Origin of the sequence: Candidatus Similichlamydia laticola (assembly GCF_003339615.1) — a bacterium.
GTDB lineage: Bacteria > Chlamydiota > Chlamydiia > Chlamydiales > Parilichlamydiaceae > Similichlamydia > Similichlamydia laticola.
In genome coordinates this window covers 1-41,082 of the sequence record NZ_QQBG01000009.1, presented here as the reverse complement: position 1 = coordinate 41,082, position 41,082 = coordinate 1, and the positions used below count along the sequence as shown (strand labels likewise).

At 44.7% G+C, this 41,082-nt stretch carries 43 protein-coding genes, 3 tRNA genes and 1 pseudogene; 8 read left to right on the top strand and 39 right to left on the bottom strand.

Features of this window, described 5'->3' with window-relative positions; genetic code table 11:
- The 4 genes and pseudogenes from HAT2_RS01050 to HAT2_RS01035 all read right to left on the bottom strand — a co-directional run.
- Positions 1-282 (bottom strand): annotated as a pseudogene (locus HAT2_RS01050) (V-type ATP synthase subunit B); the annotation flags it as partial.
- Positions 279-2,078, bottom strand: a complete 1,800-nt coding sequence (locus HAT2_RS01045; RefSeq protein WP_114544188.1) for a V-type ATP synthase subunit A — start codon at positions 2,076-2,078, stop codon at positions 279-281. The gene HAT2_RS01045 and the pseudogene HAT2_RS01050, both read right to left, overlap by 4 nt.
- 12 nt (positions 2,079-2,090) lie before the next feature.
- Positions 2,091-2,813 (bottom strand): hypothetical protein, encoded by a 723-nt coding sequence (locus HAT2_RS01040; protein ID WP_114544187.1) that lies wholly within the window; start codon positions 2,811-2,813, stop codon positions 2,091-2,093.
- Positions 2,814-2,822: 9 nt separating this feature from the next.
- On the bottom strand, positions 2,823-3,467 hold the full coding sequence (locus HAT2_RS01035; RefSeq protein ID WP_114544186.1) for a hypothetical protein: 645 nt from the start codon (positions 3,465-3,467) through the stop codon (positions 2,823-2,825).
- 283 nt (positions 3,468-3,750) lie between these two features.
- Between HAT2_RS01035 and HAT2_RS01030 the strand changes: the two genes are divergently transcribed.
- From HAT2_RS01030 to HAT2_RS01015, 4 genes are all read left to right on the top strand, one after another.
- A complete protein-coding gene (locus tag HAT2_RS01030; RefSeq protein WP_114544185.1) occupies positions 3,751-4,293 on the top strand; it encodes a hypothetical protein in 543 nt (180 codons plus the stop codon).
- A 365-nt stretch (positions 4,294-4,658) separates the two neighbouring features.
- Complete coding sequence (locus HAT2_RS01025) at positions 4,659-5,183, top strand: hypothetical protein (protein ID WP_114544184.1); 525 nt, start codon at positions 4,659-4,661, stop codon at positions 5,181-5,183.
- Between the two features lie 513 nt (positions 5,184-5,696).
- A complete protein-coding gene (locus HAT2_RS01020) occupies positions 5,697-6,224 on the top strand; it encodes a hypothetical protein (protein ID WP_114544183.1) in 528 nt (175 codons plus the stop codon).
- A 122-nt stretch (positions 6,225-6,346) separates the two neighbouring features.
- Positions 6,347-6,928, top strand: coding sequence for a hypothetical protein (locus HAT2_RS01015; protein ID WP_114544182.1), 582 nt, complete (start codon positions 6,347-6,349; stop codon positions 6,926-6,928).
- Here the strand turns inward: HAT2_RS01015 and rpoC are convergent.
- The 12 genes from rpoC to infA all read right to left on the bottom strand — a co-directional run bounded on the left by rpoC (position 6,925) and on the right by infA (position 20,279).
- The gene (rpoC, locus tag HAT2_RS01010) at positions 6,925-11,199 is read right to left on the bottom strand and encodes a DNA-directed RNA polymerase subunit beta' (protein ID WP_114544181.1); all 4,275 of its coding nucleotides are present in this window, start codon (positions 11,197-11,199) and stop codon (positions 6,925-6,927) included. The two genes, HAT2_RS01015 and rpoC, sit on opposite strands and share 4 nt — an antisense overlap.
- A 29-nt stretch (positions 11,200-11,228) precedes the next feature.
- On the bottom strand, positions 11,229-15,068 hold the full coding sequence (rpoB, locus tag HAT2_RS01005) for a DNA-directed RNA polymerase subunit beta (RefSeq protein WP_114544191.1): 3,840 nt from the start codon (positions 15,066-15,068) through the stop codon (positions 11,229-11,231).
- A gap of 136 nt (positions 15,069-15,204) precedes the next feature.
- Positions 15,205-15,633, bottom strand: coding sequence for a 50S ribosomal protein L7/L12 (gene rplL / locus HAT2_RS01000; protein ID WP_220253862.1), 429 nt, complete (start codon positions 15,631-15,633; stop codon positions 15,205-15,207).
- Positions 15,634-15,692: 59 nt separating this feature from the next.
- Positions 15,693-16,211, bottom strand: coding sequence for a 50S ribosomal protein L10 (gene rplJ / locus HAT2_RS00995; RefSeq protein WP_114544180.1), 519 nt, complete (start codon positions 16,209-16,211; stop codon positions 15,693-15,695).
- Positions 16,212-16,220: 9 nt separating this feature from the next.
- Positions 16,221-16,916 carry a 50S ribosomal protein L1 gene (rplA, locus tag HAT2_RS00990; protein ID WP_114544179.1) on the bottom strand — a complete coding sequence of 232 codons (696 nt, stop codon included), beginning with the start codon at positions 16,914-16,916 and terminating at the stop codon, positions 16,221-16,223.
- 21 nt (positions 16,917-16,937) lie between these two features.
- A complete protein-coding gene (gene rplK, locus HAT2_RS00985; RefSeq protein ID WP_114544178.1) occupies positions 16,938-17,369 on the bottom strand; it encodes a 50S ribosomal protein L11 in 432 nt (143 codons plus the stop codon).
- A gap of 52 nt (positions 17,370-17,421) precedes the next feature.
- A complete protein-coding gene (gene nusG, locus HAT2_RS00980; RefSeq protein WP_114544177.1) occupies positions 17,422-17,976 on the bottom strand; it encodes a transcription termination/antitermination protein NusG in 555 nt (184 codons plus the stop codon).
- Between the two features lie 15 nt (positions 17,977-17,991).
- The gene (locus tag HAT2_RS03995) at positions 17,992-18,120 is read right to left on the bottom strand and encodes a hypothetical protein (RefSeq protein WP_420885373.1); all 129 of its coding nucleotides are present in this window, start codon (positions 18,118-18,120) and stop codon (positions 17,992-17,994) included.
- 169 nt (positions 18,121-18,289) lie between these two features.
- A tRNA-Trp gene (locus tag HAT2_RS00970) sits at positions 18,290-18,364 on the bottom strand.
- Between the two features lie 82 nt (positions 18,365-18,446).
- Positions 18,447-19,628 (bottom strand): elongation factor Tu, encoded by a 1,182-nt coding sequence (gene tuf / locus HAT2_RS00965; protein ID WP_114544175.1) that lies wholly within the window; start codon positions 19,626-19,628, stop codon positions 18,447-18,449.
- Between the two features lie 242 nt (positions 19,629-19,870).
- Positions 19,871-19,942 (bottom strand) — tRNA-Thr (locus tag HAT2_RS00960).
- Between the two features lie 109 nt (positions 19,943-20,051).
- A complete protein-coding gene (infA, locus tag HAT2_RS00955; RefSeq protein ID WP_114544174.1) occupies positions 20,052-20,279 on the bottom strand; it encodes a translation initiation factor IF-1 in 228 nt (75 codons plus the stop codon).
- Positions 20,280-20,450: 171 nt separating this feature from the next.
- Between infA and HAT2_RS00950 the strand changes: the two genes are divergently transcribed.
- Positions 20,451-20,939 carry a SufE family protein gene (locus HAT2_RS00950; RefSeq protein ID WP_147267462.1) on the top strand — a complete coding sequence of 163 codons (489 nt, stop codon included), beginning with the start codon at positions 20,451-20,453 and terminating at the stop codon, positions 20,937-20,939.
- Between the two features lie 51 nt (positions 20,940-20,990).
- Here HAT2_RS00950 and HAT2_RS00945 read toward each other — a convergent pair whose 3' ends face one another.
- The 10 genes from HAT2_RS00945 to HAT2_RS00905 form a co-directional block, all read right to left on the bottom strand.
- Complete coding sequence (locus HAT2_RS00945; protein ID WP_147267461.1) at positions 20,991-21,593, bottom strand: hypothetical protein; 603 nt, start codon at positions 21,591-21,593, stop codon at positions 20,991-20,993.
- A gap of 129 nt (positions 21,594-21,722) precedes the next feature.
- Positions 21,723-22,181, bottom strand: coding sequence for a hypothetical protein (locus HAT2_RS00940; RefSeq protein ID WP_114544171.1), 459 nt, complete (start codon positions 22,179-22,181; stop codon positions 21,723-21,725).
- A 204-nt stretch (positions 22,182-22,385) separates the two neighbouring features.
- On the bottom strand, positions 22,386-22,886 hold the full coding sequence (locus HAT2_RS00935; RefSeq protein ID WP_114544170.1) for a hypothetical protein: 501 nt from the start codon (positions 22,884-22,886) through the stop codon (positions 22,386-22,388).
- 385 nt (positions 22,887-23,271) lie between these two features.
- The gene (locus HAT2_RS03985) at positions 23,272-23,394 is read right to left on the bottom strand and encodes a hypothetical protein (RefSeq protein WP_281268477.1); all 123 of its coding nucleotides are present in this window, start codon (positions 23,392-23,394) and stop codon (positions 23,272-23,274) included.
- A gap of 117 nt (positions 23,395-23,511) precedes the next feature.
- Positions 23,512-24,093 carry a hypothetical protein gene (locus tag HAT2_RS00930; protein WP_147267460.1) on the bottom strand — a complete coding sequence of 194 codons (582 nt, stop codon included), beginning with the start codon at positions 24,091-24,093 and terminating at the stop codon, positions 23,512-23,514.
- A gap of 46 nt (positions 24,094-24,139) precedes the next feature.
- Positions 24,140-24,688: a hypothetical protein gene (locus HAT2_RS00925; protein ID WP_147267459.1), complete on the bottom strand. Its 549-nt coding sequence runs from the start codon at positions 24,686-24,688 to the stop codon at positions 24,140-24,142.
- 129 nt (positions 24,689-24,817) lie between these two features.
- Positions 24,818-25,372, bottom strand: a complete 555-nt coding sequence (locus HAT2_RS00920; protein WP_114544167.1) for a hypothetical protein — start codon at positions 25,370-25,372, stop codon at positions 24,818-24,820.
- A gap of 27 nt (positions 25,373-25,399) precedes the next feature.
- The gene (locus tag HAT2_RS00915) at positions 25,400-25,948 is read right to left on the bottom strand and encodes a hypothetical protein (RefSeq protein WP_114544166.1); all 549 of its coding nucleotides are present in this window, start codon (positions 25,946-25,948) and stop codon (positions 25,400-25,402) included.
- A gap of 384 nt (positions 25,949-26,332) precedes the next feature.
- Positions 26,333-26,857 (bottom strand): hypothetical protein, encoded by a 525-nt coding sequence (locus HAT2_RS00910; protein ID WP_147267458.1) that lies wholly within the window; start codon positions 26,855-26,857, stop codon positions 26,333-26,335.
- 295 nt (positions 26,858-27,152) lie between these two features.
- The gene (locus tag HAT2_RS00905; protein WP_147267457.1) at positions 27,153-27,560 is read right to left on the bottom strand and encodes a hypothetical protein; all 408 of its coding nucleotides are present in this window, start codon (positions 27,558-27,560) and stop codon (positions 27,153-27,155) included.
- 580 nt (positions 27,561-28,140) lie between these two features.
- Between HAT2_RS00905 and HAT2_RS00900 the strand changes: the two genes are divergently transcribed.
- The 3 genes from HAT2_RS00900 to HAT2_RS00890 are packed head-to-tail and all read left to right on the top strand — an operon-like array spanning position 28,141 to position 30,246.
- A complete protein-coding gene (locus HAT2_RS00900; RefSeq protein ID WP_114544163.1) occupies positions 28,141-28,791 on the top strand; it encodes a hypothetical protein in 651 nt (216 codons plus the stop codon).
- 30 nt (positions 28,792-28,821) lie between these two features.
- Entirely contained in the window at positions 28,822-29,442 is a 621-nt protein-coding gene (locus tag HAT2_RS00895) for a hypothetical protein (RefSeq protein ID WP_114544162.1), read from the top strand.
- A 48-nt stretch (positions 29,443-29,490) separates the two neighbouring features.
- Positions 29,491-30,246, top strand: coding sequence for a hypothetical protein (locus tag HAT2_RS00890; RefSeq protein WP_114544161.1), 756 nt, complete (start codon positions 29,491-29,493; stop codon positions 30,244-30,246).
- Here HAT2_RS00890 and HAT2_RS00885 read toward each other — a convergent pair.
- The 13 genes from HAT2_RS00885 to HAT2_RS00825 all read right to left on the bottom strand — a co-directional run.
- A complete protein-coding gene (locus HAT2_RS00885) occupies positions 30,243-30,722 on the bottom strand; it encodes a hypothetical protein (protein ID WP_114544160.1) in 480 nt (159 codons plus the stop codon). The genes HAT2_RS00890 and HAT2_RS00885 overlap by 4 nt on opposite strands.
- A gap of 102 nt (positions 30,723-30,824) precedes the next feature.
- Positions 30,825-31,541, bottom strand: a complete 717-nt coding sequence (locus HAT2_RS00880; RefSeq protein WP_114544159.1) for a hypothetical protein — start codon at positions 31,539-31,541, stop codon at positions 30,825-30,827.
- A 42-nt stretch (positions 31,542-31,583) separates the two neighbouring features.
- Complete coding sequence (gene pheS / locus HAT2_RS00875; protein ID WP_114544158.1) at positions 31,584-32,660, bottom strand: phenylalanine--tRNA ligase subunit alpha; 1,077 nt, start codon at positions 32,658-32,660, stop codon at positions 31,584-31,586.
- A gap of 11 nt (positions 32,661-32,671) precedes the next feature.
- On the bottom strand, positions 32,672-33,031 hold the full coding sequence (gene rplT / locus HAT2_RS00870; protein WP_114544157.1) for a 50S ribosomal protein L20: 360 nt from the start codon (positions 33,029-33,031) through the stop codon (positions 32,672-32,674).
- A gap of 25 nt (positions 33,032-33,056) precedes the next feature.
- A complete protein-coding gene (locus HAT2_RS00865; RefSeq protein WP_245932340.1) occupies positions 33,057-33,245 on the bottom strand; it encodes a large ribosomal subunit protein bL35 in 189 nt (62 codons plus the stop codon).
- A 26-nt stretch (positions 33,246-33,271) separates the two neighbouring features.
- Positions 33,272-33,862, bottom strand: a complete 591-nt coding sequence (gene infC / locus HAT2_RS00860) for a translation initiation factor IF-3 (protein WP_245932339.1) — start codon at positions 33,860-33,862, stop codon at positions 33,272-33,274.
- Positions 33,859-35,445 (bottom strand): hypothetical protein, encoded by a 1,587-nt coding sequence (locus tag HAT2_RS00855; protein WP_114544155.1) that lies wholly within the window; start codon positions 35,443-35,445, stop codon positions 33,859-33,861. The genes infC and HAT2_RS00855 overlap by 4 nt, the downstream gene beginning before the upstream one ends.
- A gap of 25 nt (positions 35,446-35,470) precedes the next feature.
- Positions 35,471-35,544: transfer RNA gene (locus HAT2_RS00850), tRNA-Val, on the bottom strand.
- A gap of 34 nt (positions 35,545-35,578) precedes the next feature.
- A complete protein-coding gene (locus HAT2_RS00845) occupies positions 35,579-36,421 on the bottom strand; it encodes a PHP domain-containing protein (RefSeq protein WP_181860282.1) in 843 nt (280 codons plus the stop codon).
- Complete coding sequence (locus HAT2_RS00840) at positions 36,405-36,848, bottom strand: transcription antitermination factor NusB (protein ID WP_114544153.1); 444 nt, start codon at positions 36,846-36,848, stop codon at positions 36,405-36,407. Before HAT2_RS00840 ends, HAT2_RS00845 begins: the two co-directional genes overlap by 17 nt.
- Positions 36,849-36,902: 54 nt before the next feature.
- Positions 36,903-38,012: a hypothetical protein gene (locus tag HAT2_RS00835; RefSeq protein WP_114544152.1), complete on the bottom strand. Its 1,110-nt coding sequence runs from the start codon at positions 38,010-38,012 to the stop codon at positions 36,903-36,905.
- A gap of 35 nt (positions 38,013-38,047) precedes the next feature.
- A complete protein-coding gene (locus HAT2_RS00830) occupies positions 38,048-40,810 on the bottom strand; it encodes a carboxypeptidase-like regulatory domain-containing protein (protein ID WP_114544151.1) in 2,763 nt (920 codons plus the stop codon).
- A gap of 21 nt (positions 40,811-40,831) precedes the next feature.
- The coding region (locus HAT2_RS00825; RefSeq protein ID WP_147267456.1) for a tyrosine-type recombinase/integrase at positions 40,832-41,082 on the bottom strand (251 nt) is incomplete at its 5' end.

The window sequence follows — 41,082 nt, the reverse complement described above, 5'->3', positions numbered from 1 at the left end:
AGCCTCTCCTAATCCATTGAAACATCTACCTAAAATGGCATCAGAACACGACAAATGATAACCATGCCCCAAAAAACAGACCTGATCTCCTGTAGATAATCCCCTTAACGGTCCATAAACCTGAAGAACAGCTCGTCGGCGTAAAACCTTAATAACAACACCATAGGAGCAACGCCCGTCGTGAAAGATAACCTCCGCTAGTTCTCCCATTTTGACTTGAGGTGCTTCAACCGTGATCAAATGTCCCCGGATCTCTGTAATCTTGTTGCATACACGCCTCATGCCCCACTTCCTCCTTCTGTTCCCTGTCCGATCTGCTTAGAAGCATGCTCCAGCAGATTACGAAGACGTTGTCTACAAGATACCGATTCCTCGCTCTCTTCCTTAACGAAATTCAAGTTGCGCATCTCAGCCTGCAGGGACAGAAAGAAGGATCGTGCCTCTGTGTGAGTAGAAATCCAAGAATAATCCGTATCGAGAACCTCATTCACAAACGAAAAGAGGACTTTTTGCTTCTTGAGTGGACAATATGTATCTTCTGGATCAAAAGAGTTTTGCTGTAGGTAAACGGCATCATACAGCTCAGCCTTCAGATGAGAAATAAACTCATCTAGTGCTACACCATCCTCACCTAAAACATCCATTCTTCTGGTGATGACATCACTTTCCTCTAAAAGGGCTTTGGCTCGATAGACCCATCTTTTCCATAGGGGAATCTCTTTCGAAAGAGTATCTCCCACGAATTCTGTGTATTTAGACCAAGAAATCAGAGGGTCAATGGCAGGATACCTCCTTGCACTACTACGAGCGCGAGACAGCCCCAAAAAAGCACCCACAACAGGTAAAGTAGCTTGAGTAACGGGTTCGTCTAAGTTGCCTCCTGCAGGCGAAACAGCACCTCCTAAACAAAGAGAACCGAAACGATCATTTTCCAAACGGACCACACCGGCCCGCTGATAGAGTTCAGCAATTTTTGCGTTTAAGTAAGCAGGAAAGGCTTCATCACCAGGAATCTCTTCTAATCGGGCCGACATCTCCCGCATAGCCTGAGCCCAACGCGACGTAGAATCAGCAACCATCAACACGTCGAGGCCCATTTGTCTGTAATATTCCCCAATCGTGACAGCCATATAGACAGAGGATTCACGAGCAGCAACAGGCATGGAAGAGGTATTACAGATGAGAACCGTCCGGTCACTTAAAGGGTTACCTGTCTGGGGATCCTTCAAATGCGGAAACTCCTTCAATAGTTCCACGATTTCCCCTGCTCGTTCTCCACAAGCAGCAAAGATGACGATATCAACAGAAGAGTAACGCGCTAAATGATGCTGTAGAACAGTTTTGCCAGCTCCAAAAGGGCCTGGAAGGCAAAATGCCCCTCCCTTGAGCAGAGGAAATTGCGTATCAATCACACGACAACCTGTTTCCAAGGGCTCAAAGGGTAATACGCGATCTCCAAACAGAAGGGGCCTTTTCAAAGGCCATTTCTGGAACATCTTGACCTCAATAATTTCTCCCTGGGCATTCTTAAGATGAGCCAGAACCGTATCTACAGAATAACTCCCACCTTTCACGAGCCACTCGAGTTGATAATGTCCGCAAGGCAGTCCAAAAGGGACAAAAATACGATGAGGAAAGCGCCCTTCTTGCACAGTCCCGAGAAGAGACCCAGGAGAGAGCATGGCGCCTACAGAAACGCAAGGTTCAAAGTCCCATAATTTATCCCTCGCTAGAGGAGGGAAGTGTACTCCGCGCGCTAAGAAGACACCATGCTCTTGAAACACCTCTTCGAGAGGATTCTGAAGCCCATCAAAGACCCCTCCCAACAAACCAGGTCCTAACTCTGCCTCGATAAGATCCCGAGAAAATTCAACTTCTGCACCACTGAAAAGGCCATAAGTCGGTTCAAAAACCTGCATTTTGGCCATGGAACCACGAATTTCCAATACCTCAGCACGTAACTTATCTCCCTCGACGAGAATAGAGGCTGACTCTCCGAGATGAACACTCCCCTCAAACTCTACTTCGACAAGGTTCCCAAAGGCAGAAATGACTTGTCCCCTTGCACCCTTTTGCATCCTTTCACCTCGCTAAGCCTGTATTTCCTGAAAGATTTTTGAAAGATCGATCTTCTCTGGATCAGAGTTGCGGAAAGACCACTCGATGACAAAGAGATGGTAGGCGAATTCCCAGATCAAACTTTGAGGAGAAAACCAGCCCTCTTCCTCTATACGCGCATTTAACCACTTCAGACGACACAAGTGGATCGCTCGCTCCACTTCATCTGGATTAGGTAAATCAAGGTCAAAACGGGCAAAAAGATCGTGCTCTACGATATGACTCCCCTGAACTTCTCTAAAGAACAAACTTTTTTCCTCGGAAAAGTGAGAAGGTGCCCTTTTGGTGAGGAGAGAATCAAAAAGCCATGCCTCAAAAATCAGAATGTCTTGAACAGCACGATTACAGTTCCTAGCAAGTTCATAAGAAAAAAACGCCTGTGTCACTTCTTCAAAAACCGCTAACCCACCCCTTACATTATGATGATAAGAAAGAATAGGACCGATCAGAGGGTGGTCCAGACCAGGCGGAACAGCTCCCAAAAGAACAGAGGCAGGGAGAGTAGCACAGGGAGAAGGACATCCACCTAACCAAACAGATCGCAAGGAAAAGAGGTCGAACAGCCGCCGTAAAACAAGAAAAGAGGCAGAAAAAGAAGGGGATCCAAGAAGAGTGATCTGCAGCTCAAGATCTTCAAGAGAAGTTTTCCCCCTTGAATCCCTGAGCAAGGGAATCAGGCCATACTCCTCAAACACCAGTTCCTCCTAATCCCTGACCGACTGAAACAGCTTCTCCCTTAATTCCTTCCGGAGCATAGGCCAGAAAAGAGCAGACAAGGATTCCGGAGAGAGGTCTAAAACCCATCCCTCATTTCGAAAATGACAACGTAAACTCTTACCCTCACAATCTAACATCCGGCTCTTGGAACGCCCCATAACGCTCTTCAGCAGTTCCTGTAGAACGCTGCCCATTTCAAAGCCCTCAGGCAGTTCTAGGATAACAGCTCGATCCAACCCCATCTGATCAATGGAAGCAGCAACAACCCGAAGAAGAGCCTCTCCTCCCTTTGCAGAAAAACCTTTTTTCAAAATGGCAGTTAGCTCAGGCCGAAAAAGCTGCTCCTCCAGTAGTCCCTTTAGCTTCTCCTCTGTTTGTCTCGCAGCAAAACGAAGTTGCTGATCACATTCTTCCTGAATAGCTCGAGCTTTTTTTTGTGCTGACTCGATAATCGATTCTGCATCCTTGCGAGCCAAATTGACAAGACGTGCCGACTCCTCCCTTGCTTGAACAAGCAAACGCTCAGCCTCTTCCTGAGCAGGAATAACGGCCTCTTTCTGGAGAACAGCGCACAGGGCTTCCAATCTCTTATCCTGATCCTTCGCCTTCAAAACACAAACGCCTTTACTCATTCACATAACCCAACGAGTCTCTAAAAAAATCCGTTAAACCGCAAGGGGGAAGCAAAAAGTTCCAAGAAACAGAAGAATAAAGACTTGTATTTAAAATCAAAAAAATATTATCCATTGAGAATGGACATCCCTACGGAACGATCTCCTCGTCCTTACTTCTACTCCATTTCTCGGGGATGCGCATCGTGACTCTTTCCGCATTACAAGCGGTAGGAACATGAGATTCTCCTCTCTTTCTCAAGGTAAGAGAGGAGAGAAGTCCCGAGAAATCTAGGTAGTTAAGATGAGTGATTCTCTTGTCAAAAGACTGAGCAGTTATGTTCTTTGTGCACACATCTTCTTGTCTATCAGTACATGCACGGCGCTGTACGCAAGTGAAAGCTTCGTCCAATCCTTGGTCATTACTGTCCCACAAATTGGAGATGTCCTCCTGCGAGATTCTTCTCTTGAGTTCGTTTTCGATCCCAAGCAAGCCGTTGATGGCCTTCAAGAGTTGGAAAAAGCCTCTTCTTATAGGATCACCAATACCTTGAGCGGTACTCAAATGTTAACAGCTAGTGTTTCGGAGATACTCGAAGGTATCGATATCTTTGTCGATCTTGAGGCTCCCTCCCCGTTACCTAGCGGCCTGGTTATTGCTGGAGAGATCAAGCTGTCTATCACACCTCAAGAAGTGATGTCTGGAATAGGAAAGTGTATTGCAGAAGGCGATCTCCTCTATCGGCTCGTTGCAGATTTTTCAAAAACCTCAGATGCTGCTCTTCAACAAAAAGTCGTAACCGTTCATTACACGCTTGGACCGTCTTCTTCGTCAGTCACTTCGTAGTATAAAAAATAATTTTATGTTTATCCTTAAAGATGGGCAGCCAAATAGTGCCATCCTCTTTTGCATGTCTCCGCACAACAGAGCTTTTTTAAATTCCTGCTAAGGCGCTCAGGTGTGTTCTCCCTACTCCAGCACTAGCCCTTTTTGTTGAGACTCTAGGTCTCAACCTGAGCTCCTTAGACCACCTTATTCCAATTGGCAAGAAGGCCCACCTCCCTTGCCCCGTTCTTCCTCAGCAGAAGATCCTGTTTTGATTCAATTTCCTAGACATCCAGATAACACTGTCCCTCATCTTGAACTCTCTCTCACCACAATCCGATTCGATATTTTCCAACATTACTTCTCCCTCTCAAGGAGGTCTTAACGTGTTTCGCAAATTAGCTTTGTTAACCAGCACGCTACTATCTGCAACTGTCACGCCCCTGTTCGCGGTGGATAACATCCCAACCGAAGCAATCAATGCATCCCAGAATCTTATCATCACATTAATTGGTGAATCCTTTTTCTCCCTTGATAAGACTCAAATGGAAGTCATCTTTGACGCCAGTGAAGGTCTCTTGCAAGAGAAGATCGTTTCCAGTGGATACAAAATCGTCAACATTGGACTTCCAAGAGAAATCACAGGTGCTGTCGACCATGTTCCAAACGGTATTTCCATTACGGCTACCATGGGAGTACCTGACTCCGTTTTTGGAGACATCCAACCTATTAGCGTTCCAGATGTTGTTATGTCAACAACACCTCAACTCATGTTGCAACAGATCAACCGCGTTATGGGTAACGGAATTGTTTCCTACAAGGTTCAGTGTGATGTCAACATCGCCTCTCCCACAGAATTACAAGCACACGTGGTTGTCGTGTCTTACGTTATGGCAGTTGCCACTCCATAAGGCCAATCTCTACCCACTGTTCTTCACGGCAAGGCCCAAAGAGAGGATGGTTCTCTCGATGGGCCTTCTTTGTACCTATTCAAGCAAAAGATAGACAAAGAAATTTCTATATTTTATCTCCAGGGAAAGAGTTGTGAGGCCTCGTCCTCACTCTTCTAGGCGCTGACTCTTGCTGCTTCTACACAGCTCCCTCTGGACTTTCTTGAGCCCAGAGTCTCAAGACCTTCTTCCTGCCAGTTCGACTGGTACATAAAACAGTCAGATAAATTGTCCAAAATCTTATTTCCCATTTGGGAAAGACTTACTCTTGCTTTCCCTTCTTGATCCCCATGTCATTGGCTAGCTAATCACGCCTGTAAAGGAAATAGAATGGAAAAACGGACATAACAGGGAAGAGTAGATTCTACGTCTCTTCAGAGAATTTCCTGAGCACAACAGAGTTTATCCTATATTTGAACACACTATCTTTTCTCCATTCGCTTGTTCAAGCATTCATTCGAAAGGAGGCCCTTCGTGTTCTACAAGTTGAATTCTCTATCTCAAAAAGTTTTAGGATTTGCCATTTTAACGACCTTGAATGCGGGCGTGTTATTCGCAGAAGCCGTTACTAGCTCCCAGAATCTTTCTATTACAATTCTCACAACATCTTCTTTGACTTTTGAGTCCCCCTCTCTAGAAGTCATATTTGATGCAAGTGAAGGTATTATCCAGGAAAGAGTTTTGACTACCGGGTATCACGTTAACAATATCGGGACAGGTAGAAATATCACAGGTGCTGTTGACCATTTGCCACCAGGCATCACCATAGCAGCGGAAATGGCTGTTCCTGAAGCAAGTTTCGGAGGAGATGTCCTTCCCGTCAGCAGCGGAAGTGTTGAATTGACCACCACACACAATCAAGTTCTGTCTCAAATCAATAAGATTGTTGGAAATGGTAAGGTTACTTACACGGTGACATGCGACCTTAATCTAGCCAACGTTGAACAGCTACAGGCTCATACTGTCGTTGTTTCTTATGTTATGGCCGCTCCTGTTGTCTAAAGAGTAGTTCTGAAAAAGGAGAGTCTCAAAGAGGTGTATGATACAATAGCCAGATAGGGAATAGGAAAGGTTCGTACGCCTCCAGGTCCGGGTAGTGTTTTTCCACACTGCCTTAGACCCTCATGTCATACAACACTCTCCTTTATCTTCTTTTATTCTCGTCCCTTCTCCAAGCCAACAGCAGTACCTATAAAAGAGCACAAGAAAAACTCTACCAAGACGCTGAAGGCTCTCATGTTCTCAACATCAAGATCATCTATGATACCTTGCGTATTGAACCTCTTCCAGGAGACATACCCACGAGCGCAGGACACTTCGTCGAGTTTAAAACACCTAAGTTAAAAGCTCTGGGATCGAGAAGAAAAGAGGAAGAAATCATCGATATCATCACTACGTCAAGCTACATCATCAAGCCCAGAAGAAAACTCTTCGATCTTTATGCCAAAATTGAAGCCATCCCGGAAAGAGTCGAAGCTCTACTCGTTGTTGATCTCCCACCTGAGTATCAAGGAAAGGCAGCTGTAGACGGAAATCCCATCCTTCTCTCTAAAGAACCTAAGCTGGTTCTCAAAGGCATCATACGATTCTTTGGAGTGGCTACAGTCCGATACACTCTCAGAGGACCTAGAAAGATAATCGAGAATCTCAAAACGAATGAATTCAAAGTCTCCTTTACAGTTATCGACTCGACACTTTCTGACTAGTCCTCCGGACAAGAAAATGGGAGAGGAGCTACCTGCATAGGAACATATCCTTCTGGGAAAACAGACTCAAAATCAAAGTTAAGATCAAGAGAGGAGCTCTTTTCAATGACCTCTGTAACCAGAGCATGGTGCCAAAAGCCTGTTCCACCAGGAACACGCTTCCCCATGATGACGTTTTCCTTGAAGCCGAGACGATAATCACACTTCCCCGCACAAGCTGCCTCAGTTAAGATACGGGTCGTATCTTGAAAAGAAGCAGCTGAAACAAACGACTCAGTTGAAAGAGAAGCTTTGGTAATACCCTGCAAAATCGGAGTAGCTTGAGCTGGCTTCCCCCCCGAAGCAATGGTGCGAGAATTTTCCCTATAAAACTCCTTACGATCGACTTCTTCTCCATACAAGAGGGTAGTATTTCCAGGATCGGTGACACGCAACTTCTCCAACATCCTCCTGACAATGATCTCAACATGCTTGTCATTAATGCTCACACCTTGCAAGGCGTAAACCTCCTGGATCTGGTTCACAAGATATTTTTGAAGTTCACGAACTCCACAAATATCAAGAATCTCGTGGGGCACGACAAGACCATCACAAAGTGACTGTCCCTTGAGAACATGATCATTGGACTGAACAAGCAGGTGCTTCGTCATAGGAATGAAATGCTCTTCTTCCATGCCTGTGACTTCATCACGAATGATGACAACACGACGATTCTTCTGAACCCCACGAACACTTGCAACACCATCAATCTTGGCAATCTCAGCCGCATCTTTTGGTTTACGTGCCTCAACAAGCTCAGCTACCCTGGGCAAACCGCCTGTGATGTCCTTTGTACGAATTGTCCCTCTTGGGAGTCTAGCCAAAACCTGTCCTGTTTCAACATATTGGCCCTCCTGTACAGAAAGAACAGCACCAGCAGGAATAGAGTAGAACCCTTTCAGGTTTTGAAAAGCAGAGTCTTCATAAATAGCAATTTGTGGGTGCAGTTCTCCTCGGTGTTGCTTTACAACCAACTCAGACTGACCTGTTTGCTTATTCAAATCTTTTTGTGTCGAAATCCCCTCTACTAAGTCTTCGTATTTTACGTAACCTGGCTTATCACAAATAATGGGAATATTGTGTTGTTCCCATTGAGCTAGACAATCTCCTGCGGAAACCGTCGCACCATCCTCAAAGAGAATCTGCGATCCTAAATCGATAGGAAACGACTGAAGAGACTGAATTGAATTATTGGCCAGAAGCTTCTTGTACTCTTCCAGAGGACGGTTTTCGTCCTGCATCACATGCACAGAACCATTTTTATTGAGAACGATGCACCTGCCTTCTTGGTCTCGCACGACTCGCAAATCCATATAGACTAAAATGCCCTCAAAATTTGATACCAACTCTGGACTAGAAAGAGTAGAAGCAATACCTCCCAAGTGAAAGGTTCTCATGGTTAACTGTGTTCCGGGCTCTCCAATGGACTGGGCAGCAATAATGCCAACGGCCTCCCCCAAAGCAACGATCTTACCGTTTGCTAGATCAACTCCATAACACTTAGCACAGACACCTCGCTTGGCCTCGCAAGTCAAAGAAGAACGGACACGAACAGTCTCTATACCAGCATCATCGATCCTTTCTGCTTGCTCCTTGGTTAATAAAGAACCGGCAGAAGCTAACAAAATACCAGCATCACCAGGCTGGTAAACATCTTCACAAACTGTTCGACCGACGATGCGCTCACTCAAAGGAATGAGTTCCTCATGCCCCTGTTTGATTCCAGAAACCTCAATGCCGAGAAACGTATCACAATCATATTCTGTGATAATGATGTCGTGTGCTACGTCTACCAATCTTCTGGTCAAATACCCAGAGTCTGCTGTCTTTAAGGCTGTATCGGCTAAACCCTTTCGACCCCCATGAGAGGAGATGAAGTATTCAATAACAGTCAACCCTTCTCGGAAATTCGACATGATGGGGGTCTCAATGATTTCCCGAGATGGTTTCACCATCAATCCTCTCATGGCCCCAAGCTGCTTCAACTGAGAACGATTACCTCTGGCACCAGAATCTGTAAACATATGGAGAGGATTAATCCTGCCCTCTTCCACTTTAGAAACTAATTCCTGCAGTTCATTTGAAAGCATGTCGGAAACTTCTGTCCAGATACTAATGATCTTGGAATAGCGCTCCCCCTCTGTGATCACACCATCTTCATACTGCTTTTGCACGACAGCAACACGTGACTGCGCTTCTGCAATCAAAGCTCCCTTGTTCTCAGGAACAACAATATCAGTAATCCCAACAGAAGGCGCAGCCTTTGTGGCTTCTGCAAATCCAATGCTCTTGAGATTGTCCAGAAACCGAACAGTTGTTTCCAGCCCACAACGGTTGTAACATTGAAGAATTAGCTCTCCTACTTTTTTGGTCGGAAGCGCAGAGTTCTGAAAACCGAGATCTGGAGGAACAATAGTATTGAACAAAACACGTCCAGGGGTCGTCTCTACCAGATTGCCATCCTTCAACCTCACCTTAACACGTTCGTGCAAGTGGAACCCACGCCCCCAGTCTACCCAACACTTCTTACCAGAGACACGTTCCCGCTCGACCATTCCATTTTTGGAATAAGACATGGCTGTCAGCACTTCTTCCGTTGAAGCAAAAACACGAAGAGGCTTGCCTTCTGCCTCAGGATCATAAATGGGATCATGCATCAGATAGTAGATCCCCAAAATCATGTCTTGAGAAGGAACAGCAACAGGCTTTCCAGATGAGGGCAGGAAGATATTGTCTGGGGCCATCATCAAAAGCCTTGCTTCCAACTGGGCCTCAATTGACAAAGGCAAGTGCACTGCCATTTGGTCTCCATCAAAGTCAGCATTGAAGGCCGAACAAACAAGCGGGTGCAAACGAATAGCTTTACCCTCAATCAGTACTGGCTCAAAAGCCTGAATACCGAGTCGGTGTAACGTAGGGGCTCGGTTTAAAAGGACAACATGCCCCTTGATTGTCTCTTCTAAAACGTCCCAAACAACCGGATCTCGTCGACGAATCATTTTTTTTGCTGCAGGAACGGTATAGGCATGTCCCAGTTCCCTCAAGCGCCGAACGATAAAAGGATCGAAAAGGACTAGGGCCATCTCCTTGGGGATCCCACATTGGCTAATAGAAAGACCAGGGCCAGAAACGACAACGGAACGTGCAGAATAGTCAACACGCTTACCAAGAAGATTTTCTCGAACCCGGCCCTTCTTCCCCTTAATGACTTCTGCAAGACCTTTCAACTGACGATTGCCCGCACCCATGACTGGATGACCATGACGACCATTGTCAAACAACGCGTCCACAGCCTCCTGAAGCATCCTCTTCTCGTTCCGAACAATGACTTCAGGCGTCTTCAACTTCAAGATAGCCTTTAACCGATTGTTTCGGTTGATCACACGACGATACAAATCATTTAGATCACTTGTAGCGAAACGACCTCCGTCCAAAGCAACAAGGGGTCGTAATTGAGGGGGGATAACAGGTAAAGCACTGAGAACCATATCCTCAGGACGATTACCCGAAGCAAGAAAGGCCTCAATAATCTTGAGCCGCTTTGCTAATTTCATTCTTGCCTGAGCAGATCTTGTCTTTCTTAATTTATCCTTAAGATCGGAAACAGAAGCCTCAAGATCCTCGGAAGCCAATAACTCCCGAATAGCCACTCCGCCCATACTGGCAGAAAAAGCAGCAGAGCCCCAACGCTCCTTAGATTCCTTGAGCTGTTGATCCGTCAGTAACTGTTTTCTTTGCAGATCCGTATTACCCGGATCGACAACAACATGCTCCTCATAATAAACAATTCTCTCCAAGTCTCTCAGTGATAAACCCAATAAATTGCCGATACGACTCGGCATCGTTTTGAAAAACCAAATATGGACAACAGGAATGGCAAGCTCGATATGCGCCATTCTCTCTCGACGCACTTTAGAAAGGGTGACCTCAACACCGCAGCGATCACAGACAACGCCTTTATTTTTCGTCTTTTTATATTTTCCACAGGCGCATTCACAATCCTTGGTCGGACCAAAAATTTTTTCACAGAAAAGACCGCCTTTTTCAGGCTTAAATGTTCTGTAGTTAATGGTCTCTGGCTTCTTGATCTCACCACGAGACCACTCATTTCGAATGACCTCATCCGAAGCAATCGAAATGGACAAAACCTCGAAGTCCGAATCCGAACCTTGGAGCAAGGCATTTGACTCCTCAGATACGGGCGCCAACTCACATAACTTTTCTTCACTCATGACTGCGGGCCTCTCTATCCATCTCTCAATCAACCATTGTAATGGTCACTACCAACCAGATTGCTCAATGGTGTACTCTCCTTCGAAGTCACCACCTCACCTTCCTGACTCACAATATTTTGCAAAGAGACATTTAGTCCAAGTCCCCTCAGTTCCTTGAACAACACATTAAACGACTCAGGAAAGTCAGCTCGCAAAACATTCTCACCCTTAACAATGGATTGATACATGAGTGTCCGTCCAGCTACATCATCCGACTTAACCGTCAGAATTTCCTGAAGAAGATAAGATGCTCCGTAAGCCTCTACGGCCCAGACTTCCATCTCTCCAAATCTCTGTCCTCCCATCTGAGCTTTACCACCAAGTGGCTGCTGTGTCACAAGAGAATAAGGCCCTACCCCACGACTGTGGATCTTGTCATCAACCATATGGCCAAGCTTCAACATATAAATGATGCCGACCACTACAGGATTGTAGAAACGTTCACCTGTCCGTCCATCTGAAAGCCAAAGTTTCCCATTCGACGGAAGACCTGCCTCCTGAACCATCTCCCAGATTTTTTTCTCTGGAAATCCTTCAAAGACCGGAGTCCGCACATAACAATCCTTCAGGTAAGCAGCGTAACCCAAATGTGTCTCAAGAAGCTGCCCAATATTCATTCTGGAAGGAACACCAAGTGGATTGAGAAGAATATGCAAAGGGCGACCTGTCTCTTCAATGTACGGCATGTCGTTTACAGGGACAATCTTTGCCACTACTCCCTTATTACCATGCCGACCAGCCATCTTGTCCCCGACCTGCAATTTGCGCTTGCTGGCTACATAGACTTTCACCTGCCGAATGACATCCGTATCTAATTCGGAATCACCCTTTTTCAAGACCTCGAGCTCTACAGCCCTCTGATTTTCAGCCATCATCAGCTTGGTGCGATGATCGAGAAGCACTTCTCGCATTGTAGAATAAAGATCAACCTCTCGAGCAATCAACAAATCATCAATTTCTTGATTCTCAAGAAGCTCAATACTCGCCTGGTTGAAAACAGCCCCTTTAGCAAAGAGAACTTCTCCTGTTTTTCTGTGGAAGATCGACTCCGGAGCTGTCTCCCCCAAGAGCAAAGCTCCCAGACGGTCCCTTAAATTAGCTCTCAAGCCAGAAATTTTCGCCTTATGGCTCTTCTGAATGTCCTTAAAACGAGAAGCTTCCTCGACAACATCTTCATCTGCTCTAGCTAAACGGTCTCTGCGATTAAAGATGCGCACATCCATAACCACACCTTCTGTCCCAGGGGGCACAAGGAGAGACGCATCTTTAACATCAGCAGCCTTTTCTCCAAAAATGGCTCGTAAAAGTCTCTCTTCTGGAGCCAATTCCGTTTCCGACTTAGGAGCGATCTTGCCAACCAGAATATCTCCCGGTTTCACTTCAGATCCCAGACGAACAATACCATCCTCATCCAAGTTGGCTAACGCTTCTTCTGAAACATTCGGAATGTCTCGAGTAATCTCCTCTTCCCCCAGCTTTGTATCACGAGCCTCAAGAACAAAACATTCGAAAGAGTAGGATGTGTATGCATCTTCATGCAGTAACTCTTCGCTGACAACAATGGCATCTTCAAAGTTGAAACCACACCATGGCATAAAGCCAACTAGGACATTGCTTCCTAAGGCCATTTCGCCTGCTTCGGTCGCCGGTCCATCTGCGATGACATCATTGATGAAAACCTCGTCTCCTACCTCACAAAGCGGCTTTTGATTAATGCACGTTCCTGCATTCGATCGCATGAATTTCTTAAGCTGATAATCAGTCGTCTGCAAAGCGTTATCTTTCGAACGCACAACAATCTTGAGAGCATCTACGTACTCGACATAACCGTCTTCTTGAGCGATGACAACAGCCCCAGAGTCACGTGCTGCTTTTGCCTCTAGACCCGTCCCCACAATCGGAGAGCGCGCTTTAACAAGAGGCACAGCTTGGCGTTGCATGTTGGAGCCCATCAAGGATCGGTTCGCATCGTCATGCTCCAAAAATGGAATCAACCCCGTCGCAATAGACACCAACTGCTTAGGAGAAACATCCATGTGAGTGACTGAATCGACGGAAACTTCAAGAGATTCCCCAAGATGGCGTCCCCAACAATAATCTCCGAGCAAACAACCATACTCATCCATTTCAGCAGATGCCTGAGCAATAACACACTTCTCTTCCGCATCAACAGTCATGTATTCGATCTCATTGGTCACAACCCCATCCCGAACAACGCGATAAGGTGTCTCAATAAACCCAAACTCATTGATCTTGGCATAAGAAGAAAGGGAAGTGATCAGTCCGATATTAGGACCCTCAGGTGTCTCAATAGGACAAATTCTGCCGTAATGACTTGTATGAACATCACGCACTTCGAAACCAGCTCGATCTCGATTCAGTCCTCCAGGGCCAAGAGAGGACAATCTCCTCTTATGTGTCAGCTCGGCAAGAGGATTAGCCTGATCCATAAACTGAGAAAGCTGAGATCTTCCAAAAAAGTCTCTTAACACTCCAGAGAGGCTCTTAGCAGAAACCACTTTGCTCGGAGTCATGGTATCTCCTGAGAAATCAAACAAGTTAATCCTCTCACGAATAATCTTCTCCATTCGAGCAAGACCTACGCGACATTGATTTTGAATCAACTCACCGACCGAGCGGACACGGCGATTAGCTAAATGATCAATGTCATCTACTGCTGCAGATGAATCTCCATTTCGAATGCGAAGAAGGTACTTGATCGCTAGGACGAGATCCTCCTTCGAAAGAGTCTGCTCTTGCAAAGTCTCGTCATTAATGGGTCGCCCAAGCTTTTTGTTAATCTTATAACGACCGACTCGCCCCAAATTATAACGACGAGGATCAAAAAAAAGACGAACCATCGCTGCACGAGCATTAGCCAACGTGGTCGGCTCACCCGGACGAATCTTACGGTAAAATTGCTTAAGAGCTACCTCGTAAGAATGAGCTGTGTCCTTCGCAAGCATCTTAATAATTGGACTCAGCTCATTTGCATCTTCTGCTATTTTGATGTTAGGAATTTTGGCATCCAACATCTTCTTCAACATGGCCGTTGTCAATTTTTCTCCGGCCTTACCGAGAAGCTGGCCATTCGACTCATCCAAAACGTCTTCAGCCAAAACTTGACCAATACAACGTGTCAACTCCTCAGAAGAAAGAGAGACATACTGTGTCGGAAAGAACTCCTCAATGATATCAGCATCTGTTGAATAGCCTAAGGTACGGATAAAGGTCGTCGCTAAAATTTTCCGACGTCTTTTCTTGCGATCGATATAGATATGAATTAAATCGTTAGCATCAAAACCTGCCTCAAGCCAACTTCCACGATAAGGAATAATACGGAAGAGAAAAAGATCAAAACCCTTCGGATGCTTAACAGACTCGAAGGAGATTCCTGGACTACGATGCAATTGAGAAACGATAACACGTTCCGCTCCGTTGATAACAAACGTTCCCTTCTCCGTCATGACAGGAAGGGTCCCCATGTAAACCTCTTCTTCCTTGATCCCCGTCTCGTCCGTTGAGCGCAATTTCACCCGCAGAGTCACATTGTAAGTGATGCCCCGACGAATACATTCTTCCGGAGTATGCTTAGGTACTCCTAAGCTATACGAAATGAACTCGAGAACAACTTTCTCGTCGTGTGACTTGATAGGAAAAGCCTCGTTGAAGACCTCTTGCAGCCCAACGTTCTGCCTCTCATGGGGCAAAAGATGAGCTTGCAAGAACTCTTGGTAGGACTTGATTTGGACTTCCAAGAGATTAGGCAAATCAATAACCTCCTCTCTTTCACGGAATCCAATACGATGAGGCGCCTTTTTAAGCATCACACACTCCGCAACAAACCAATCCCACCATCGGGAAACAAAAAGCCACAACCACTAACAAGAACACAAGCCCTTGATACAATCAATTATCCTAGTGCCACTAACAAACATTCGCACGAGACGATCCCCCCGAGCTCTAATCTGTAGAAGCAGAAACCTCAACGATAGCACCTGCGGCCTTTAGTTTCTTGGCCAACTCTTCCGCCTCAGCCTTCTCGACTTTGCCCTTAATCATTCTGGGTTTGCCTGCACAAACTTCTTCAACAGCCTCTTTACTATCTCTCAAGCTCAAACCACAAAGACTCTTGAGCTCTTTGATCAGAGGAATTTGAGCGGACGGATCCGTTGCCCCTTTCAGAACAACATCAAATTCGGTTGCGGCTTGTGCAGCTACTTCCCCTTCTGCAGCTCCCCCAGAAGAAATACCTGCAACAACAGACGCTACCGGAGCAGCTGCAGAGACCCCCCAAGTTTGCTCTAACTCTTTGACCAGATCGGACATCTCCAAAACCGTCAACCCACTCAGCTGTTCGACTAGCTGTTTTTTCAACTCTTTGTTGTTCACTTCGAAACCTCCACGATAAACTAAGCTTCTCTTTCCCTAACGAAAGCAAAAAGCGGCTATCAGCCGACTCCCTCCCTCTTTTCTGATCGAGCATTCATACAGTACAAGACCGAACAGGCCACACCATTCATTACTCGTACAGCTTGAGATGGAACAGAAAGGAACAGGCCTAGCAACTGAGCACGCAACACTTCCTGGGAAGGCAATTTCCCAATGGCAACCGTTTCCTCTGCCCCATAGACAGCACCCTCCGAAAAAGAGCCTAAAATTCGAAATCCTTTATGCACTTTCGTATGTGTGCCAAGAGATTTGATTAACTCAGTTAACGCGCCACCAGTAAAAACCGCCGCAACATGACCAGGAAGAGCCTCTCGATCAAAAGAAAGCCCACACTCCCTCAGAGCCAAACAAAACATTCTCTTTGGAACAACCTCCATTTCGCCAACAGGCAATAACGCCCGTCTCAAAAGAACGGAGTCCTTTGCCCCTATGGAACCATAGTCCACCAAGACGAAAGAAGACGAAGACTCAATTTGCTCGCGCAAAGAATCCAAAAATAATCGCTTTTCCTTCAGCACGACACACTCCTACAGACCCAAACTCGACACATCAACCCTCAAGCCGGGCCCCATTGTGGAACTGAGATAAAGCCTCTGTAAAAAAGTCCCCTTCGCCGCTGCGGGCTTATTCTTCAAAACAGCACCGACAAAAGCGCAGAGGTTCTCAAGTAGACTCTCTTCTGAAAAGGATACCTTCCCCAGACCGGAATTGATTACACCGTGACGGTCCAATTTAAATTCAATTTGTCCGGCTTTCAAGCTAGAAATGATCGCCCCAAGGTCCTCTGTTACTGTACCTGCCCTCGGTGTTGGCATTAAATTCCTCGGTCCCAACACCCGTCCCAACTTACCTACGTCTCTCATCAAATCAGGCGTCGAAACGACAGCGTCGAAGTCCGTCCAACCCGACTTCACTTTCTCAAAGTACTCCTCAAACCCAGCAAAATCCGCACCAGCTTTCAAGGCCTCCTTGACTTTATCGCCTTTCGCGAAAACAAGAACACGTACCTTCTTCCCTGTCCCATGGGGAAGAGAGACAGTTCCCCTGACATTTTGATCTGATTTTCTCGGATCAACACCAAGTTTAAGAGCAATATCAAGGGTCTGATCAAACTTAGAAGAGGGAAGAGCGAGCAGAATCTGAATCGCTTCACGAGCGGAATAAAGGCGCACTCCACCCAAAGACGATCTGATCTGCCGCATTCTCCTGCTTGTGCGCGCCATAAAACCACTTCCTCAAGAAAACTATTTCACAACTTCAATGCCCATCGAGCGCGCAGAACCACTCACAATTCGAACAGCGGCCTCTAAGGAATTAGCAAAAAGATCTTCCATTTTCTCCTTTGCAACTTGCTCAAGCTGAACCAGGGTAATGGTTGCCCCTTTTTCGCGGTTAGGAGACTTCGCACCTTTCTCAAGACCCAAAGCCTTCTTAATCAAGTAAGAAACAGGAGGCTTCCTGATTTCAAAGCGGAAGTCCTTCTTCTTCAAATCGACGTAAATCACTGCTGTAACAAGTGCATCACCCAGGCCTCTGGTTCTCTCGTTAAAAGCCTTACAAAAAGCCATAATGTTCACACCAACGGCACCAAGAGCAGGCCCAACGGGCGGACTAGGCAAAGCCTTACCAGCAACAATCTGCAAACGAATGATCTTGGAATGATTTTTCTGAGACATAAACCAAAAACTAACCCTTTAACCAACAATCACAGCAAAAAACCGGAAACAACTACGAGTGACACTCGATATCCTGCTCATCGGACACTTCTTCTACTTGCCAAAACTCAAGGTCATCCACAGTTGTCGTACGCCCGAAAATGGCAAGAGCGACACTTAGGCGACCCTTCTCTCCACAAACTTCTGTGACAGTTCCAACGAAATTAACAAAAACGCCCTCAACGATCTTAACACGATCTCCAACAGAGACACGGTGCTTCTGACTGATCTTTTCCTTCTTCTTTTTTAAATCTTGCCGCAAGGTCTCCACCTCATCTTCGGCCAGAGGAACGGGCTGCTCCCCTCCCAAAAACTCGATAACACCCTCTACGCTCTTGATGTAAGACCATGTCTCCTGGTTCATTTCCATACGCACAAGAAGGTAACCAGGCCAAATACGCTTTTCAGAAACCCTCTGCTTCCCACGACGAACTTCAGCAACTTGCTCTACTGGGAGAATCACCTCAGAAATCTGTCCGGACAAACCATAAGCAGAGCAACTTTCCTCAATGGCACGCTTCACTTTCTTTTCACGACCTGACAATACGCGGACGACGTAACAAAGCACGCTCCACCACCTCCACTAGACGAACACGAGGCCAAACAACGCAGAAAGCCCCTTTAACAACAAACTCCCCAGAAGGTCCGCCAAGTATACGCACACTGAAGAACAGAAGACAACAGTAACAACAAGGGAAACAGCACGAAGCATGCCCCCAGGAGGGACCCACACAATCTTCCTCAACTCCGACCTCAACTCTCGAGGAGAAGCGAAGCAGGAGAAAGATGACGTATCCTCCTCAAGATCTATCATTTTTGAGCGTTGCTCAAACAAGATGTGCTGACCCATTCTAAAACCAGTTCCACAAAACAAAAACTAACGAGAGCGGAGGGATTCGAACCCTCGACACACGGCTTTGGAGGCCGTTGCTCTGACCAAGCTGAGCTACGCTCCCCCAAGAACGCACACAAGCCCCATAGAACGCAGGGCACAAACGCCTCGCGCTCTAAAAGCTTGCCCCTTGCAAAGGACTAAAATCAATCTATAACCTCAATGATTGTCCCAGCTCCGACGGTTTTCCCACCTTCCCGAACGGCAAAACGCATTCCTGCTTCGAGTGCAAGCGGAAACATCAATTTGACTTCCATCTCCACATTTTCTCCGGGTAGCACCATCTCCACTCCAGAAGGCAAGGTAATTCCTCCCGTTACATCTGCAGTTCTCACATAAAACTGTGGCTTATACTTAGGCGGAATAGGCGTGTGACGACCGCCTTCTTCTTTTTTCAAAACATAAAGTGCCGCTCGAAACCTTGTGTAGGGCTTGCCACTTCCTGGCGCACACAAAACCATACCCTTTTCAACATGCTTCTTCTCGACACCACGCAAAAGAACACCGACGTTGTCACCAGCTTGACCCTCGTCCAAGTTCTTCCTAAACATCTCTACACCAGTTACAACGGAAGAACGGCTAGGCTTAAGGCCTACTATATCTACGGGGTCCCCTACCTTTACTTTTCCTCTCTCTACACGACCTGTTACGACAGTTCCTCGACCAGAAATAGAGTAAACATCCTCAATAGGAAGAGAGAAAGGCTTATCAATCTCACGAGCAGGGGTCTCAATGTGGGCGTCCACGGCCTTCATAAGCTGAAGAATAGAATCGACGTACTCGGGCACCCCTTCCAAAGCCCTAAGAGCAGATCCCCGAATCATGGGAACGTTCTCATAGCCCTTGCTTTCAAGTAGCTCACTCAGCTCCATCTCTGTTAGTTCGGCCATTTTTTCATCGACTCCTGGAGCATCCATCTTGTTGATGAAGACAACAATCTGGCGCACATTCACCTGGCGGGCAAGCAAAACGTGCTCGTAAGTCTGTGGCATTGGACCATCCGTTGCCGCAACAACGAGAATGGCACCATCCATCTGAGCTGCGCCTGTGATCATGTTCTTGATGTAGTCAGCATGTCCAGGACAATCTGCATGACCGTAATGGCGCTTTTCCGTCTCATATTCGACATGAGTCTTGTCGATCGTAATCCCACGATCCTGTTCTTCCTGAGTCTTGTCGATGTCCTTGTAACTCATCGCCTTGGACAGACCTTGTTTCGCCAGAACAGTCGTAATCGCAGCAGTCAACGTCGTCTTGCCGTGATCGACATGACCAATCGTCCCGATATTAACGTGCGGCTTATCCCGCTTATATGTCTCCTTTGCCACCTAACTCCCTCCAAAAAGAAACGCAAACCCGAATTAACACACAGCGCCTAAAGCTCCCCATCATAGCGACAGGGCATCCGCAACACAGGCAAAGCGGAAGAGGCGCCCCAAGGCACCTTAGGAAAACGCCGAAAGGCCCGGCACAAGCCCGATCCCAATATGACGCACCACAACCGAACCCCAAACACAACCCAGCCCAGTCTCCAGCACACAACAACCGCATGCCATCCGCCCAACCTAGATGCCCAAGATAGGAATCGAACCTACGACCACTTGCTTACCATGCAAGTGCTCTACCACTGAGCTACCTGGGCGCGCATTCAAAGTAATTTTGCCAATCAGTCAGCGAAAACGGCACGGACCGACGAGAATGCGCGATTCTAACACAGGCGATTCTACGATTCAAGAGACGAAAATTAGTCGTCATCTTTCCCGATAAACAATCCTTGCTTTGCTCAAATCGTAAGATGTCAATTCAATCACCACGTCATCTCCTGGATAAACCCGAATATTGCGCATACGCAGCTTGCCACTCAAGTAAGCCAAAACGTAAACACCGTTCTCTAGCAAAACCTTGAAGGTCATATTTGGCAAGGATTCGCGAACCTTACCTTTCATGCGAAACGTGTTCTCCTTAGATTCCTTTACCATGCTGCCAGCTTTGCACCCATTATGATACCCTTGATATTGACTGAAGTGGTCACGATAGCTCCGAGAGCCTCAGTGATCTTAATCAAAAGATAGCTAATTTGAAATCTTTTTAAAGAGACTCATACCCAAATCTGAGATCGAGTGACCTCAAAAACGGCTGGACAAATCCCCATGGCCTCTCCCCCCAATCCTCCAACAAAAGAAGTTGAGGACTATTTTCTTCTTTGTCGTTCCAGACAAGACCTTCTTGAAAAAGAATTTCTCTGTCTACCTTCCCTTCACGCCAAATACGACCTGCTCATTAACAAGGGAAAGCGTTTTTTCAGGCAACACGCTCCAACAGAACCCTCAGCGCTCCGCGTTAAGGGGTGCCAAAGCGAAACTTTTCTCCAAACACACATAGAAAATTATTTAATTTCCTTTTCAGGACAAAGCAACGCACTCATTTCAAGCGGTTTACTCTGCATTCTGATCGAGATTTACTCAGGATTGCCCCCGCCTGTTATCCTGACCTGCTCTCCTGATATTATCAAGAGGGTTGGCTTTCATGAATTTTTGAGTCTTAATCGAGCAAATGGACTACAGGAAATCTATTTACACATGAAAGAGCAGAGCGTTCACCTGCTAGCTTCTTTAGGAAGGGACAGCAGCCCACTCTAGAACTTCCTGTACGAGAAAGATAAGGAGCGTATTTCTGATCTCAAATGGCGTCTAGAGTAGCTTGGTTTCCTTGAGGAAGAAATGCAGTTCCATCAAAGCTTGAAGCGGTTTTGTGTACCGAGCAAAACTAGAGGGATGACAAGCTGCCCAGCTAACAAAAGACAAAAGACCGAAGGCTGCCGTCTCGACAAAGAGACCACGGGACATGTTTCTGTCAAACGGAGACTCCATGATGTCTGGGAAAAACCACTCAGCCAGACGCACACACAGACGAGTCAATGCATAGAAGCCAATGCACCAACCTGCCCAGCCCGGAACAGCAGCAGAGGCTAAAAACATCAAACAGATTCCTACACAAAAAGCAAAAACCTCCAATCCCCGCAGCAAAGGAATCCATGACGAAAACTGCCCTGCAGGATCAAGCATCAACCGTAACCGACCACCCAACTCCAAAAGGGAAGAAGCCATTAAGCAATGAGATGCGGAAACAATAATGGGACATGAGGAGAAGCAACGCTGGACAGAGGCACAAACAACCCCACCACAAGCACTCGATACCGCGGCGGCCGTTGGAATCAAACGATGTCCCAGCACCACCTGAGCTCTCTGGCTTCTACACATCCAACGAACACCCGACACCGCATATCCTAACATAACTTCAACCCTACCTTAAATCCTTTTGGTGAGATTTCCTTACAATCTGGAGGAAGGGACACTTTATCATAAAATGCAGCAACAAATCGAGAGCAAAGCGGACAACTGTATGACAAAAGAGACAAAGACTCAAACGAGAACAGCGAAAAAAGCGAGCAGAGATAATCCGACGTAAGCAGACCGTACGGCTGAAGAAACAAAACGAACAAGCGCTCTTATGTCTTGAGGCACTCCACAGCAAAAGTAGTATTCTAAACCGTAATGCAAACTACTTACCAAAACCCAAATACTAAGAAACCAAGTACCTATAGCTGCCAGTTCAAGACTCAATAAAAGACAAAGAACGGCGGAGACCCAAACGAGAACATGAGAGAGGGACCTACTCTTCAAAAAGATTTCTCTGGCTAATTTTCCTCCACGTAAGATCAAACCAGCCTCAAAGAAAGCAAGAGCTGACCCCAAACCAGAGAAAAAACAGGAAGCGATGGCTACCGACTTGGGGACAATCATCGCGGCAGAAAGCGAAGGCACGAAAAAACAAAAACTCAGAGAAGCATCCCGAAAAATAAAGCTAGCGACACGCGACATGATCAAACCGATTCCAGCACAAATTTGGAGACGTAGTTGTCAATTTTCCAGATGTTTATACATAAAAATAGAGATTTTTTGACAAAAGTTTTGTTTCTTTACACCAAAAAAGCTTTCAAAAAAAGACCAGTTTAGGCGCATGGGGACAACGCCTTAAAATTAAGGCTCTCCCCCAAGCAGTCCAAAATACGACCTACAGAACAATTAAGGAGAGACGAGGTGTCGTATTTGAAACAAACAAAAAAGAGAGAAACAAACAAGAAGGGCATGAGTTAACAAGGAAGGTATTGAGCCGTCCCTCTCAGAGACTTTAGGTACCCATTTCATGAAAACAAGTTCAAATAAAAAGTTAAATAAGATCGCAAAAAGACAGAGCAAAGCCTTCCGCACTGCCCCTAACTGCACGAATAAAAGGGCATTGGACAGTAACAAAGGCACCCCTACCAAAAAGTAAGAGAGAAAAACCAGAACGTGCATGACTCGAAACAGTGTACTTAGCCTATGGAGCTTACGCTGAATGGATGCGAAATGATCTGAGTGAGGGAAAAGGGCTCTCATATCGCTTTCCAGATGGTAAAGAAGAACTGAGCCAGCAATACCGTATTTTGCTCGACCTAAAAGACCAAGCAATCGAGAAAGCCAAATGGACTGTACCCTAGTGGCCATGTGCTGACATAAACAAGCAAAAAAGAACCTGCGTGTCATCCCAAAGACTCTCCGCACGCACCTATCGAAAGCAACACTTCTTGTTCGACTCGTGGATAAAACGTTACTCATTCAAGACCCGTTTGTCTGATCGTGGCAATAAGGACATTTTATCAAAAAAATATTTGATATGCAATTTCTTTCTCTAGTCAGATAAGACGGAGGGCAATCGCATTAAGTACGTAAAGGAGGAGATAAAGGAGTGAGTTTGTCTAAATGTCAAGCATGGAAAACAGACAATACATCGTTGTCTTTCCGCCAAAGCACGATCCTAAGAGGGATTTCTCAAAAAGAGAAAACGTGACCCCCTGGCAAATAGGCCAACGAAATAGCAGATAAACACCGGAAAAAACCGATCCATTCTCCGAAGGTTAGGAATAGTATTCTATTGTCTAAAAGCAAGGGAGTCACGCCTAAAAAGATAAAGGCAATGTACGATTCCTAAAAGGACATGTCGCTGCTCAAAAAATCCGTTTTCTAAACAAGCACCCGAACAGTTTCGGGTCATTCTCCAAAGGGTCACAAAACAGTATTGTGAAACGGATAAATTTACTAAACGATTCAGATAGTCTGATTAGCATCAGAAAGAAGACAAACCAAATATTTTACCTTCATTCCTCTTTATCTAAATGAACATTGTATCCAATTGAGAAAAAAACAGCGCCAAACAGCATACTAAAAAAGCAGAACAGGACAGAGAATAATCTTTTCTGTGTGAAGCCTGCTGAAGACCACAATCTGGAACAAAGAAGACAAGAAGAGATCCCACGCAAAGAAACAATGGTGTCCATTGGCCATGTATGCATGCTGAAAACCCCTTCCAAACAAGCAAAAAGAAGCCAAGCACTTCCACAAGGAAACTAAAAGTAGCCGCTAAAGCAATAACACAATCTAAGCAACGGGTAGTTCTAGATGATTTCTCAAAAAGGAAAGCACGTTGACAAATACTTTCCCTCATCTTGAGCCAATCATGATCCCAAAAAAAGAGCAAAGAGCACACAGCGTGAGTCACGACTCCAAACCACCCTAAAGAGCAGGCATAGACTAAAGCAATGCTTTTTACCTTCAAGGCGGTCCGATGACATGCCAAAGTTAAGAACACTTCTCTAGAAAAATCATACGCTAAGAACAATGTTCTAGAAAGGCTAAAGCCAAGATGGACTGTATTCGAGGGACAGTTAAGGCATTGAACCAATTGATTCATCATGACGGCACCTCGCTTTCAATAAGAGAATTGTGTCTAAACTTTTGCCTCAAACTAAAGAGAGAAACAGAGGAAAGCACAAAAAGTTTATTCCCGTAACGACAAAGCTGGCTAGGAATATTATTTTCTTATGTAGATCCTCTTGCCTCATCCATGTACTCCATGTCTGTTTCGAAGCAAGTTTGGGAAGAGATTCCAACAAAGTCAACAATGAACAAGTCGCCCAAAAAAACAAAATACTGCGCTGTAACAAGGAAAAAGGGAAAGAGAACAAGGAGATTAGAACGGTCAAAATGGCAACAAGGCGAACACAACACGAAAGAAAGTATCCCCCAGAGAACCAAAAAACATTCAGTTTATTTTGAATAGGAAAAGCACAGAAGTCTCTCATGATAAGAAAAGCGGCACTACTCATAGAAATAATCGCTGAGGCTAAAGCCATTACCTTCAATAAGGTGCCTGGAGAGATCACAAGCCCTGCCAAATACAGAAGTGAAGTAAGAGCATGAGAAGAAATCAGACCAATTGAGCAAATTCGATGCTGAAATTGCGGTTGTTGCATATTGTACTTAATCCAAGTAACACATTTACTTAACATGTCATCCACCTGATGATAAATAGAAAAGTTTCTGTCCAAATTTACTCATATGAAGCTTGCTCTCTGGAAAGATTTCCTATAGGAGATAGTGCAGAGATATTAAAAAAGGAAACCTAAAGGTTCTTGAATCTAGCTTGGAAAAGTGTAGAGCAAAGGTTGCATCAAGGTAGGCCAAGAGATAAGAGACGAAGTTAAAGCAGGCAAACACATCAAACCGCACCCCAAAGCCAGAGTATCGACTAACGAGTTGCAAAAGGAAGTCATCCCGACCTGTTGACTATGTTCTTCTATCCATTTCAATAATCGATTTAAGTCTAAGCCCCTGAGGGAAGTGAACAGCAAAGCTAATGCCCATAAAAATAGACATACAGTCATCTGAATCGGTTGAAAAGGAGGCTGACATACAACCAACAACACGAAGAGAGCTGTCAGTAAATGGATCAAGTCTGCAACAGCACACACTCTTTTTGTGAAAAGAACTAAATAGACATTCGAAGAGGCAACAGGAAAAAGACTCTTGGCTAGAGCAAGCATGGCCGCTAACACAACAAAAAACGATGTTACAATCGCATTAACTCTTCCGATCACTCCAGCTCTTCTTCCGGTAGAAAATTGAACACACGCGCTCAAACTGTACAGACAAGCTTGACGAACAGAGGAACTTAAAGTGAAATGTTGAAACATCGCGTTTTCCTAATGTAAAACAATAACCTAAGGGAGACGTGGAGTTGAACTCCATGCAAGAGAAACTAGAGATGGCGCTGAAATAGGAGTAAGGAAGAGGATGGCATAACGCAAGAGCAGCAGACAGTTTAAATACAATTCTGAATCTATATAACGGAAGAGCCTTGTCTTTATTGGAGCAATCACATCAGTATGAATCAAAAGGGCAAGAACACACATAGCCCAAGTGAACATAATCCCACCGCTCCCAAACAAATAAAAAGGAACTTTGGAGAAAAATAGAAAAAAGAAAACGGCGCAAATTGTTAAAAACAAAAAAAAGTTTGCAAATGCAAAAACGAGCTGCATTGGCTTAGCGTACCAAGGCTTCACCTTGCCTTGTCTAGGCTGAAATAAGATCGCAATCGCAGTCATCATTCCCAAAACAGAGAAACAGGCAGCAGTAACAGCGTAGACTTTGTCTAATAAATTCCCCCCAACAAAAGGAATGGCTTGTAAACAACCACTCACACCGTAAAGCGTACAAGCAACAACGCTGGGAAGAAAGGGCTGAAAAGCCTTACATAAAGAAGCCATATTGATCACATTCCATCTATTTCTACATAGAGCCAATTCCCCGCCATTCTAACATGGAACAAATTAAAATTAATATTTTCTTCTAATAAAGTTATTATACTGGTCCAAACCGTAAAATTGTAACAACCTGATCCAGGAACCTGCTGCCCAAAGCAAAATAAGGCAAAGATATCCTATTGACAGACTTGAAAAGAAAGAAGAAAGCAGAACAAAACCAATAACTAAGCCAAAGACTCGACCCTTTTACAAATGAGGCACCATATACGCAAATACTTAAGAAGAAGCCAAAAAATCAGCCAACATAAACATGGAACGGAGGTCTCGATACAAACGGAAAGATTGCATATCCTTTCCAAGCATTTACGGCCTCTGAAGAAAGAGATTCTACCGAACAAGTTGAATGATCATTTTATGACAAATCAAACTCAGAGTAGAGAGTAGAGTGGTCGCAACCCACAAGGGCAGAGCTAGACATTTGAGATGGACTTTATCATTCAAAAAAACAGACAAACAGCTCCAAGACCACAAGAAGAGAACAACGACTTCTAAGATTGGGATATGAAAAATAGAACAAATAGTCGTAAAAATTAGGCATATTGCTAGCAAAGAAGTAAAAAACTCAGCAACCAAATCGACATAGGTAAAAAGAAGCAATTCTCGAAAGGATTTCGTCTGAATAGACTCTAGAAATTTTCTTATCTGAAGGCAAACGGCCCCAACAATCGTGAGAACAGCGACGCCTACAACAGTACACAATAACCCGGTATGACAGACTCTAAGGTGCGAAAAATAAACAGCAGCACTCGCTCCGTGGGCTAAGATTCTACTCACACAGCCCATACGCGCTGCATATTGTCTCCTACATTGAGCAGCCTTGCCCTTCACCCAATTTAAACATGACCCCGACACAATAACCTCAAGCGAGAACAAAACCGGAGAGTATTATGTCATAAATTTTTTATTACAACTATTTTAGAGAGGGCGGGTAAGGGGGCGTGCGAACAAAAAGTAGAGAGAAGACGCAGCAAGAACTACTACAAGCACAGCCAAGGCCAAATAAGCATATTTTTTTCCAGCAAAAAAACACTTGCCCTCAGCAACAGCTATTCACCTAAACCAACTCTAACTAAAACCGCCAAAACCCACCCACCTCTCTTCATTCAGAGGTATGGATTACCCCAAAGCCCAATAACAGCAAGCTTCATTAAGGAGAGGGGAAAAGAGGAACAGTCAAGAATAAAACAAAACGGATTGCAATCAACACTGTTAAAAGAGCAATTGTCGCGGACAAACAAGTTTGGCAACCCTCCTGCAAATCTTGGTACTTCAAATCGGCCCAAATGTAGAGAAGGGCCCATGCGAGTAATAAGCATGCACTCCCAAGCCCTAACCCAAAAACAGGACTCAATAGCGAGATAAAAGCCACTACAGCAATCCAAGCTTTTACAAGAACGGCAAGCCAAGTAAATGAAGAACTGAATTCAGTGAACCTGTTTCGTAAACTCTGAGTAGAAGCTAAAAGCCGAGATAGACTAATCCATTTTCTTTTTAAGCTACCTTCAACCAGATCGTTCACGCCAGAACTAATAAGAAGCGCTGAGGATAAAAACAATGATGCCCCCAGAGCGACTGAGGAAACACGAGGGACGTTTCCAAACAACACATGCCCGCATGCGATCTTCTGTATTGGACGCAAAAACCATTCACAAGAATGACAGAGCCTACCAAGACGACTACCCTTACCAAGGTATCCTTGTACCAAACTTGCCATGACCCAATTCCCTTAGGCAGAGACAAACAAAGCGCCATGTTATCACGATAAAAATTTCATCTCTACGTAAAGAAGCAAGACCAAGACAATTCAGCCAATCAAGGAAATACCTCGATAAAGAGCTCAGTCCCAAGAAAATAGGCCAGAGGAAATCCCTAAAATGTCAAGAGGACTACCCAAGCACACAGGACACAACGGAGAAGATTCCTGACTTTTTGAAGTACATCACACAATCAAAGTAGAACAACCCAAAACAAAAGCATCTTGCAAATGGTCCAAGACCTATTTCTTTTATATTAAAGACAAACAACCCAAGCTTTGTATAACAAAGTCACACTAGCTCTTCTCAGTAAGCAGATCTGTGAAAAACGGCCCAACCCCTTTGATCTTGGCATAGAAATTAAAAAATTAATGTGATATTATGTCTCAAATAAAATATCATCACTCCGCAGCTATGACGAAACTCTGTTCTCGGGCTTCTCTAAGAGATTTAAAAGAGAAAATCAGACAAACAACTATCCCCTTTGTCTCTTCTGCTATCTTGGGGACAAATCTGCGTTCTCTCTCTCATGTAGCCATGTCCATGAACGACACCCGAGCTCGATATATAAGCGTAATAACCTTTAGCTTGTTTTTTTTCTTCTCTGGAATACTTTACGATTACTGCGGCTATTCCTTTCCTGAGAAGATCCAGAAAATCTTTCAAATGATTTCATTCCGTACAAGCTTTCCTATTTTCTCTATTTTGTTCAGTGCCTTTATTAGTATATCTCAAGGTTGGGCCATAATAAACTGTGTATCTCTTCTTATATCCGGCTCTTTTCCTCTCCCCTATTTTTTTGGTTTACTAGCGTACATTATTGCTTCTTACTTTGCTCAAAGATCTAATTTTGATCCTTTTGGTTCCATAATGCGAGACTCTATGTTATCAAAAACACAAGCAAGCACAGACAGGATAGAACCCTCGCTCAGAACGGCTCCACCAACATCTGTTTTTCTTTGTGTGCTCATGCAGCTCTTAGCTGTTACGGCTTATTTGTTTTGCCACAATATTTATCTTCCTCCTAGATAGTGCCCTTTAATGATTGGAAAGGAAAATTCAATGATCATCTCTCGAAGAAACCGCTATCTGGAATATCAGACAACTTTAGCAATGATCTTTCCCTTTCTACATATAGCCAAAGGGCTGTTCGCTGTCATACAGCTTATTCAGTGCAAAGCTCTTAAAAGCTTGTCACAAATTTTATTCGGAGCCTCCTTTACGTATACAGGACTCAGACTATTAATCAATCTCCTTCCAGAAAAGGTAGAAAAAAAATTCCTCTCGCATTTAGATGCGCAGACGTCCCTCCTCAATAGCTCATTGCACTTTGCCTTCTTACTTGGCTCTTTTGCTTTTATGATTTCTATTTTCTTCGTACCTTTATCTGTTTTCGTCCTTTTAGAAAAGGGTGCTTTTGATTGGTGCACTCTTTCTGGAACTGTCTCTTTCATTCTCTCGTTTGCTTTCGCAGCTTTTCACAATTTTGGCATTTTTGCAGAGGTAACAAAAACAAGTGAGGAATACCCTGATGTTGATCCAGAAAAAGATCTTTGTCCTATTTCTCAAGCTATTTTTTATTTCTTCCAATGGTGTACAAAAACAGTTATCGGAATGGCATTCATTACCACTATTTCCATTTTTGGTCTCTTTTTCTCACCCAATTTCTTCTACCTAAAATAAGTAAAAAAAGAGCCATTTGTTTTTTAGAAAAAAGAAGGGAGTCCTACCTTGTCAAGTTCGTCTGCACCTCAATTCACTTCAAATAAAAGCGTTTCTTTTGTGCTTCTTCCTTCCTTCCTTCACTCTACAAGGAGTTGGCTAGAAGTGGCTTATACAGTCCGCTCCGTTTTTTTAAAACGTTGTTGCTTTTTTGCAGCCTTTGCTTCTGGCTTCTCAACGATTCATTTGTTGTTAGATTTATTACCAAGCCAAATTTCTGCCTCTTTCTTCTATAAGAGGACAGAATCTGGAAAGGAAGAGGAGAATCTTCTTACTTTTTTTTCTCTTTTTGGCACCTTGCTCCAAATTGCAACCTCTTTTGTGTTCATGATATCCTCTGTCTTACACCTCATCATGGCCCCTTCATTCTCGTTGGCAACTTTCATAGGTATCCTCTGTTACATTCTCATTTCTTTTTTCTCCTATTCGCATGAGTTTGGAGTTTTAAAGCCTCCTGCAGAGAGAGGGCAGGAAGATCAAGTCTCCCAAGAACCGTGTTGTTTTTGTAAGACTGTCATGGGTATTTTTGAATTTCTTCTTTATCCTGTTTCTGAGCTTATTAGAAGATTGACGGATAAATACATTTCACCCAGCGAGACCTCTACTGCTTCTTTGGACCAACAGATTGAATCTATTTGCATTTGGGGTAAAGAGTCCACTTGTGGAACATTAGTCTTTTGTATGCTTTCTTTGTTCAGCTTTCTTTTTGCACCCAATCCATGGCTGCCTACAACAAAGAACAGTTTTCTCTTGGTAAGAAGTTAAACCAGCCAAATCCTTAAGGAAGACAAACAAACCACAAGAGAAAATATGCGCATCAAGCGAACTGAAAAGTTGATCTCTTCTTCGAAAAAGACGTCAAGCGGAGCGAGGTCTAACCAGTCTCCTAAGAGAATAAGTAAAAAGCATAAGCAGTAAAGAAAAAGAAAGGCTTTTTCTACACATAGAATAACTGGAGCCAAAACAAGTTGGAAACAGGCAAGTACAGCATAACCCACAAGAACGTATCCGCACATTTGCATAAAGGTACGTATCGAACTATCCCCGACTTCTTTTCCTATAAGATGAGAAAAAACGAAAAGAGAAAAGACACCAGAAGCAAGACAGCTTGTACATAGTGCAATCTTTCTTAAGAACAAGGCCTGAATACGAAAACAATCGTGTAACAAACGTGAAGAAGTAGCAATCGAAAAACAAAACGCCGGGAGAAAAGCTAGATCTAGGTCCACTGAGCAAGGCATCTTTAACCTTCTAAAAAGAAAAGTTTATTCAATAATCAACGAGAAGGGGATATTTTTAGCTTTCTCAAGGCTCGAGTCTAGTTAAAACAACGAAGCTGCTTCTTACGCATCACTACCTTCGGAGAAGTAGTTTTCTTCTTGACGACGTTTGTTATATTCGTCTTGAAGCGATTGAGCAACTTTCTTAGCTGCCTTTTTCACTACTTCAGAGGAAGTAAGCTGAGCCACAGCAGCACCTACACAGAGCGACGCCACAGCTTCAGAAGAGATCAGTCCTTTGGGATGATTCTTCTGTTCCTCTTTCTTATCGTTCAAATCTGAAAGTGTCTTAGGTGCAAACAAAAGAGATTGGAAAAACAATTTTTGCATCACAAAAGCTGAAGCAGCTCCTAACACAGTAAAAAATACACTTTCTTTAGGTAGTTCAATTTTTCCTTTAATCGAAAGAATAAGGAAAAGTGCGTAAAGCATACTCCATGTGCAAGTCCAAATTCCAAGTAGAGCAAAAAGCAAACTTTCCAAAAAGGCCACTGTGGCGGATAGAAGAAGAAATCGATCTGTTTGTGCCAGTAAAGAGGCCTTCCAAGAGTCAGGACAAGGAAAGACTAAACAGACAATTTGAAGTACAGGATGAAAAAGGAGTAATGCACCCACTAAAGAAACACAAACTGTAGAAGCTGGAAGGCGCACACAAGAGCGAACAGCGAAAAGTGAGCACGAAAAACCAAGGGCACGTAAATCAGGAGAAAAAGAAGTTGAGAAATGGCGAAACATGTGTAGACCAGAAACTGCATTAAAACGAACCAAAAAGTAAAACATTATTTTTGCAATAATGCCAGCTTTTATCAATTTGTTTTTCTACTAGCCACACCAAGGAAATTGTTTCAAAAAAGAGGGTCGATTTTCGATGAAGAAGCGGATATCGGGAATGCCATGAAGAAGCAAGACGAGTCTTTCCAAGCCAAACCCCCATGCAAAGCCGGAATAAACCTCTGAATCAATCTGACCCTGTCTCAAGACATTAGGGTGGATCATACCAGCTCCTGCTACCTCTAACCAGCCAGAGCGTTTACACGTAAAACAACCATGGCCACCACATAGGAAGCAGAGAAGATCGACTTCAAGACCAGGTTCTACAAAAGGAAAGTAGCTGGAACGAAAACGCAACTTGGTAGGTCGTCCAACAAAAGAAGAGAAAAAGAACTCCAGAGTAGCAAGCAGATCACCTAAACGTACCTCACGATCCACATAAAGCCCCTCAATCTGATGGAAAACGGTCAAAGAACGCGAAGAAATCTCCTCGTTTCTGAAACACTTGCCCGGAACAACAAACCGAAGAGGCGGTCGGTGGGCACGCATGAGAGAGACTTGAGCACTCGAGGTTTGGGATCTTAAAAGGGCTCCACCCTCTAAATAATACGTGTCTTGTTCAAGACGAGCAGGGTGATCTTTAGGAAAGTTAAGCACATCAAACATCATCTCTTCTGTGCCAATCTCTTCTCCAAAACGAATGACAAACCCCATGGAGGCAAGAATATCCAAAGCCCGCATCATCGAGGCAACAAGAGGATGCTCCGTTCCACCTCCCTTCCGCCGACCTGGAAGGGTTACGTCAACACGCTCTGCAAGAACCTTCTCTTTTTGCTCTTTCTCCTGTAAAACGATCTCTGCCTGAGTTATTTTTTCTTCTATCCAAGCCTTCTGCTCATTGACAGCTTGGCCGGCAGTCAGACGAGCAGAAGCTTCCAACTGACCAATCGCGCGTGTAAGAAGAGCCAGAGGGCCTTTTCGACCTAAAAAGCGCACACGCAAACCAGACAAGACCTCTCGGTCCTCCTTTGTACAAGAAAACTCTAAATGAGAAAACTGACTATCAAAATCAGAACGCTCCTTAAGAACAGCCTCTAAAAAGGAATCGAGAGAAAGAGGAACTTCCATAAAACAAAGAACTACAGCTTTAAAGCAGATTGAGCTTGCTGAGCAAGCTGCACAAAAGCGGCCCAGTCATGTATGGCCATCTCGGAAAGGAGCTTCCGATTTAAGTCACATCCCATTTTGCCCAAGCCCGCCATGAACGCAGAATAAGAAAGTCCACACATCCTGGAAGCAATTCCAATACGCACAATCCACAAAGAACGAAAGTCTCTCTTGCGCAACTTCCGATGCTCCGTTGCATAAGCCTCCGCTTTCATCACAGCATTCTTGGTCACGCGCAAATGGTTCTTACGGTCTCCCCAGAAGCCCTTCGCTGCCTTTCTTAATCTTTTTTTTCGTTTTTTGCTTGCAACAGCACATGTCACTCGAACCATTTTCTCTTCTCCTCATCCCACAAACTTAATGACAACACATGAGCTGCTTGAAAACACTCTCCAAACCACCTTCGATAAAAGCAGGACGACGAAGCTGCCTCTTCCTCTTAGGGGATTTCCCACTCATCAATTTTCGTCGACCACATCTCGCGTGCTTAAGCTTTCCTGTCCCTGTAAGACGCACCTTTCCAGATACAGCCTTCCGCGTTTTCATTTTCGGCATCACATTCCCCCCAATACTTAACTCTCATCATGCGCTTTGTGGAGACCTACATCGAGAGCCTCTCCTTCTTGTTCGTCTGGACGCGTCCTTCGTTTCTTCAAGTCAGGGCTAAGAGCAATAGAAAGAGAACGACCCACCATAGCCAAAGGGACATCCACAGACGAAACATCTGACAAGTCATCACAAGCCGACTTCATGACTGCCATACCGATCTCAGAATGGGCCATTTCACGAGCACGAAACATACAGGTAATCCTGACCTTATGCCCCTTTTCTAAGAAGTCACGCGCACGACGCACTTTGATCTCCAAGTCATGCCCAGTAATATTCGGCCTCAACTTAATATCTTTGACCTTTGCACTCTGCTGACTCTTTCTGCTTTCGCGCTCTTTTCGACTCCTATTGTAACGAAACTTCCCCAAGTCCATGATTTTGCAAACAGGAGGGTCCTTTTGGGGCTCGACCTCAACAAGGTCAAGTCCAAACTCCAAAGCCTTTTGCAAAGCATCACGCGAAGACATCAAACCGAAATTTTGACCTTCTGGACCGATAACACGGACGAGCCGAGCTCGTATTTCCGAATTAGATCGCAAGGCAAGCGTGCTCAAATTGATTCTCTCCTCATTGCTTCGACCAACAAAGACATCTGATTCCTCAAGACAAAGTCCACAAACTGTTCTTTCTTCCACCCATTCCCGTCTTCTCGTCCATCGAAAACGGAACAGATCTCTCCTAACACATCCTCAATGCACACATAGCGACACTCCCGGTCTGTACTGCTGTCCACCCAAGATAAATCCCTCACCTGATCATTCCATTGCACAGACAAAGAGTTTTCTTCCAATTTGTTAGCACAATGGACAAGAGCAGGCAAAGACTGCTTCTGAGAAACAAACAAACGAATCATACCTGGCAGGGATGTCACAGCCTTCAATCCACCAAAAGAGAGAAGAGAGACTAGACTCTCCAAACTGTGAAGCGGCTCAAACAAAACCCACCACAAAGATTCCTCAGTTCGACCAGAAGACACCTTGGGTAAAGGAGCAAATCTCACACGGCCCAAGGGCCAAAAACGACCCAGGCAGTCGAACCCTCTCCAGGTGTACCCCGCAAACCGTTCCTGTCCAACACCCTCAAGATATTCCGAAAAGACCCCGATCCTATTCCACAAGTCCCGTAAGTCAAATGAAGAAAAGTCCACAGACGGGACACAGCAAAACGATAGATTGAGACCGAGACTTGAAGCAAGGCGTTGGAGGATGTGAAACACTCTCCGTAATTCTAGCACTAGACCCTCTTTTGTACAAAAAACAGAAGCAAAAAAAACATGGCTAAATTCCAAGCAAAAGAGTCCCCATGCCGAGGAAGGAGGGAACACTTCAGATTGATAATGATGAAAACTAAATACAGACCAACCTCTTTGCCTTCCCTGGGTTTCCCACAAGACAAAATGATCAAGCGGAAACGAATAATCCAACTTCAATCTTTCGAACTCAGAAGAGCGACCAACTTCCCTAATCCAAGTCGGATAAAAACCAATTTTGCGGAAGACCGTTGCGAGCCAATCCATCAAATAAGTTAAAAAAAAGGATCCTTTTTCTAGCGGAAGCGCCCGACGCTTAGCTGCATCATATTGAAAAAAGGACTCACAACGCACGAAGCCTCGTCTGCAGCGTAAGTAAGACTTCCTCTGTCCGGAACAAGAAGGGAAAACGGCACGCACTCTGTAACAAGTCCTTTCTTGGAGGTGCGAAGCCCAACCATATTCCAACTCGAGCGAAACAAAACGCAAGGGCGAAGGATCTTCTGCCAGGGGCCCTCCAGTGTAATCGTACCTGCCCTCCAGTTCAACCATGTACAAGAGGTCTTCAGGAGACCTTCTTTCGATAACACGAGCAAGAAGGCTCTGCCCTACAGACTTTGCCCAAAGCATCGCATTCACCTTGGGCTGTCTAATCAGACGAAAAGAAGGAGGATGAAGGCAAAGCTGCCTAAAAGCCTCCTCAAACCATCCGATTTGGGTTTCTGCCAAAGGATCCGGACAAACAAACTCATAACAAACAGAATTGCCAAAAAATTGTCCTCCTAGAAGCTGCGCACGAGGACAGAGTCGTGATACAACAGAGCCCAACAAAACAAAGCCAAGTCTCAAAAGGGAAGGATCTTCTAGAAGTTCGGGAACAGGAACCATCTTCTTTGCCGAGATAACAGGCCAATGGGATATAGCTGACTCGAACAGCCGACCTCCACGATGTCAACGTGGCGCTCTAACCAACTGAGCTAATATCCCACAAGAGCGACCTATTCTGAACAGATAGAAACAATTAAGGCAATTGAGAAGAAACACAACTTGATTTTCCTTCAGAGAGAATTTGATAAATCTCCCAACACGTCCAGCTTGATCCAAGACGGTGTCCCCTTCTTGGATCATGAAAATCTGAACCACCTGTGCCATAGAGCTGACGGGATTGGGCCCACTTTTCCCATCTCTCTCCAACATGATGTCCACCGTGACTTAATTCAACTCCATCAAAAGGAAGAGACAGGAAAGAGCTCTTTAGAAGGCTTTTGTGAAGCGTGTGCGGATGAGCTAGCACAGCAAAAGCTCCACAAGAATGCAAAAGGTCAATACCTTGACGAACATCTGGAAAAGCAAGAGCAGGGGGAAGAGGGCTAACAGAAGAGCTTAAAAAACGAGCAAAAGCATCTTGAGCATGATAAGCCAATCCTTTTTCAACTAAAAACTTAGCTAAATGCAAACGTGTTACAAGAGCTGCGGGTTGATTTTCAAAAAACTCTTTCCGAAAAACATTCGGAAACCGAAAGGTAGATTCCCATCGATCAAAATAAAAATGGATTCTTTTGATACGCACGGCGGCATACTGTTCGCACCATACCTTTAGTAGAAGATGGTTCGGGTCAAATCCATATCCCAAAAGATGCACATCGTTTCCACCATAACTACATGACAGTTCAACCCCAGGAAGGATATGCAGATCGGCTGGACACGAGTCGAAACAAGGGTCCGAATATGCGTCTACTGTATCGTGATCTGTGATTGAGAGGCCTTTCAGACCCACTTTGACCGCCTCTTCCACTAATTTTCTAGGTGACCAAACTCCATCAGAATAAATGGAATGTAGATGCAGATCAGCTTTCGCTTGCATCAGCGGCAGGTTCTCCTTCTTTTTTCTCGATGCTCTCGAAAAGGCGAAACAAAATACCATGGATAAAAGCAGCGCTTTGTTGCCCTGTAAATTTTTTTGCTAGACGACTAGCCTCGGATAAAAGAATGGGATCGACAAGAGAGTTTCCGTACAACTTTTCAAAAAGAATAATCCTTAAAATTGTTTTCTCTGTGTAACCGATCGACTCCCATCTAGACAGAGAGCTTGATCGAATCATCCCATCTATCTCATCAATTTTTTGAGCCAACCGACAAGCTGTCTCTACATTGTCCCGCACATCACGAACGGGAATACGCAGCTGCTCAGCAATCAAATCTACAAGGTATTTCTCGTCCTGAGGTCCCCAGACAGCGGCATGAACAAGCAAAAAGAGGGCTTCGCGCCTTTGAGCAAAAGAAGCAGGCATAGACTCCGTATTGGCTGATCCATCCAATCCCTCGAGTATACAAGTAAAAGAATCCTAAGCGTAGGAAAAGTTATAGCATCCATCTAGGTCTTGCTCCAGAGTCTGTAAAATACTGTCCCACCAAGCATCTGGAGAGGGGGAGAGGGTAAGGATGATCGAATCTAGCTTCTGAGTTAGATCCCGATAGACTCCGACAAGGTCTTGCTCTTCTAGATTTGGCTGAGCACGAACATGCTCTGTCAATTCAATAGCATCAACTTCTAAGTTTTCCTCATTCGAGTCGATCCCTTCTCCTTCAAATTTTTCATCAACTTCGTATGGATTAAAGGGTTGAATTTTAAAAGGGTATTGAGCCCCAAATACACGATCTTCACCTGCATCAACTGTTAGCAAACCGGTAAACTCTCCAATAGGAGCATCCGTCAATTTGAAACGGACACGACTACTGGAAAGAGGGAAAAGAAAACCATCTGGAGAAGGAGGTGTTACAAAAACGACCTCTCCTTCCCCATTAATGAGTTCAAGAACGATCTTAGGCCTAAGCACGGTCTCCCCATTGTTCTCTATGTGGAACCAACAGAAACGTTCCTCAAGCTTCTCCTCTAAGCCATGATCTGGAATAGTAATACTGGCTTCCGCTTCGCCTTTTACATTTCCCAGAATGATTACAGCGTAACGCACAATGGTTGCCAATCCCATCCCTTGTTTCGTTGGTTTATAACGAGGTTCTGGAGAGATCAAAAGAGAGGACCAATAGGCACCAGGAGGTTTTTCTTCTTCAGTGAAGGCAACTTCGTAAGGAACAATCCTCTGTTCTCCCGCTCCCAAAACAAAGGAAGAGGCACCAACAGTTAACCAAGTTGCTAAAGAACGATCATGCGAATTAGGAGGATCAAAAGCCACTTGACCATTGAAATCTGTCCGATAATCGCAAATCTCAATCTTCACCATGGTCTCTTCCAGTCCCATATTGGTAATGGTCACTTGACCGGAGATTCTTCCGCCCTTTTCGAGGGTATATTGATGGACAAGATCCTCAGCAACGTTGATCCCTGCAGAGAGACTCCCAGAAAGCGTACACAACAACGAAACAATCAAATAACGCCAAGATTTCCACATGTCATCCTCTGGATAAACGAACAGACAACCATCTAGAACCGACATTACACATAGTTTTTATTTTAAATAGAATTCTTTCACTAATTAATCATTTTAACCTGTTTCTTCTTAGGATAAATTTGCCAGCTAATCGTTTGAGTCTCTCCAGGCTGACATTCAAGAATGACACCTTCCGTGGCCAAAGAGGTCGTATCTCTTGGAAGATCGCTTGGAAGGAGGATGATTTTCCATCTCCCTGGGTGAATAGGCGTAATTTCAAAAGCTCCATTGGGCCTTGTTTTGACAAAAACAGGAGCCCCACCATCAAGCGGGGTAGCCATAATGGTTAAACCGGCTGCACCACCCATAGAAAAAAAACTTTCCTCCTGAGGAGATCCCTTGACGGTCGACATCACTGCACTTTCTCGACGCCCAAACAGCTCTAAGCTTCCCTTGATAGAAGCGGGTCTTGAAACATAGAGGTCCTGAAGACGATTTTCTCTAGGAGAGAGACGCAAGACTTCAAATGGAAGTGGCATGTCAATCCAATGGGGTGTTGTGCTTTCAAGCTTAAGAGTATATTCTCCAGCAGGAACGCCAAGAAAAACGTAACGTCCCTTTTCATCTGTCATAGTGCGATAAGAGCCCAAAGCCACAATAAAACGTTCCTTTTCTACCCGTGTTTCCTCGTACTGTTCCTTAATGTGACCAGAAAGAAAAGCGACTTGGCTCCACTTAAAAATGACCCCAATAGGACGAGACCAAGAGAAACGAACGGACCAACGGGATGTCAAATTTGTCACACTCATGCTTCCATTGAGCTTAATCATATGGGGATACCATGAGTCAGGAGACCCCCATTCACAGCTGATATTGATAAGACGTCTACGATAGGCACCAGATGTGCCGATACCAACAGCTAAACCATAAGGAAATTGGTGCACTGTATTGGAATAGCCAACGTTCCCGTAAAAACGTTTTCGTGGTGGCTGTTTGGTGAAGTCATAACCCATTTTAAATCCGAAGAGAAAGCGACCGTCACTATTCCGCTCCTCCAAATAGCCATTTACGACAAGGTCAGCTAAAGGAGCCTCCCACAAAGAAATGCGTTGTTCCTCGTTATAAATCATCGCCGCGCAACGAGCGTCAAACGTCCCTATGGGGATCCTCTTAAAAATAAAAGGCTGAAATACAACTAGTTCACTTTTGTCTTTGCCCTCAAATGTTTCCATAATCCTTTGCTCATGAATGACAGTCGAACCGAAATCAAATCGACCCCGATCAGTACGATGTTCCCAATGCAAATTGGTCACGTAAAGGGTATTATGAAAATCTGACCCTGCAAAATCGCCTTCTCCCGGTTCTACCTGTTCATCCCAAACAAAACGACCTGAAACGGTAGTTGTCTGATCATTCCAACTAAACTGCCCTTCTGAATGTGCTACTTCTTTGTAACTAGCTGGAAAGTCTTTGCCATTCAACGAAACCAAACCATATCCACTCAAGCCCCAATTCGTGCGAAAACGACCAGACAGACGATAGGCGAAAGCACGAGGCCTCTTTTCTTGTTGCATGGAGTTGGCCCACTCTCCATCGATTTGACCAAGTTGATGACGTGCCTGAAATCCTATACCCATGAGGGACCGAACAGGAAAGCTTCTGACTTCTGGATTCGTATCTGTTTGTGTATAGACCTTTTCCAGTAAGGAGAAGGTCAAGGTACATTTTTCTCGCTCATAAGCAGACCGCATCCCAGACCAAACGTGAGCTGGGTCTGTATCTTGCTGTGAACTAGAAGAGAGCTCCTTCCATAGTCCCAGGCGAATTCTCCAGTGGGGAAGACCACAGTAATCTCCATGTATGCCACGCCCCCGTGCAGGCAGCAATTGCATGCCCAGCCCGAGTTGGTCTCCATCTCCAGTAAAGAATCGGATTTTTTCATTGAAAAGCTCAAGACTATACTTTTCAATCGAGCGTTTAAGTACGCCCCCAACGAGATCCGATGTCCCGACGAGATTGTAGCGCAGACTCATAGTGGGAGTCACTCCCCCTACTCCTGCTAATTCCATCTTAGTTACTGTTCTCGATCGATCGACCTCACTCATCAAAGTAAGAATAGACGGAATCACATTATCAGAAGGAAGAGGTGAGGCACCTTTTCCAGGAATCAAATTCGTTGTCACTAAAAAAGTTGCTAAAGTATTTCCTGTGACTCGATCCTCAAGAAAAACCGTAAAAGCAAAAGTGCGCGCAACAACAATTCTTTCCTTAAAAGAAATGTGAACACAAATTTCCTTTTCTTCATTAGGGGCAAGGTCAAAAGTAGAAGGAGAAAAACACGCTTCTTGGCGAATAGCAGTTAACTGTTGATGAGGAATAATTGTCCTATAGACATTCCCCGTGTTGTGAACAGAAAATGTGAAGTGTAAGCCGTCATCAGGATCAATATAAAAGGGAACAAAGCCGAGATGCGTTGCGATCGAAACTTGTTCTAAAACCTCAACGACAACAGGAATATCAAGGATACGAACTCCTTCGGAAAAAACCGAAAAAACCAGAGGGTATGTGCCTTGAACGGTGTCCGGAGGGACATAGAAAAAAGCAACCTCGACTTTTCCTGAAAAGGGACCCGGAGCAATTTCAGTCGGGCTTTGCAAGATTTTCCATCTTTCAGGACAAGAAACCTCGCAGGTGTAAGGCCGATCATCATAACTCGTACAAGACAGCCACAGACGCACCCGCAAAGTTTTCCCAGGCAATGTAGCTATGACGGACTCTAATGACCGACCCGTCAACCTGTCTTGAGCGCATGCTGTTCCTGGACTAAAAAGAACCAAAGTCAAGCACAGGCCCCAAAGTCTCATTCGTTTCCCTCTTCTTCGGTCTCATTCATGACACCTTACAACAGGTTCCTTCTCCCCTTCTATGACCTTCTTAAAAATTTCGAATGGATGACAAGCTTTCATTTGCTCTCGACGAAAAGAAAGAGAGACACGTGTGTACAAACTAGTGGTTCGAATGGTGGCGTGCCCCAAAAGAGATTGAATGACGCGCAAGTCCATTCCTTTCTCCATCCATTGTGTTGGTTTATAACGAGGTTCTGGAGAGATCAAAAGAGAGGACCAATAGGCACCAG

Coding starts and splice junctions, on each gene's coding strand:
- HAT2_RS00915 (WP_114544166.1), bottom strand. CDS start 25,948: ATGGCTTCTTTATGTAAGGCTTTTCAGCCCTTTCTTCCCAGCGTTGTT.
- HAT2_RS00945 (WP_147267461.1), bottom strand. CDS start 21,593: ATGTTAGGATATGCGGTGTCGGGTGTTCGTTGGATGTGTAGAAGCCAG.
- HAT2_RS00880 (WP_114544159.1), bottom strand. CDS start 31,541: ATGTTTTACTTTTTGGTTCGTTTTAATGCAGTTTCTGGTCTACACATG.
- HAT2_RS00840 (WP_114544153.1), bottom strand. CDS start 36,848: ATGCCTGCTTCTTTTGCTCAAAGGCGCGAAGCCCTCTTTTTGCTTGTT.
- rpoC (WP_114544181.1), bottom strand. CDS start 11,199: ATGAGTGAAGAAAAGTTATGTGAGTTGGCGCCCGTATCTGAGGAGTCA.
- HAT2_RS00900 (WP_114544163.1), top strand. CDS start 28,141: ATGTCTCAAATAAAATATCATCACTCCGCAGCTATGACGAAACTCTGT.
- rplK (WP_114544178.1), bottom strand. CDS start 17,369: ATGTCTCAGAAAAATCATTCCAAGATCATTCGTTTGCAGATTGTTGCT.
- HAT2_RS01015 (WP_114544182.1), top strand. CDS start 6,347: ATGTCATACAACACTCTCCTTTATCTTCTTTTATTCTCGTCCCTTCTC.
- HAT2_RS01045 (WP_114544188.1), bottom strand. CDS start 2,078: ATGCAAAAGGGTGCAAGGGGACAAGTCATTTCTGCCTTTGGGAACCTT.
- HAT2_RS00835 (WP_114544152.1), bottom strand. CDS start 38,012: ATGTCGGTTCTAGATGGTTGTCTGTTCGTTTATCCAGAGGATGACATG.
- pheS (WP_114544158.1), bottom strand. CDS start 32,660: ATGGAAGTTCCTCTTTCTCTCGATTCCTTTTTAGAGGCTGTTCTTAAG.
- rplA (WP_114544179.1), bottom strand. CDS start 16,916: ATGGCGCGCACAAGCAGGAGAATGCGGCAGATCAGATCGTCTTTGGGT.
- HAT2_RS00940 (WP_114544171.1), bottom strand. CDS start 22,181: ATGTCGCGTGTCGCTAGCTTTATTTTTCGGGATGCTTCTCTGAGTTTT.
- infA (WP_114544174.1), bottom strand. CDS start 20,279: ATGGTAAAGGAATCTAAGGAGAACACGTTTCGCATGAAAGGTAAGGTT.
- HAT2_RS00920 (WP_114544167.1), bottom strand. CDS start 25,372: ATGTTTCAACATTTCACTTTAAGTTCCTCTGTTCGTCAAGCTTGTCTG.
- HAT2_RS00845 (WP_181860282.1), bottom strand. CDS start 36,421: ATGCAAGCGAAAGCTGATCTGCATCTACATTCCATTTATTCTGATGGA.
- rpoB (WP_114544191.1), bottom strand. CDS start 15,068: ATGCTTAAAAAGGCGCCTCATCGTATTGGATTCCGTGAAAGAGAGGAG.
- rplT (WP_114544157.1), bottom strand. CDS start 33,031: ATGGTTCGAGTGACATGTGCTGTTGCAAGCAAAAAACGAAAAAAAAGA.
- HAT2_RS00895 (WP_114544162.1), top strand. CDS start 28,822: ATGATCATCTCTCGAAGAAACCGCTATCTGGAATATCAGACAACTTTA.
- HAT2_RS00830 (WP_114544151.1), bottom strand. CDS start 40,810: ATGAGACTTTGGGGCCTGTGCTTGACTTTGGTTCTTTTTAGTCCAGGA.
- HAT2_RS03985 (WP_281268477.1), bottom strand. CDS start 23,394: ATGACCCGAAACTGTTCGGGTGCTTGTTTAGAAAACGGATTTTTTGAG.
- HAT2_RS01030 (WP_114544185.1), top strand. CDS start 3,751: ATGAGTGATTCTCTTGTCAAAAGACTGAGCAGTTATGTTCTTTGTGCA.
- HAT2_RS00855 (WP_114544155.1), bottom strand. CDS start 35,445: ATGGTTCCTGTTCCCGAACTTCTAGAAGATCCTTCCCTTTTGAGACTT.
- HAT2_RS00925 (WP_147267459.1), bottom strand. CDS start 24,688: ATGTTAAGTAAATGTGTTACTTGGATTAAGTACAATATGCAACAACCG.
- HAT2_RS00885 (WP_114544160.1), bottom strand. CDS start 30,722: ATGCCTTGCTCAGTGGACCTAGATCTAGCTTTTCTCCCGGCGTTTTGT.
- HAT2_RS00950 (WP_147267462.1), top strand. CDS start 20,451: ATGGCCTCTCCCCCCAATCCTCCAACAAAAGAAGTTGAGGACTATTTT.
- HAT2_RS00865 (WP_245932340.1), bottom strand. CDS start 33,245: ATGAAAACGCGGAAGGCTGTATCTGGAAAGGTGCGTCTTACAGGGACA.
- HAT2_RS03995 (WP_420885373.1), bottom strand. CDS start 18,120: ATGCTTCGTGCTGTTTCCCTTGTTGTTACTGTTGTCTTCTGTTCTTCA.
- HAT2_RS00935 (WP_114544170.1), bottom strand. CDS start 22,886: ATGACACGCAGGTTCTTTTTTGCTTGTTTATGTCAGCACATGGCCACT.
- HAT2_RS01035 (WP_114544186.1), bottom strand. CDS start 3,467: ATGAGTAAAGGCGTTTGTGTTTTGAAGGCGAAGGATCAGGATAAGAGA.
- HAT2_RS00930 (WP_147267460.1), bottom strand. CDS start 24,093: ATGATGAATCAATTGGTTCAATGCCTTAACTGTCCCTCGAATACAGTC.